Below are 48,931 nucleotides of genomic sequence, written 5' to 3'. Positions count from 1 at the left end.
GGCGATGCTCAAGACCGCAGAAGAATCCACGCCATGCACCATGTCCAGTCTGTCTGAACCGGACAGCCGTGGGCTTGACCCGGGCATCCATGCACTTGGCGAAGAGATGGATGGCCGGGCCTTCGCCGCGCCGAAGCGGCTACGGCCGCGCAGGCGGGTCAAGCCCGGCCATGACGAAGCGAGGTTTGGACACGCACATCATCTTCATGGTCTAGAGTGGGCTGACAGAGAGGGAGAACCCGATGACCGGCACCCCAGAGATCAAGTCCGCCTTCAACGCCATTCGCGCCATCGACTATACGATCATCCTCGTCCGCGATTGGACGGCGATGCGCGGCTTCTATGAGAACGTGCTGGGCTTCCCGATCGCGCGCGAGCTGTCGCAGGGCTGGATCGAATACCGGATCGGCGCCAATACATTGGCGCTGGCGCAACCGAAGCGGCTCGCATCGGACCAGCTGACGCCCCGAGGCGCCGCCTCGCTGCAGCTCGCGTTCAAGGTGGGCCGTAACGATGTCGACCGCTGCGCGGCAGAATTGACCAGCAAGGCGTCGCTCTCATGGAGCCGCCGACGGACCAGCCCTTCGGGCACCGGACCCTGTTCTTCAGGGACCCGGACGGCAATCTGCTCGAAGTGTACGCGGAGATCTAACAGCTGATATCTAAGGCTTGGCGGCCGCGCTAGGCGGCCGCCGGTTGTATCCGGGGATTGAGCACGTACTCCTTCAGCACCTTGTCGGTGGCGGCATCGACTTCGACCAGCGACACGTCGTAGCTCCAGAGATCGGCGAGATGCTGCAGCACGCGCTTGGTGTCGGTCTCGTTGAGCTGGGCGCCCTTGACCACCGTATGCCGCAGCATCAGGCGGCGATCGCCGGCGAGATCGACATCGACCACCTCGATGTTGGGGTCGATGTAGCCGACGTCGTACTGCTTGGACAGCTCGCGGCGGATGCGGCGATAGCCGCGCTCGTCATGGATGGCATCGACAAGAATGCCGGCGCGCTCGGCCGGATCGTCATGCAGGTGGAACAGTCTGAGCTGCCGGATCAGGTTGGGGCTGAGGAACTGGCTGATGAAGCTCTCGTCGCGATAGTTCGCCCAGACGTCACGCAGCACCGCCATTTCGTCGCCGGTGCCGGCGATGTCCGGAAACCATTCGCGGTCCTCGTCGGTCGGATCCTTCACGATGCGCTCGATGTCCTGCATCATCGCAAAGCCAAGGGCATAGGGGTTGAAGCCGGAGTAGCGCGGATCGTCGAACTCCGGCTGGAACACGACATTGGTGTGCGACTGCAGGAACTCCAGGAAATTGCCGTCGGTGAGTCGTCCTTCCTGGTGCAGACGGTTCATGATGCGATAATGCACGTAGGTCGCCGTGCCCTCGTTCATGACCTTGGTCTGGCCCTGCGGATAGAAATACTGCGCGATGTGGCGGACGATGCGCAGCAGCTCGCGCTGCCAGGGCGCCAGCCGCGGCGCGGTCTTCTCCAGGAAATAAAGCAGGTTCTCCTGCGGCAGGCCGAGCAGCGCGCGGCGCCGCTCGACGTTCAGCATCGCATTGGTCTTGACCGGGCCGGTCGGCACCGTGCGCCAGAGATCGTTGAACTGGCCCTCCTCATAGAGCCTGCGCTTGCCGGCGCGCTTCTCCTCCTCGCGGAAGTCGAGCTTCTTCTTGCCGGGATAGCGGTCGACGCCATGCGACATCAGCGCGTGGGCGGCATCGAGCGTATGCTCGACCGCGAGCCGGCCATAGCGTTCCTCGCATTGCGCGATGTAGCCGCGGGCGAAGTCGAGATAGTCGAGGATGCCGTCGGCATCGGTCCACTGCTTGAACAGGTAGTTGTTCTTGAAGAAGTGATTGTGACCGAACGCGGCATGCGCGATCACCAGGGTCTGCATCGTCGCCGTGTTCTCCTCCATCAGATAGGAGATGCAGGGCGAGGAGTTGATCACGATCTCATAGGCGAGGCCCATCAGCCCTTTGCGGTACGAGGCCTCGTGATAGGCGAAGTGCTTGCCGAACGACCAGTGCTTGTAGAACAGGGGCATGCCGACCGAGGAATAGGCGTCGAGCATCTGCTCGGCCGTGATCACCTCGATCTGGTTGGGATAGGTGTCGAGCCCGAGCTCCTTGTGCGCCACCCTCTCGCAGGTATCGTGAATGCGCTGCAAGGTGAGGAAATTCCAGTCGGCGCCCTCGAACAGCAGTCCGCTCATGACGCCGCCCTCTCCTGCGTGGTGCCGCGACGCTGAAACAGGTCGTGGAACACCGGGAAGATCTCGCTCCGGTCGCGCACCTTGCGCATCGACAGCGGCTCGCCATTGGCGCGCAGCCGCTCATACAGCGACCACAGCGCGGAGTCCGGCATCTCGAACGAATAGGTGCCGGACTCGCCGACCTCGAGATAGGCGAAGAACTGCGACACCGGCAGGATGTTGTCGGTCAGGAGCCGCGCGACATTCTCGGAATCCGAGGTCGCGTTGTCGCCGTCGGAGGCCTGCGCCGCGTAGATGTTCCAGTCCGAGGGCCGGAAGCGCGAGCGGACGATGTCGTGCATGCATTGCAGGGCGCTCGACACCAGGGTGCCGCCGGATGCCGGTCCGTAGAAGAAGGTCTGCTCGTCGACCTCCTCGGCACGATCGGTATGGCGGATGAACACGATCTCGACATGGCGGTAGCGCCGGGTCAGGAACACGTAGAGCAGCATGTAGAACCGCTTGGCGAGGTCCTTCATGTGCTCCGACATCGAGCCGGACACGTCCATCAGGCAGAACATCACGGCCTGCGCGATCGGCTTCGGCACCGCTTCGAAGCGGCGGTAGCGGATGTCGATCGGATCGATGAAGGGGATGCGCTTGGCCTTCGCCTTCAGCGCTTCGAGCTCGGCCAGCAGCGCGGCGCGCTTGTCGTCGTCGGTCTCCTGCTCCAGCTGGGCTTCGAGCTCGGCAATCGCCTCCGGCCGCGGCCGGCGGAGCGCGACGCGGCGGGCCAAGGCGCGGGTGACGGTGCGGCTGATCGAGATATTGGCTGGCGAACCCGACGTCGAATAGCCCGCGCGCACCAACCCTTCGCTCTCGGCCTCGGCGAATTTGCGCTTGGCGAGATCGGGCAGCTCGAGATCGTCGAGGAACAGGTTGACGAACTCCTCCTTGCTCAGCACGAAGCGGAAGGCGTCCTCGCTGTCGCCCTGCCCCGGCGCCGACTTGCGGCCGCTGCCATCACCGGAGCGCGGCAGGATATCGCCCTCGACGAACTTCTTGTTGCCGGGCAGCACCATGTCGCGGGTGCCGCCCTCACGGCGGAAGCGCGGCTCGTCCATGCCATCGAGCGGTATGGAGACCTCACCACCCTCGAGCACGTCCTTGATGTCGCGGTCCTGCGACGTCTTCTTCACGGCCCCTTGAACCAACGCCTTGGCTCGGCGCAAAAATCGCTGACGGTTTTCGAGACTTTTGCCGCCCGGATTCAGGCGCCGATCAATGATGTGCATGACCACGTTTCCATACGCCTCCTGCTGCAGCGGTTTCGACTCCTGCTCTCCCCCGCCGCGATGCCGCGGTGCAGTATCAGACCCGATACCGGACCCGCATCATTCGCTGCCCGACGCGTCCCATCAAAGTTCAGCGTCGAACGTTCCGCTCGCCTCGTCGTCCCGGCGCCAATATCCGCCGATGGCCTGCAGCACATGCAGTGAACATCGGCGCCGGACCGCGATCAACCTGCCTGCTTCACCCGCATGTACCACTCGACCAGCCGGCGGACCTGCCGCTCGGTGTAGCCGCGTTCGACCATGCGCGCGACGAAGTCGTCGTGCTTCTTCTCGGTCTCGCCGTCCTTCTTGGTACCGAACGAGATCACCGGAAGCAGATCCTCGACCTGCGAGAATATCCTCTTTTCGATGACCTCGCGGATCTTTTCGTAGGAGGTCCAGGACGGATTTTTTCCGCCGTTCTGGGCCCGGGAGCGCAGCGAGAACTTGACAACCTCGTTGCGGAAGTCCTTCGGGTTGGCGATCCCGGCCGGCTTCTCGATCTTGGTCAGCTCCTGGTTCAACAGCTCGCGATTGAGCAGCTGTCCCGTATCGGGATCCTTGAAGTCCTGATCCTCGATCCAGGCGTCGGCGTAGTCGACGTAGCGGTCGAACAGGTTCTGGCCGTAATCGGAGTAGGATTCCAGATACGCCTTCTGGATCTCGTGGCCGATGAACTCCGCGTAACGCGGCGCGAGGTCCGCCTTGATGAATTCGAGGTAGCGCTTCTCGACCTCCTCCGGCAGCTGCTCGCGCTTGATCGACTGCTCCAGCACATACATCAAGTGCACGGCATCGGCGGACACTTCCGCCGTGTCGTGATTGTAGGTCGCGGCCAGGACCTTGAAGGCAAAGCGGGTGGAAATGCCGTCCATGCCCTCGTCGACGCCGGCGGCGTCGCGATATTCCTGCACGCTGCGCGCCTTCGGATCGGACTCCTTCAGGCTCTCGCCGTCATAGACCCGCATCTTGGCGTACAAGGTCGAGTTCTCGTGCTTGCGCAGGCGCGACATCACCGAGAAGCGGGCCAGGGTGTCCAGGGTCGCCGGCGCGCAGGGCGCGGTGGCGAGCTCGGAGCCCTGGATCAGCTTCTCGTAGATCTTGCGCTCCTCGGTGACGCGCAGGCAGTACGGCACCTTGATGACGCAGATGCGGTCGATGAAGGCCTCGTTGTTCTTGTTGGTCTTGAAGCTCTGCCACTCCGCCTCGTTGGAATGGGCGAGGATCACGCCATTATAGGGGATCGCGCCGATGTTCTCGGTGCCGATATAGTTGCCCTCCTGCGTCGCCGTCAGCAGCGGATGCAGCATCTTGATCGGCGCCTTGAACATCTCGACGAATTCGAGGATGCCCTGGTTGGCGCGGTTGAGGCCGCCCGAATAGGAGTAGGCGTCGGGATCGTTCTGGGCGTAGGTTTCGAGCTTGCGGATGTCGACCTTGCCGACCAGCGAGGAGATGTCCTGGTTGTTCTCGTCGCCCGGTTCGGTCTTGGCGATCGCGATCTGCCGCAGCCGCGACGGCTGGATCTTGGCGACGCGGAACTGCGAGATGTCGCCGCCGAAGGCTTCGAGTCGCTTGTAGCACCACGGGCTCATCAAACCGGATAGACGGCGGCGCGGAATGCCGTATTTCTCCTCGAGCATCGGGCCCAGCGTGTCGGGATCGAACAGGCCGAGCGGCGATTCGAAGACCGGGCTCAGCTCATCACCGGCCTTGAGCACGTAGATCGGATGAGCTTCCATCAACTGCTTCAGCCGTTCGGCGAGCGACGACTTGCCGCCGCCGACCGGTCCGAGCAGATAGAGGATCTGCTTGCGCTCTTCGAGACCTTGCGCGGCGTGGCGGAAGAAGCCGACGATGCGCTCGATCGTGTCTTCCATGCCATAGAAGCCGGCGAACGCGGGATACAGCCGAACCGTCCGGTTCAAAAAAATACGGCCAAGGCGTGGGTCCTTGGCCGTGTCGATCATCTGAGGCTCACCGATCGCAGCTAGTAGTCGTTCAGCGGCGTTCGCGTATCGCATCGGGTCGGTTCGACACGATTCTAGATATTCCTGCATCGACATGTCGGTCTGGCTGCGTGCCTCGAACGACCTTGCGAACGCGTTGAACAACGAATCGTTGTACATGATCCCTCTCCACGTAGGTTCCGCCGCACTGCTGCAACGGGCCGAGATCTAAGTACGTTCCTGCTGATCCCGAACCGACTCAGAGTGAAGCGCGCTAGCCCCCATTGGGCACCGTCTTCGTCCTTTTCCGCAACGCAAAGTGCATGCAGCATATGCCCTATCAACATGCACTTCGCTCAATAGTTCGGCAAAAGCCGGCCGACTCTCCCCATTTGTACCTCATTGTCTCTGCTTCGCAACATCCGCAATACCCCGGCACCGTAGTCTTCCTGCGCCGCACAAGGTGTTGTGAAGCCACGTGAACTGGTGGCGTGACAGCTCCGTAATCAGTCTCCCTTCCGGAAGTGAACCGCGAGTGAACGCCAATCGTCGCGCATCTGCGCCAGGCAGCGAATGTCTCATTCGTGGCGCGACGTGATGCGCGCCAGCCACGGCTGGTCAAACAGACACAGCCAAGCTGCAAGCGCGTCGGCCAGCGCTCATACGATGTCATCATGACCCAGCGAGCGATGAACGCGCGCATCTCACAGCGCCATCCGCACACATGTTCACCGCTAGAACCGAATGTCGTAACGCAACGCACCGCCGAAGCCGGACGGATCACTCGATGCTGATCATTGCCATGATCAGGGTGCGGCTCGCCACCGAATGTCTGCAAGCAGAAAGCATCATGGGTTATCCGCCAATCACGAGGCGCAGCCGAGGCGACAATCGCAACACGCTCGCCCTGATCTGTGACGTGAGGCACCATTACCCAGAACACATGTGGCCCCTTTCCAGCATTGCAAGGCGGAGAAGGTTTGATCGGCGGCATTTGCTCGCCCACGATGGGAGACCTCCGGCGCGGGAGTCGCAGAGACCGACGCGAGCCGAACACCGGCCGCGCTTGGCGGGCCTTTCCCCCGCCTTGGTCGTACGGCCGGCCGCAGGCTTCAGACTGCCTGCTTCAGAGTGCCTGCTTCAGAGTGCCTGCTTCAGAGTGCCTGCTTCAGAGTGCCTGCAAGTCTCCCGCCGAGCGCACGCCGCCGGCACGTCGCACCCGGTACGAAGCTCTTGGGATTCCAGAGGGATCAATCCATTATGAATGGCGTTCTCCTGTGGGCTGGCGCATAGTTGTTCATGTGAGGTCCACGACCTGGCAGGCCGCCAGGCGGGAACCCGAAAAAGCAAGCCGACGCACATAGATAGGCATCATGAATCCGGTCAAAGCTCTCGAAGAACACGGCCAGGCGGTCTGGCTCGATTTCCTCGCACGCGGCTTCGTCGCCAGGGGCGACCTCAAGCGGCTGATCGATGAGGATGGCGTCAAGGGCGTCACCTCGAATCCCGCGATTTTCGAGAAGGCGATCGGCAGCTCCGATGAATATGACGCGCCGATCGCCGCGGCGCTGAAGAACGGCGATCGATCGCCGACGCAGCTGTTCGAGGCCGTCGCCGTCGAGGACATCCAGAATGCCGCCGACGTGTTGCGGCCCGTCTACGACCGCTTCGATGGCAATGACGGCTTCGTCAGCCTCGAAGTCTCGCCCTATCTGGCGATGGACAGCAAAGCGACCATCACCGAGGCAGAGCAGCTCTGGAAGGCGGTCGACCGCAGGAATCTGATGATCAAGGTGCCGGCGACCGACGCCTGCCTGCCGGCCATCCAGCACCTGATCGCCAAGGGCATCAGCGTCAACATCACCTTGCTGTTTTCGCAAGAAGTCTACCGGCAGGTCGCCGAAGCCTACATTGCCGGCCTCGAAGCCTATGTCGCCGCCGGCGGTGATCCGTCGCATGTTGCCAGCGTGGCGTCGTTCTTCGTCAGCCGCATCGACAGCGTGGTCGACAAGCAGCTCGACGCGAAGATCGCCCAGGCCAACGATCCCTCGGAGAAGGAGCGGCTGGCCGCGCTCAAGGGCAGGATAGCCATCGCCAACGCCAAGATGGCGTATCAGGACTACAAGCGGCTGTTCGCCGGCGCGCGCTGGGAGCGGCTGGCCGCGCACGGCGCCAAGCCGCAACGACTGCTCTGGGCCTCCACCGGCACCAAGAACAAGGATTACCGCGACGTCCTCTATGTCGAGGAGCTGATCGGACCGAACACCGTCAACACCGTGCCGCCGGCCACGCTGGATGCCTTCCGCGATCACGGAGAGGTGCGCGACAGTCTGGAGGAAGACGTCGACGCCGCCCGGGCCGCCCTGGAGGATCTGGCGAAGACCGGCATATCCCTCGACGACATCACCGCGGATCTCGTGGTCGACGGCGTCAAGCAGTTCGCGGACGCCGCCGACAAGCTCTACGGCGCGGTTGCGCACAAGCGCGCCGTCGTGCTGGGAGCAGGACTTGGGCAGCAGACGATCGCCATTGCTGCTGATCTGGAGAAGAAGGTCGCCTCCGCTACCGAGGACTGGCGCAAGGACGCCAGGATCCGCCGGCTCTGGCACAAGGATGCGACGGTCTGGACCGGCCATGACGAGCACAAATGGCTGGGCTGGCTGACCAGCGCTGACAAGGCCGATATCGCCGATTATGAGGACTATGCGCAGCGGGTGAAGGGACAGAAGTTTTCCGACGCCGTGGTTCTCGGCATGGGTGGCTCCAGCCTCGGGCCGGAGGTGCTGGCCGAGACCTTTCCGCGCAAGGCCGGCTTCCCCAGGCTGCACGTGCTCGACTCCACCGATCCCGCGCAGGTGCGCGCGATGGAGAAGGCGATCGACATCGCCAGGACCGTGTTCATCGTCTCCTCGAAGTCGGGCGGCACCACCGAGCCGAACGCGATGAAGGACTATTTCTTCGCGCGTGTGTCCGAGGCGATCGGGCCGAACAAGGCCGGCCACCGCTTCATTGCCGTGACCGATCCCGGCTCGTCGCTGGAGAAGGCGGCCAAGGCGCAAGGCTTCGCCCGCATCTTCCATGGCGAGCCGAGCATCGGCGGCCGCTATTCGGTGCTGTCGCCGTTCGGCCTGGTGCCGGCCGCGACCGCGGGCATCGACGTGCGCAAGCTGATCACGCAGGCGCTGTCGATGGTGCGCTCCTGCGGGCCCGACGTGCCGCCGCTCCAGAACCCGGGCGTGCAGCTCGGTCTGGCAATGGGTCTTGCCGGCCTCGAAGGCCGCGACAAGGTGACGATCTTCGCCTCGCCCAAGATCGCCGATTTCGGCGCCTGGGCCGAGCAGTTGATCGCGGAGTCCACGGGCAAGGAGGGCAAGGGCCTGGTCCCGATCGAGGGCGAACCGGTGGCGTCGCCTGAGCTTTATGGCAGCGACCGCTTCTTCATCGATATCAAGGTCGACGGCGACGACGTGACCGGCCATGATGCGAAGCTCGCCGCGCTCGAGGAGGCCGGCCATCCGGTCGTGCGCATCGTCATGACGTCGATCGACCAGCTCGGGCAGGAATTCTTCCGCTTCGAGATGGCGACCGCCGTCGCCGGCGCCGTACTCGGCATCAACCCGTTCGACCAGCCCGACGTCGAAGCGGCCAAGATCAAGACCCGCGAGCTGACCGCGGCGTTCGAGCAAACCGGCGCGCTGCCGGAGGAGCAGCCAGTTGCATCGATCAAGGGCTGCGAGCTCTACACCGATGCTCAGAACGCCGAGAGCCTGCGCGAGCATGGCGCCGACGGCACGCTCGCGTCCTGGCTGAAGGCGCATCTTGGCCGCGCCGGCGCCGGCGACTACATCGCCCTGCTCGGCTATATCGACCGCAACGCCGGCAATATCGACACGCTACAGCGGATCCGGCTGAGGCTGCGCGATGCCAAGCACCTCGCCACCTGCGCCGAGTTCGGTCCGCGCTTCCTGCACTCGACCGGCCAGGCCTACAAGGGCGGTCCGGACAGCGGCGTGTTTCTCCAGATCACGGCTGACGACGCCGAGGATCTGCCGATCCCCGGGCAGAAGGCGAGCTTCGGCGTGATCAAGGCGGCGCAGGCGCGCGGCGATTTCGACGTGCTCACCGAGCGCGGGCGCCGGGCTCTTCGGGTCCATCTCAAGGGCAATCTGAAATCGGGCCTGAAGATGCTCGACAGCGCGATCAGTGAAGCGCTGAGCTAGGAAGGGCGTCGTCGATGCAATTGGGAATGATCGGTCTCGGGCGGATGGGCGGCAACATCGTGCGCCGCCTGATGCGCGCGGGACACGCCTGCGTGGTCTATGATCGCGACGCAAAGGCGGTCGCCGCGCTGGTCTCCGAGGGTGCGGTGGGCGCCGCGAGCCTCGAGGAATTCGTCGGCAAGCTCGCCCCCCCGCGGCACGCCTGGATCATGCTGCCGGCCGGCAAGATCACGGAAGCCACAGTCGAGCAGCTCACCAAGCTGATGAGCCAAGACGACGTCGTCATCGACGGCGGCAACAGTTTTTGGCAGGACGACGTCCGCCGCGGCAAGGCGCTGAGGGAGCGCGGTCTGCACTATGTCGACGTCGGCACCTCCGGCGGAGTCTGGGGCCTTGACCGGGGCTACTGCATGATGATCGGCGGCGACAAGCCGGTCGTCGACCGGCTCGATCCGATCTTCGCGACGCTGGCGCCAGGCATCGGCGACATCCCGCGCACACCGGGCCGGCACGGCCGCGACCCGCGCGTCGAGCAGGGCTACATCCATGCCGGGCCGACTGGCGCCGGCCACTTCGTCAAGATGATCCACAACGGCATCGAATATGGCCTGATGCAGGCCTATGCCGAGGGCTTCGACATCCTCAGGAACGCGAACAGCGAGGCGCTGCCCGAGGCACATCGCTTCGACTTCGATCTCGCTGACGTCGCCGAGGTGTGGCGCCGCGGCAGCGTCATTCCGTCCTGGCTGCTCGACCTCACCGCCAGCGCGCTGGCGCGGCAGCCCGGCCTGGAGAAATATTCCGGCTATGTCGAGGATTCCGGCGAAGGCCGCTGGACCGTGAACGCGGCGATCGACGAGGCCGTGCCGGCCGAGGTGCTGACGGCCGCTTTGTTCGCGCGTTTCCGCTCGCGCCAGGAGCACACCTTCGCTGAGAAGATTCTCTCGGCGATGCGCGAAGGCTTCGGTGGGCACAAGGAGCCCGAACAGCACCCAGATCCGGCGCGCCAGAGCGCGCCTGGGATCGTCAAGCCCAGGGACGACCGCGCGTGACCCCGCTGTATCCGCACCAGCCGCGACATCAGAAGCCCGACGCCTGCGCCTTCGTGATCTTCGGTGTGACCGGCGATCTGACCCATCGGCTCGTTCTGCCATCGCTTTACAATCTCGCGGCCAATCATCTGCTGCCGGACAGGTTCTGCATCGTCGGCATTGCCCGCAAGGGCATGTCGAGCGAGCAACTGCGCGACAACCTGATGGAGGGCCTGCGCAAATATGCGACGCGTCCGATCGAGGACGAGATCGCCCAGCGCCTCCTGCAATGCGTGACCGCGATCGAGGCCGATCCGAAGGAGCCGGAGAGCTTCGATCAGTTGAAGGAGCGACTGGAAAAGCTCGAGGCCGCGCGCGAGACCCACGGCAACCGGCTGTTCTACCTGGCGACGCCGCCGAGCGCCTTTGCGCCGATCGCGCAACAGCTCGGGCGCGTCGGGCTGCTTCGCGAGGACGGCAAGGCCTGGCGCCGCCTCGTGGTGGAGAAGCCGTTCGGCACCGATCTCGCCTCGGCCAAGAAACTGAACGACACGCTGCTGCAGCTCGTAACCGAGCACCAGATCTACCGGATCGATCATTACCTCGGCAAGGAGACGGTGCAGAACATCCTGGTGCTGCGCTTCGCCAACGGCATGTTCGAGCCGATCTGGAACAGGCATCACATCGACCACGTGCAGATCACCGTCGAGGAGAAGCTCGGCGTCGGCACACGCGGCAGCTTCTACGACGCGACCGGCGCGCTGCGCGACATGGTCCCCAACCATCTCTTCCAGTTGCTCTCGCTGGTGGCGATGGAGCCGCCGGCGCGGTTCGATGCGCATACCGTCCGCTCCGAGAAGGCGGAGGTGCTGTCGGCGATCCAGCCATTGAGCGAACGGGAGGCGCTGCTCAACTCGGTGCGCGGCCAGTACACGGCCGGCATGATTGGCGACGCCGAGCTGCCGGATTATGTGAGGAGCAAGGACGTTCGCCCCGACAGCACCACCGAGACCTACGCGGCCTTCAAGCTCACCATCGATAATTGGCGCTGGGCCGGCGTACCGTTTTATCTGCGCACCGGCAAGGCGCTCGGCGCCAAGCGCACCGAGGTCGCGATCAAGTTCCGCCAGGCGCCGTTCGCGATGTTCAGCTGCACCCCGATCGAGACCCTGGCCGAGAACTATCTCGTCATCGGCATCGAGCCGACCCAGAGCATCACCTTGCAGTTCAACACCAAGATCCCGGGGCCGACCATCCGCACCGACGGCGTGCAGATGAAGTTCAACTACAAGGACTATTTCCAGGCCGAGCCCGCCACCGGCTACGAGACGCTGATCTATGACTGCATGATCGGCGACAACATCCTGTTTCAGCGCGCCGACAGCGTCGAGGCCGGCTGGAAGGCCGTCGAGCCATTCATCGAGGCCTGGAAGAAGGCCGGCCGCGATGGCCTGCATTCCTACGCGGCCGGCAGCGAGGGACCTGAGGCGGCGGCCGATCTGCTGGCCCGCGACGGCCGCAGCTGGCGCAAGCTGGTTTAGCCGTGGTCGGACCGCAGGACCGCAACCTCGTGCGTGTCGCCGACCGGGCGACGATGGCGAGGGTCGCGGCCGAACATCTCCTGGCCCGGATCGATGCCAATCCGGCGACGATAGCCGTTTGCCTCACCGGGGGATCGAGCCCGAAGCAGCTCTATCAGCTGCTGGCGACGGACGCGTATCGCGAGCGGATTCCCTGGACGCGCGTGCACTGGTTCATCGGTGACGAACGATATGTTCCGCCCGGCGATCCCCTGCACAACATGACCATGGCGTGCCACGCGTTCCTCGATGCCTGCGCGCCGGCCGCCAACATCCACCCGATCGCGACCGATAGATCGGACCCGGAGGCCAGTGCCTGCGACTATCAGCGCGCGCTGGAAGCGTTCTACGGCGCCGCGCGGCTCGACTCTGCGCGGCCGCTGTTCGACCTCGTGCTGCTCGGAATCGGTTCCGACGGCCATGTCGCGTCGCTATTCCCCGGCTTTCCCGCTGTTGATATCGCCGATCGCTGGGTTGTCGGCGTCGACAAGGCCCACGTCGCACCCTTCGTGCCGCGGATCAGCCTGACCTTGCCTGCGCTCGCCTCCTGCCGAACCATGCTGTTCGAGGTCGCCGGCGCCGACAAGCGCGCGATCATGACGCGCGTGCTGGCCGGCGAAGACCTGCCCGCCAATCGCGCCCGCTCGATTCGGGAGACGATCCTGCTGATCGACAGCGAGGCCTGGCCGGAGAGGCAAAGTGGCGACATCTGACCTGCCCCATGCGCTCATTATCATGGGCGTCTCCGGCTCCGGCAAGAGCACGATCGGGCAAGCATTGGGCCAACGCCTCGGCTGGCGCTTCGAGGATGGCGACAGCTTTCACCCGCCCGCGAACGTCGCCAAGATGAGCGCGGGCCACCCGCTCACCGACGAGGATCGCTGGCCCTGGCTGCATGCCATTGCCACGGAGATCGCGCAATGCCGCAGCGCGGGCCAGCACATCATCATCGCCTGCTCGGCGCTCAAGAAGGCCTATCGCGATATCCTGGTCGGCGGCCGCGACGATGTCCGCATGGTCTATCTCCAAGGCACTCAGGAGCTGATCGGCGAGCGGATGAAGCATCGCGCCGGGCACTTCATGCCGCCGGGCCTGCTCACCAGCCAGTTCGCCACCCTGGAACCGCCTGGCGCCCGCGAGCATCCCATCACGGTCTCGGTCGACGCGCCGGTCGCGGCGATCGTGGACGACATCCTGCAACAGCTTCACAGCGGTCAGGGACGAGCCTGACCGCAAACAGGAAGGGCTCATGACCCGCATCGCTCTCGTCGTATCCGACGTCGACGGCACGCTGCTGACCAAGGACAAGGTTCTGACCGAACGGGCCGCGAAGGCGGCGCGGCGGCTGCACGAATCCGGCGTTGGCTTCACGCTCACCTCGAGCCGCCCCGCGATCGGAATGCGCTTTCTGATCGAGCCGCTGCAGATCAGCCTTCCGGTGGGGCCGTTCAACGGCAGCTCAATCGTCGACGCCACCATGCGCCCGCTCGAGCAGAGCCTGATCCCGCCCGCGGCCGCCGCACGCTGCGTCGACCTGCTGCATCAAGCCGGCGTCGACATCTGGGTCTTCACCAACGACGCCTGGGTGACGCGCAATCCGGACGGTGAGTACGTCCCGAACGAGCGGCGCGCGATACGCGCGGAGCCGACGATCGTCGGCGATTTCTCGCCCTATCTGGCGAACGCCTGCAAGATCGTCGGCGCGAGCAGCGATTTCGCGCTGCTGGCGGGCTGCGAGAGCCAGATGCAGCAGGCATTGGGCGCGGAAGCGACAGCGGTGCGCTCGCAGAGCTACTATCTCGACATCACTCCGCCCGGACATGACAAGGGCACCTTCGTCAGCGCGATGGCTCAGCGGCTCGGTATCCCGCTCGACCAAGTCGCGACCATCGGCGACATGCACAATGATGTCGCGATGTTCGAGGTGAGCGGATTGTCGATCGCCATGGGCAATGCCAGTGACGAGGTGAAGAGCAAAGCCAAGCGCATCACCACGTCCAATCAGGACGAAGGCTTTGCCAATGCCATGGAGATGATCCTGGCGGAAAACGCGCAAGGCTGATCCGCAAGCTGACGTGCGGGAGCTCAGGCCTCCGACCGCTGCCTTGCGGGTTTGTCGCTGGCCTTCCTGGCGCTGCTCAGATTCTGCGCCGTGTTGATCAGCGCGATATGCGTCAGCGCCTGGGGAAAATTGCCGGTCTGCCGCCGGGCCTCGCTGTCGTACTCCTCGGCCAGAAGTCCGACATCGTTGGCGATGTTCACCACGCGGCGGAACAGCGTCTCGGCCTTTTCCGTATCGCCCGCCAGGACATGGGCGTCGGCCAGCCACAGCGTGCAGGCAAGGAACGCGCCTTCGATCGGCTGCTGCTCGTCCGGAGGGACATCGCGCGGATCGTGCCGGAGCACGAAGCCGTCCCGTAGTAAATGCTGTTCGATCGCGTCCACCGTGCCGCGAATGCGCGAATCGGAGCTGGGGAGGAAGCCGACCGCCGGCAACAGCAGCAGGCTGGCATCGAGCAACCGCGAGCCATAGGACTCGACGAAGCTGCCGAGGCTTTCGTCATAACCCTTGGCGCAGACGTCGCGATGAATGGTCTCGCGCAGCCGCCGCCAGCGCTCCAGCGGCGCCTTGAACCCGAATTTCTCCGCGCTCTTGATCGCGCGATCGAACGCCACCCAGGTCATCACCTTGGAAAACACGTAGTGACGGCCGTCGCCGCGGCGTTCCCATATGCCGTGGTCGGGCTGGTCCCAGACGTCGGTGAGATGATCGAGCACCGCGCATTCCAGGTCCCATGTGCCGTCTTCCAGCTTGAGCCTGGTCATGCGGGCCTGGTGGAAGGCGTCCATCAGCTCGCCGTAGACGTCGAGCTGGAGCTGGGCGTGCGCGGCGTTGCCGATCCGCACCGGCCGGGCGCCTTCGTAGCCGGGCAGCCACTCGGCCTCCCACTCCATCAGCCGCCGCTGGCCCATGATGCCGTACATGATCTGCATATAGGCCGGTGCGCCGGCGGCGGCGCGCAGCAGCCAGTTGTGCCAGGCCAGCGCTTCCTCGGTGTAGCCCGAGTTCATCAGCGCGAGCAGCGTGAACGTCGCGTCACGCAGCCAGCAGAAACGATAGTCCCAGTTGCGCCGGCCGCCGAGCTTCTCCGGCAGCGACGTGGTCGGCGCCGCGACGATGCCGCCGGTCGGCGCATAGGTGAGCGCCTTCAGGGTGATCAGCGAGCGCATCACGAGTTCGCGGTGCTCGCCCTGATAGGTGCAGCGGCGCGACCAGTCGGCCCAGAAGGTCTCGGTGTCATCAAGCGCCTGAAGCGGATCGATCGCCTTGGGCACCGGTAGATGCGAGGGACCGTAGGTCAGCACGAACGGCACGGTGTCGCCGGCCGCGACCTCGAACTCCGCAACCGTGGTCATGTCCTCGCCGCGGGTGGCGATCGGCGTATGCAGCACCGCCATGTCCTGGCCGCAGATGGCAAGCAGCGCGGAGCGATCCTCGGAGCGCTTGACCCAGGGAATCTCGATGCCGAAGCCGAAACGGATGATCAGCTCCATCCGCATGGCGACCCGGCCGGCGACGCCGCGGACCAGCCGGACGACGTCGGAGGCGCTGCCCCGCGGCGGCATGAAATCGACCAGCTCGACGGTGCCGGTCGCGGTTTCGTACCGCGTCTCGAGGATGAGGCTGTCGCCACGATAGCGGCGGGACGTCGAGCGGATATCGCCGCGTGGCGCGATCAGCCAGCGGCCATGGCTGCGATCGCCCAGCAGGGAAGCGAAACAGGCGTCGGAATCGAACGCCGGCCAGCACAGCCAGTCGATCGAACCGTTTCGGCTTACGAGGGCAGCCGTCTCACAATCACCGATCAGCGCGTAATCTTCGATCCTGCAGGACATTCGGCATCCGCGTGCAATTGCCCCCTCGATCCCCGCATTCTAAACGCCGGCCGGGCTGATCCGTTCGGCGGTCGCCGCCTTCAACGCCGCGACGCTGGTCGCACCCGTGATGTCCTCGAGCTTGACCGGCATCTTGCGGCGCCAGTTCGGATGCTCGTCGATCGTGCCGGGAATATTGGGCTGATCGACCACCTGCAGCAGATCCTCCAGGGAAATCACCAGCAGCCGCGACCGCGTCCGCGACAGGAAGGCGATCGCCGAGTGGACGTCGTTGGCCTGAATGCCGTTGTGGCGCAGCACCTCGTCCCACAGCCCCAAGGCGTCCCAGCGATCCTGGTCGCTTTCGCCGGGATCGATGCCCAGCCCGCGTTTGGTCTTGAGATCGCCGAACGAGCGCCAGCCGGCATAGGTCGAGAGGTCGTGGGTGTTCAGCGTCACCAGCGCATTCGGCGGATAGAAGTCAACGTCGCGAAAGCGGCCGTTGTCGTCGCGTTCGAAGATCATCACCTTGTAGGACCACAGTCCCCAATCGGCCATCTGCTCGCGAAAGCCCTCCGGCACGGTGCCGAGATCCTCGCCGATGACGATGCAGTCGTTGGCCACGCTCTCGATGACGGTCGCGGCGAGCAGCGCATCGAACGGCATCTGCACATACGCGCCCTGCTTGGCCGGAAATCCGTGCGGCACCAGATAGAGCCGCTTCAAACCGAGCACGTGATCGAGCCGGATCGCGCCGGCATGGCGCATCGACGCCCTGATCATCTCCCGGAACGGCTCGAAATTCCTCAGCGCCAGCCCCGGCGCGTTGAAGCCGGCCAATCCCCAGTTCTGCCCGACCGTGTTCAACGGATCGGGCGGCGCTCCGACCGACAGCGTGCGCGAGATGGCGCCCTGCTCGTTCCAGGCATCGAAGCCGTCGGATTGAACGCCGACTGCGACGTCGAGATACAAGCCGACCTTCATTCCCAGCCGATGCGCGAGATCCCGGCAATGGCGCAATTGTCGCTCGGCGAGCCACTGCACATAGGCGATGAACTCGGCCTCCCTCCGGTCGGGGCCGCTGAGCAGCGCCGCACAGCGCGCGGCATCGGGCCGCCGCCACTCCTCAGGCCAGTCCCACCAGGGCTTCTGGAAGCGATGCCGCAACACCTCGAAGCAGGAGAAGCGCGCCAGCAGCTCGCCGCGCTCGGCCCGATAGGCCTTGAACTCCGCAGCGGCCGCGGCGTCGGGCGCGGCCATGAAGGCGTCGAAGGCGGCGCGCAGGGCCGGCCATTTCAACGCCGCCACACCCTTGTAGTCCACCAGCTCGGCTTGTCGCAGCGGCTCCAGCACCTTGCTGCCGGGCCCCTTCGCAAAGCCCGGCGCCTGCTCCACATCGACATAGAGCGCATTCAGGAACAGCCGGCTGTTCGGTGCATAGGGACTGAAGTCACCCGGCCGGTCGTCGAACAACGCGTGCAGCGGATTGAGCCCGACACCATCGGCGCCGAGCTTGGCGCAAAGCGTGATGAGATTGGCAAGGTCGGTGAAGTCGCCCATGCCCCAGTTGCGGCCGGATCGAATGCCGTAGAGCTGGACCGCCAGCAGCCAGACGCGATCGAAATCGCCGGCGAAGGCCTTCGCCGGTGCGACCAGCAGCGGCAGCTCCTCGCGGTACGACGACGCATCCACCAGCTCGAGGCGGTAGCTGCCGACCGGCAGATCACCCGGCCACTCGACCAGGGCCTCGCCGGCGTCTCCCTTTGCGATCTCGGTGTCGCCACGCCTGATGGTCCACCTGACCGGCAGCTTCGCCGCCTCGTTCAGGCGGCTTCGCGCCGGCTGGCCGGACCGAATCACGATCGCACCGCTCAGCAGCCGGTGCGGCGTGGGCCTGGGAAAGGCCTCCACGATGATCTTGAGTGCCGCTTCGTCGGTGACGCGACGCTGCCCCTGACCATCGTAGAATTCTGTCAGGATTCCGAGACTATGGGCTTCGCTATAGAGATCCATTCGGCACGCGATCTGGACGTAACGGCAAGTCGTACGTCGTAAAATTGTTGTGGGACAGCAAGAGGATAAGCCTCTAACGCCGCGCCAAGGCCGTCGTTCCCCGGGGAACAAAACGAGCCTTGCCGCTTTGTAAGGGGGTCGTCTCGGTTTCTAGCGAACCGGGACGCCGTTTTCTTGTCAATGGCATCACCGTGAACAAATTTGCGCACACGTTCGAGAGCGTCGCCCTCAAAGACGCTTTCTCCCCTATTCTGCCCTCTTTTGAGGAGAGCCGCATCTGTCGAGGCCGAGACATCTTTCGAGACGCCTCCGATCGCAGCCGCATCATCATCCTCTCTCCTAGGTGAGGGCCTCATGAACCTGATGTCATCCCTGGATTCGCCGAGCCTGCAGACCGAGACCGACGGCGACGGTCTCTGGTACAAGGACGCGATCATCTACCAGCTGCACGTCAAGGCGTTCGCCGACAGCAACAATGACGGCGTCGGCGACTTCGCCGGCCTCACGGACAAGCTGGATTATCTGCAGGACCTCGGCGTCACCACACTGTGGCTGCTGCCGTTCTACCCCTCGCCCGGCCGCGACGACGGCTACGACATCGCCGACTACGGCAGCATCAATCCCGATTTCGGGACCATGAAGGAGTTCAAGCGCTTCATCCAGGAGGCCAAGCGGCGCGGCCTGCGGGTGATCACCGAGCTCGTGGTCAACCACACCTCCGACCAGCATCACTGGTTCAAGCGCGCCCGGCGCAGCCCGCCCGGCTCCAGCGCCCGCGACTGGTACGTCTGGAGCGACACCGACCAGAAATATCTCGGCACGCGAATCATCTTCACCGATACCGAGAAGTCCAACTGGACCTGGGATCCCGAGGCCGGCCAGTTCTACTGGCACCGCTTCTTCTCGCACCAGCCGGATCTCAACTTCGACAATCCGCGCGTGGTCAACGCGATCGTCCAGGTGATGAAGCGCTGGCTCGATGCCGGCGTCGACGGCTTCCGGCTCGACGCCATTCCCTATCTCTGCGAGCGCGACGGCACCAACAACGAGAACTTGCCGGAGACGCATGCGATCATCAAGCGCCTGCGTGTCGAGCTCGACAATTACGCCAAGGATAAGCTGCTGCTGGCCGAGGCCAACCAGTGGCCCGAGGATGTGCAGGAGTATTTCGGCCAGGGCGACGAGTGCCACATGGCCTATCACTTCCCGCTGATGCCGCGCTTCTACATGGCGATCGCCCAGGAAGACCGCTTCCCGATCACCGACATCCTGCGCCAGACGCCCGATATCCCCTCGACCTGCCAATGGGCGCTGTTCCTGCGCAACCATGACGAGCTGACGCTCGAAATGGTGACCGATGTCGAGCGCGACTATCTGTGGTCGACCTATGCCAACGATCCGCGCGCGCGCATCAATGTCGGCATTCGCCGCCGCCTCGCGCCGCTGATGGACAATGACCGGCGCAAGATCGAGCTGATGAACTCGCTGCTGATGTCGTTCCCGGGCACGCCGATCATCTATTACGGCGACGAGATCGGCATGGGCGACAACATCTATCTCGGCGATCGCAACGGCGTGCGTACGCCGATGCAATGGACGCCCGACCGCAATGGCGGCTTCTCGCGTGCCGACCCCGCACGGCTCTACGCACCGATGATCATGGACCCGGTCTACGGCTACGAGGCGGTCAACGTCGAAGCGCAGTCGCGCAGCCTGTCGTCGCTGCTGAATGCCACCAAGAAGCTGATCTCGGTGCGCAAGTCGACGCTGGCCTTCGGCAGGGGCACCATGAGCTTCATCCGCCCGGCCAACCGGTCGGTGCTGGCCTATGTGCGGCAATACAAGGACGAGGTGATCCTCTGCGTCGCCAACCTGTCGCGCTCGGCACAGGCGACCGAGCTCGATCTTTCGCCGTTCAAGGATCGCGTGCCGATCGAGATGCTCGGCCGGTCGCGCTTTCCCGCGATCGGCGAGCTGCCCTACATGATCACGCTCGCGCCCTACGGCTTCTACTGGTTCCAGCTCAAGGAGCGCGACAAGTCCGAGCCGGTCGTTCAGCGCGCCGTGCCGGAATTCGAGACGCTGGTCGTCCCGCTCGGCTCGACCTGGGTGTCGCTGGCGCGCACCCGCAGCCTGTTCGAGCGCGACGTGCTTCCCGGCCACCTCGCGCGCACGCGCTGGTATCCCGAACGCTCGCCTGAGGCGATCCATCCGACGTTGACCTCCGCGATCCCGTTCTGTGACATCGGCGACAACAGGCCGTGGCTGATCTTCTTCAAGTCGGCCGAGCGCAAGGACGAGCAGCGCTACCTGCTGCCGATGCAGATCGAGTGGGTCCGCTTCGACCGCGAGCGCTATAATCCGCAGGCATTCGCCGCCGTGCGCCAGGGCGCCCGCGAGGGCACCCTGCTGGATGCCGCCACCAATCCCATCTTTCTGGCGCTGCTGCTGCGCAACCTTGCACAGTCACTTGTGGTCGAAGAGAACGGGATACGACTGGAATTCCGTCCGACGTCGCGATTTCCCGACAAGCCGATCCGCGAGTCGGAACAGGTGCGCATCATCGAGACCGACCGTTGCAGCAGCAAGGCTGTCGTCAACAACGAGTTCTTCATCAAGCTCCATCGCGAGCTCGAGGCCGGATCGCATCCGGAGATCGACGTCGGTCGCTTCCTGACCGAGACCATCGGCTTCGCCAACGTGCCGCCGCTGCTCGGCAGCGTCGAAGTGATCCAGGACGGTGAGCGGCAGACGATCGGCTGCGTCCATGGCTTTGTCGAGAACCAGGGTGACGGCTGGACCGTCACCGCCGCCTATCTCGACCGCTACATCGACGATCAGCGCGTGTTTGCCGCGAGCGGCGACGCGCGCCAGAGCGAGGAGCTGCCGCCCTATCTGCGCTACATGACGCAAGCCGGACGGCGGGCCGGAGAGCTGCATGCGGCCCTGGCCTCACGCAACGACATCGCCGATTTTGCGCCGGAGCCGACCACCGCAGATCATCTCGATCACTGGATCGACCGGCTGCGCGCCCAGGCAAGCCGAGTCCTGACGGGCCTGAGCGAGCGCCGCGATCGCCTCAAGGACCCGGAACGAGGGCTGGCCGATCAGGTGCTCGCGAGGCGTGGTGAGATATCGGAGCGCCTGAGCAGCCTGATTCCGCACCAGATCGGCGGCTGCGACATCCGGCTGCATGGCGACTTCCATCTCGGCCAGATCCTCATCGTCAAGGACGATATCTTCATCATCGATTTCGACGGGGACGAGGAGCAGCCGCTCGCCGAGCGTCGGCGCAAGGCGCCGCCGGCGCGCGACATCGCAGGCTTCCTGCGCTCGATCGATTGCTCGGTCCGCGTCGCCCAGGAGCGCGCTCTGAGGGCGGGCCCGGACGATCACGGCCGTATCGCCGCGGCGCTGTCGGAATGGCGCGACCAGGCCGCGACGGCCTTTTTGGCCGGCTATCGCGAGATCAAGGCCAATCAGCGCCTCTGGCCGGACGATCCGCATACGGCGGAGGCGCTCCTTAACTTTTTCATGCTGGAAAAAGCCCTCGGAGCGCTCGAATATGATCTGGCTCACCGGCCGGACTGGTTGCGCATCGCTTTGAGCAACCTGCTTCGCGTCCTGTCCGAGCCAGCATCAGTCAGCGAGTCCTCATGACCCATCTTTCTCCCGAGGCGTTTGCGATCATCGAGGGCCGGCACGCCGACCCGTTTCGCTATCTCGGTCAGCACAATGTCGACGGGCGCGCTGTCGTGCGCGCCTTCCTGCCCGAGGCGTCCCGCGTCGAAGTGGTCGGCGAGCACGGCGACGTCGCCCCGCTGACGCGCATCCATGATGCCGGCCTGTTCACCGGGACCATGCCATCGCTGCAGCGCTATCGCTTTCGGGCGACATTCGGCGACCACGTCACCGACCTCGAGGACCCCTATCGCTTCCTGCCGATCCTGAGCGACTTCGACCTGCACCTGCTCGGCGAAGGCAACCACGAGCGGCTCTACGACAAGCTCGGCGCGCATCCCATGGTGATCGACGGCGTCGATGGCGTCGGCTTCGTCGTGCTCGCGCCGAACGCGCGCCGCGTCAGCGTGGTCGGCGACTTCAACTTCTGGAATGCGCGGCGCCACCCGATGCGCGTGCGCGGCAACGGCTATTGGGAGCTGTTCATTCCCCGCGCCAGGGCCGGCGACCACTACAAATTCGACATCATCGGTCCGCAGGGCGAGCACCTGCCGCTGAAATCCGACCCGATGGCCTTCGCGGCCGAGATGCGTCCCAAGACCGCGTCGATCGTGGTCGACGAGACCAGCCTGCCGCGCCCTCGGCCGGCGCCGCATGACATCAACAAGCTGAACAGGCCCGTCTCGATCTATGAGGTGCACCTCGGATCCTGGCGGCGCAAGGACAACAATCAATGGCTGACCTATCGCGAGCTCGCCGAGCAGCTGCCGGCCTATGCACGCGACATGGGCTTCACGCACATCGAATTCCTCCCCGTGAGCGAGCATCCGTTCGACGGCTCCTGGGGCTATCAGCCGACCGGCCTGTTCGCGCCGACCAGCCGCTTCGGCAGTCCTGAGGACTTCTGTGCGCTCGTCGATGCCTGCCACCGCGAGGGCCTCGCGGTGTGGCTCGACTGGGTGCCCGGCCATTTCCCGGATGATCCGCACGGCCTCGGCCATTTCGACGGCACCGCGCTCTACGAGCACGCCAACCCGATGCAGGGCCGGCATCTCGACTGGGGCACGCTGATCTACAATTTCGGCCGCACCGAAGTCGCCAATTTCCTGCGCTCGAACGCGTTGTTCTGGCTGGAGCGCTACGGCGTCGACGGCCTGCGCGTCGACGCCGTCGCCTCGATGCTCTATCTCGACTACAGCCGTCCCTCCGGCGGCTGGATTCCGAACAAATATGGCGGGCGCGAGAACCTCGAGGCCATCGAGTTTCTGCGCCGGACCAATATCGAGGTGTTCGGCCATTTCCCGCAGGCGACTACGGCTGCCGAGGAATCCACGGCGTGGCCGCAGGTGTCCCGCCCGGTCGACATGGGCGGGCTCGGTTTCGGCTACAAGTGGAACATGGGCTGGATGCACGACACCTTGCGCTACATCAGCAAGGACCCGATCCACCGCAAATATCACCACGGCGAGATCCTGTTCGGCCTGCACTACGCCTTTTCGGAAAACTTCATCCTGCCGCTGTCGCATGACGAGGTGGTGCACGGCAAGCGCTCCATCCTCGGCCGGATGCCCGGCGACGACTGGCAGCGTTTTGCCAACCTGCGCGCGTATTACAGCTTCATGTTCGGGCATCCCGGCAAGAAGCTCCTGTTCATGGGCTGCGAGCTCGCCCAGGAGCGCGAGTGGAATCACGATACCTCGCTCGACTGGCACCTGCTCGGCGACGCCAAATATGCCGGCATCCAGGCCCTGATCCGCGACCTCAACCACCTCTACCGCAACGTGCCGGCGCTGCATGAGCGGGACTGCGAGCCGGACAGCTTCGAGTGGCTGATCACCGACGACTCCGACCGCAACGTCTTCGCCTGGGTGCGCAAGGGCTTCGATGAGCACGCGCGCTGCGTCGTGGTCGTGAACTTTTCGCCCAACGTGTATTACAATTATCGGGTCCGCGTGCCGTTCGGCGGCAGATGGAGGGAAGCTTTCAATTCCGACTCCCTGCATTATGGCGGCAGCAATGTCGGCAATGTCGGCCAGGTCCATGCCTCTGAAGAACACCAGCTCAACCTCATCCTCCCGCCCATGGCAGCGGTATTTCTCCTCCCGGAAGCCTGACGCAATGCGCCTGGCCGCTGGGAGCCACGCCCGCCTCGGAGCAACCTGGGACGGACGGGGGACCAACTTTGCGTTGTTCTCCGCCAATGCCGAGAAGGTCGAGCTCTGCCTGTTCGACAGCCAGGGCCGGCGCGAGATCGAGCGGATCGAATTGCCGGAGCGGACGGAGGATGTCTGGCACGGCTATCTCAACGACGTCTCGCCAGGGCAGCTCTATGGCTACCGCGTCTACGGCCCGTACGAGCCGGAGCGCGGCCACCGCTTCAATGCCAACAAGCTGCTGCTCGACCCCTATGCCAAGCGACTCGCCGGCCGGCTGGTCTGGAGCGATGCCCATTTCGCCTACCGCGCCGGCTCGCCGCGCGAGGACCTCTCGTTCGACCGGCGCGACAACGCCCGCGGCATGCCCAAGGCGGTCGTCATCGACGAGACCTTCAACTGGGGCCGGCGCGAGATGCGGCCGCAGATCCCGTGGGAGGACACGATCATCTACGAGGCTCACGTCAAGGGCCTGACCAACAAGCGCGACGACGTGCCGCCCAACCTGCGCGGCACCTATGGCGGTCTGTCGTCGCCGGCGATGATCAAGCATCTGAAGCGGCTCGGCGTCACCACAATCGAGCTCTTGCCGATCCACGCCTTCATCGACGACCGCATGCTGGTCGAGAAGAAGCTGGTCAACTACTGGGGCTACAACACCATCTCGTTCTTCGCGCCGGAGCCGCGCTACGCGCAGGACAATCCGCTCGATGCCTTCCGGACGACGGTGGCAAGGCTGCACGATGCCGGCATCGAGGTCATGCTCGACGTCGTCTACAATCACACCGCCGAGGGCAATCATCTCGGCCCGACGCTGTGCTACCGCGGCATCGACAACGCATCCTACTACTGGCTGCAGCCGGACAATCCACGCTTCTACGACGACTTCACCGGCTGCGGCTCGTCGGTGAACCTGACCCATCCGCGCGTGCTGCAGATGGTGATGGACTCGCTGCGCTATTGGGTCGAAGTCTGCCACGTCGACGGCTTCCGCTTCGATCTCGCCACCACGCTCGCGCGCGAAAAGCACGGCTTCGACCGGCGCAACGGCTTCCTGACCGCGATCCGCCAGGACCCGGTGCTGGCGAGCGTCAAGCTGGTCGCAGAGCCATGGGACGTCGGTCTCGGCGGCTATCAAGTCGGCGCATTCCCCTCGCAATGGTCCGAATGGAACGACCGCTATCGTAGCGCCATGCGTCGCTACTGGAGCGGCGAAGGCAGCCTGATCGGCGAGGTGTCGAGCCGCATGACCGGCTCTTCCGACATCTTCAACCATGACGGCCGCACCCAGCGCGCCAGCGTCAATCACGTCACCGTCCATGACGGGTTCACGCTGGCCGATCTCTTCAGCTACAACAGCAAGCACAATGAGGCGAACGGCGAGGACAATCGCGACGGCTCCAACGACAACCTCAGCAACAATTTCGGTCATGAGGGGCCGACCAACGACGTGGCGATCACAGCGCTGCGGCGGCAGTCGCGCAAGAACCAGCTCGCCTGTCTGTTGCTCGCGCAGGGCCTGCCGCTGCTGCTCGCAGGCGACGAGGTCGGCAACTCTCAGCATGGCAACAACAACGCCTATTGCCAGGACAACGAGGTCGGCTGGGTGGACTGGAGCGGCATGGGCCGCGAGGGCGATGATCTCATCGACTTCATCGCGCACATGACCGAGCTGCGCCGCCGCTTCGGCCAGATTCGCGCGCGCCGCTGGCTCGACGGCCGCCGGTCGGACGGAAGCTTCGGCGTGCTGTGGCTGACGCCTTCGGCGGAGGAGATGACGCAAACCGACTGGACCTTTCCTGACGGACGATTTCTCGCCTATGTGCTCGCTCCGGTGGAACAGGAGCAGGCTCCGATCCTTATCGTTCTGAACGCGGCTCCCGAAGAGATCGGATTCAAATTGCCCAAGCTCGCCGAATACAAGACGTGGCAACAGGTCCTGAACACCACCGAAGCCCAGCAGACGCCGATCGACTTCGCGTCGGGCACGGACCTCAAGGCCCCGCCCCGCTCCGTGCTGGCGTATGCGGGCCAGTCATGAACGGCCGTCAATTCGGACCTCGGCTCACGCAGGACGGCACGACGTTCCGGCTGTGGGCGCCCGCCGCCAAGCGCGTCGATCTGATCCTCGACGTCAAGCATGAGATGCAGCGCGGGGATGGTGGTTGGTATTCGCTCGACGTCGCCGGGGTCGGCGCCGGCACGCGGTACAAGTTTCGTATTGATGATGAGCTCGACGTTCCAGATCCCGGCTCGGATTTCCAGCCAGAGGATGTCTCCGGCCCGAGCGAAATCATCGACCACCGCGCCTACACCTGGCGCTCCGAAAAATGGCGCGGCCGTCCATGGCAGGACGCCGTGTTTCTCGAAAGCCATGTCGGCACCTTCACGACGGAAGGCACCTACGGCGCGATGATCGACAAGCTCGATCATCTCGTCGAAACCGGCATCACCGCGCTCGAGCTGATGCCGCTGGCGGACTTCGCCGGCTCCCGCAACTGGGGCTATGACGGCGTCCTGCTCTACGCGCCGGACAGCGTCTATGGGCGTCCCGATGATCTGCGCGCGCTGATCGACGAGGCGCATCTGCGCGGGCTGATGGTCTTCCTCGACGTCGTCTACAACCATTTCGGCCCCGAAGGAAACTACATCGGCCTGTATGCACCGACCTTCTTCACGGACGCTCACACGCCGTGGGGCAGCGCGATCGACTTCCGGCACCCCGAAGTGCGCGCCTTCGCGATTCAGAACGCGCTGCATTGGCTGACGGACTATCGCTTCGACGGGCTGCGTTTCGATGCCGTCAACCACATCCTCGCCAACGAGGGTGAGATCCCGATGCTGCATGATCTCAGCGCCGCCGTCGGCAGGCTCGTCGAGCAGACAGGGCGTCACATCCATCTCGTGCTCGAGAACGGTGATAACCGGGCCAGCATGCTCGACGCGGCAGAAGATCCGCCGCGGGGCAAGTTTCGCGCGCAATGGAACGATGATTATCACCACGTCTGGCATGTGATGCTGACCGGCGAGACCGGCGGCTACTACGGCGACTACCAACAATCGCCGCGGCGCGGGCTTGCCCGCGCGCTCGCCTCGGGCTTTGTCTATCAAGGCGAGCAGGCCGCCTTTTGGGGTGGCATGGCCCGGGGTGAACCAAGCGGTCATCTGGCCCCCGCGGCGTTCGTCAACTTCCTGCAGAACCACGACCAGATCGGCAACCGCGTGTTCGGCGACCGGCTGGAATCGCTGGCGCCGCCGGAAGGGATCGCAGCTGCGCTGGCCGTCACCTTGCTCGCACCGACCGTGCCGATGCTGTACATGGGCGAGGAATGGGGCTCGAAGCAGCCTTTTCCGTTCTTCTGCGATTTCCAGGGCGATCTCGCGCACGCCGTGCGCAAGGGGCGCCGCAAGGAATATGAGTGGGCATACGCCAAATATGGCGACGAGGTCCCGGACCCGCTGGACATCGAGACGTTCAGATCCGCGATCATCGATTGGGACGCCCGCAACGCATCGCCGGGACGCGAGCGATTGACGCTGGTGCGCGGGCTCCTCGCCGTGCGCCACAGGGAGGTGGCACCGCGGCTGCCGGGCGCATCCTTCGGCAAGGCCGACGTGACGGAGGATGGCTGCCTGACTGCGCACTGGACGATGGGGGACAGCGCGACGCTGCGGTTGGTCGCCAACGTTTCGGACAACGAGGTGCCCGCGCCGCGCAGCGGCTCGGCGGGCACGCCGATCTGGGGTGGCACGCCCGGCGATCGCCTGCCACCCTGGTCGGTGTTCTGGAGCATCGGAGGATAATCATGCCTCCTGCCATTCCGCTCGCGACCTACCGCCTGCAGCTCACCGCCGACTTCAATTTCGAAGCAGCGGCGCGCGTCGTGCCGTATCTGAAGGCGCTCGGCATCAGCCATGTCTACGCCTCGCCGTTCATGACGGCGCGCAAGGGCTCGACGCATGGCTACGACATCACGGATCACACCAAGCTCAATCCTGAGCTCGGCGGTCAGGACGGCTTCGCCAAGCTGAGCGCCGCGCTGAAGTCGCACGATCTCGGGCTCATCCTCGATTTCGTTCCGAACCATGTCGGCGTCCATTTCGACGACAATCCATGGTGGCTCGATGTGCTCGAATGGGGCCAGGCGTCGCCGCATGCAGCCTCGTTCGACATCGACTGGGACCAATTGCCGTATCGCGCCCGGGGCGGCGTGCTGCTGCCGATCATCGGGACGTCCTACGGCCATGCGCTCGAACATGGTGAGATCGAGCTGCGCTACGACCCGGACGAAGGCTCGTTCTCCTGCTGGTACTTCGAGCATCGCCTGCCGATCGCGCCGGAGCGCTATGGCGAGGTGCTGCGCATCATCGTCAAAGAGGCCGGTGAGGAGAGCAGCGAGGCCGGCAAGGCGATCCTCGACCTGGCGTCGCGCTATCGCGGCCTGCGCCATCCGAACCGCAAGGAAGCCCCGGCGTTCAAGGCCGCACTCAAGGCCATTCCCGGGGCTGGCGACATTATCGCGCGAGGCCTCTCGGCGTATCAGGCAGGCGAGGGCCGACCGACGCAGACGCTGGCCCTGCACCATCTGCTTGAACGGCAGAACTACAAACTCGGGCATTGGCGGCTTGCGTCCAGCGACATCAACTACCGCCGCTTCTTCGACGTCAACACGCTGGCCGGCCTGCGCGTCGAGGATGCTGGCACGTTCGAAGCGATCCACCGGCTGGTCAAGAAGCTGATCGCGGATGGCCAGCTGCAGGGTCTGCGGCTCGACCATATCGACGGCCTGCGCGATCCCGCACAATATTTCCAGCGGCTGCGGCGGCTGATCCGCGACGCTCGGGGGCCCGCGGCCGGGCCATTCTACGTCGTCATCGAGAAGATTCTCTGCGAGCACGAGAAGCTGCCGAGCTTTGCCGGCGTGAACGGCACCACCGGCTACGAGTGGATGAACGTCATCACCCAGCTGCTCATCGACGGCAACGGCCTGGAGCCCTTGGACGAGATCTGGCGCCAGATCAGCAACAAGCCGCCGAAGCTCGCGCCCGTCATCAAGGAGGCCAAGCGGCGCGTGCTGGAAACGCTGCTGACCAGCGAGTTCACCGTGCTGACGCGCCTCCTGGCGCGCATCGCCAACGGCCACTACTCGACGCGCGACTATTCCGAAGACAGCCTGCGCCAGGCGCTCGAACTGTATGTTCTTCACTTCCCGGTCTATCGCACCTATCTCACCGCGGCCGGGGCGACCGAGGCCGATCGCAAGCTGATCGATCACGCCATAGCCGGCGCCCGCGCCGAATGGTTCGCCTCCGACGGCTCGATCTTCGACTTCCTGCGCGATACGCTCACCATGGATCTGATCAAGCGCGACCGCAGCACCAGCCACAGCGTCCCACGTGTGCGCCGCTTCGCGCTGAAGGTGCAGCAGTTCACCGGCCCGATGATGGCGAAGTCGCTGGAGGATACCGGCTTCTATCGCTTCCACCGGCTGCTCGCGCTCAACGAGGTCGGCGGCGATCCGGCGGCGCATGCTCTGACGATCGCCGACTTCCACAAGCTGATGCACGATCGCGCCAGGCATTGGCCGCACGGCATGACCGCCACCGCTACCCACGACACCAAGCGCGGCGAGGATGCCCGCACGCGGCTGGCGGCCATCACCGAGCTGCCCAACGACTGGACGTCCGCGATGGCGCGCTGGAAGACCCTGAACGCGCCGCACGTCATCACCGATGGCAAAATGCGCGCGCCCTCGGCGGCGTTCGAATACATGCTGTACCAAACGCTCGTCGGCATCTGGCCCGCAACTGGCGCCGACCCGAGCCTTGCGGAGCGGTTGCGGGCCTATGCGCTGAAGGCGGCGCGGGAGGGCAAGGAGGAGACCAGCTGGCTCAATCCAAACGAGGCCTATGAGAACGGCCTGCGCAGCTTCATCGACCGCATCCTGGATCGCGACCGCTCGCCCGAGTTCCTGCAGTCGTTGGAGACGCTTTCCAGGCGGATCGCTTTGCTCGGCGCGCTGAACTCGCTGACACAGCTCACGCTGAAGGCGACGATGCCCGGCGTGCCGGATATCTATCAGGGCACCGAGTTCTGGGACCTCTCGATGGTCGATCCCGACAATCGCCGCCCGGTGGACTTCGCCGCGCGCGAACGGGCGCTGCGCGAGTGCGAGCGTCCCGACTGGGCCCGCCTGGCGGACCACTGGCCGGATGGCCGCATCAAGCTCGCTTGGACACGGCGGCTGCTCCGGCTGCGCAACGAGATGCCCGCGGTCTTCACCGACGGTTCCCATGAGCCGCTCGAGGTGAGCGGACGTCATGCCGATCACATCATTGCCTTCGCACGGCGGCATGGGCGGGACGCCGTCGTCGTCGTCACTGTGCGCAACTTTGCGCCCTTCACCGACGGTGGTCGGGTGTGGCCCCACCCAGATGGTTTCGAAGCCGAGGTTCATGCCCGCGGCTACACATCTGCGGACATACAGGACGGCATCCTTGCGGTGTCCTCCGTCTTCACACATTTGCCTGCAGCAGTGATCCCAGCGCGGACCGATGCGGCAACCCACCCGGCTGGTCGACGTCAGACAGCATCGACGCCGGGCTGATCAGCTCTTTTTCGTCAACAGCAGCTGGCCGCGGCTGCGGATCGCGGACTGCGCCGCCTCGGCAAAGCGCTGCAACAGCCAGGGCAGCACGACCTCGACACGCACGTGATCGTCGGCGACGTCGACATGGCCCGACGCCGCTTGACCCAGAGCGCGAACGCGAAAGATCATCTTGTCGCCCTCCCAGCGCTCTTCGTCGACCTTCAGGACCGGAACGCTGGTCGCGGCGCGGCTGAGACCGGCCTGGAGCCGGCGCACGGCCTCGTCCTTGCCGAGGCGATGCGGAATGGAAACGACAAGCGGTCTTGACATCGCGATCTCCTGACTAACAACTGCCCTTAGGTAGTCATTGCTGGTTACGACCGCAAAGACACGCTCCGAATTTTACCTGTTTCCCGCACGGAACTTTCGAAGTTCCGACCAGTTTCCTCGGCGAAGGCAGAGCACGTTGTCGCCCCGCTGCCGGGCACTGGAGGAAGCACATGTCCATCGGAACTATCATCCTGATCATTCTCATCATCGCCCTGCTCGGCGGCTTTTCCGGCATCGGCGGCGGTCCGTTCTACGGCACCGGCTACTATGGCGGCGGCGGTCTCGGCCTGATCATCGTCATCGTGCTGATCCTCGTCCTGCTCGGACGTATCTGATCCTTCTGAGGCGATCGGCTCGGGCAGACACCACGTCTGCCCGAGCGACTACGACGTCTCTGCGAGCTTCTTGATGGCCGCCTTGATCGAGCCCGCGGCATCTTCATAACCATCCCACGCCCTGGTCTTGGCCAGCAGCGCCGGTACGGTGCGGATGGTGTAGCGCTTGGGTTCGAGCCCGTTCTTCACCTGCGCCCAGGTCAGCGGCATGGACACGGTGGCGCCTTCGCGGGCGCGCGGCGACAGCACGGCGACGGCCGTCGACATCCGGTCGTTGCGCAGATAGTCGAGGAAGATCTTTCCCCCGCGCAGCTTCTTCGACATGTTGAGCAGGTATTGCTCCGGGCTGTCGTTCGCCATCCATTGGCACACACCCTGCGCAAACGCCTTCGCTTCGGGCCAGCTCACTCCGTCGCGCGCGCCGTGCAGCAACGGCGTCACCACATGCAGACCCTTGCCGCCCGTGGTCTTGCAGAAGCTCTCGAGACCGAGGCTCTTCAGGCGCTGGCGCATCTCTTTGGCGGCCGCGATCACCTCCCCGAAGGCGACGTTCGGCGCCGGGTCGAGATCGAACACCAGCCGGCCCGGAACGTCATAGGCGTCGGGTGCGCAATTCCATGGATGCAGCTCGACGGCGGCGACCTGGGCGACCGCGATCAATCCCTCGACACGGTCGATCTGCAGATACGGTTTGCGGTCGCCCGACACCTTGACCAGCTCGAGCAGGTCCGACATGCCCTGCATGCCGTGCCGCTGGAAGAATTTTTCGCCACCGATGCCATCAGGCGCACGTACGATCGAGCACGGCCGTCCCCTCAGATGATCGATCATCCAGTCGCCGACGGCTTCCAGATAGTTGGCGAGATCGAGCTTGGTGACGGGCTCGCCGTCGCCGGCGTCCGGCCACAGCGCCTTGTCGGGCTTGGAGATCGCAACGCCCATCACGGTCGCCGCGCCCTTCGTGCGTGACGGCGTCTTGTGCAGCGTGGTGCCGACGGTCGCGACGCTCGCCGCGGCCCGCGCCACCGGCCGGGCAACCTTCGTCGTCACCACCGGCGGCTCGGCAACGACCTCGCGGGCCGGCTTGTCCTGGCGCAGTCCCTTGAACGAGGCCTGCCTGACGTTGTTGTCCGCGGTCCAGCCGGCAAACTCGATCTCGGCGACCAGCTCCGGCTTCAGCCAATGCACCTCACGCGTCTTGCGCGGCGCGTTCTTGCCGCCGAACGGGCTCTCGTCGGAGGCCGCCGCCTTCAGCGCCGGCATGATCTCCTTCACCGTGTCCTGGCCGAAGCCGGTGCCGACGATCCCGACATAAGCAAGATGATCGTCCTTGTTGACGCCGACCATCAACGAGCGGAATTTGCCGTTGGTGGTCTTCCAGCCACCGATGACGACCTCGTGGCCGGGCCTGGTCTTGGCTTTGGTCCAGCTCTCCGTCCGTCCCGAATGATAGGCCGAGTCCAGCTTCTTGGAGACGATGCCCTCCAATGACAGCTTGCGCGCCGACTCCAGCACGGCCTCGCCGTCGCTCTCGAAGTGCTCGACATAGCGGATGCGCGGCGCCTTGCCCTTGATGTGCGCCTTCAGCAGCTTCGCCAGCCGCGCCTTGCGCTCGCGCAAAGGCTGGCGGCGCAGGTCGAACTCCTCCGCGAACATCAGGTCGAAGGCAAAGAAGATCAGCTCGTCGGTTTCGCCCGCCGAAATCGCCGCCTGCAGCGCAGAGAAATTCGGGTTGCCATCCTTGTCGAGCGCGACGATCTCGCCGTCGATGATCGCATCCGGCAATTTGGTCGCCTCCTCGGCGATGGCGCCGAACTTGGCCGTCCAGTCCAGCCCCTTGCGGGTCTTCAAGGTCGCCTTCCCGTCCTCCACCCTGATCTGCACGCGGTAGCCGTCGAACTTGATCTCATGCGCCCAGCCCTCGCCGCTCGGCGGCTGCGCGACCGACGTACAGAGCTCGGGCGGCACGAAGTCCGGCAGCGACGACACGGTTCGCGGGGGCGCAGCGGCCGTTTTCGCCGCCTTGGACTTCGCCGTCTTCTTCGGAGGCGCCTTGTTTGGCGACGCCTTCTTTGACGAGGCATTGCCGTTACTGCGGTTGGAGTGCCACACCGCATCCGCGTTCATGCGCTGCTTGGCGAGCATGAACGGCTTCGGCACCTTGCCTTTGCCGGCCGCGATCTGCTCCATCGTGCGGCCCGAGGCGACCGACCTGTCCGCATCCAAAATATCGTTGGCCTCGCCTTCCCTGGCGAACTCGTCGCGGTGCTTGATCAGCAGCCAATTGGTCCGCTTGCCGCCGCTGCGGTCGTGGCGCATCCGCACCAGCACCCAGCTGCCGTGCAGCTTCTCGCCGTCGAGCGTGAACTTCAGGTCGCCCTTCTTGAAGCCGCGCTCGGGATCCTCGCTGTCCCAATAGCCGCGGTCCCACAGCATGACCGTGCCGCCGCCATATTCGCCTTCCGGAATCGTGCCTTCGAAATCGCCGTAATCGAGCGGATGATCCTCGACCTCGACCGCGAGCCGCTTGTCATGCGGATCGAGCGAGGGGCCCTTGGTCACCGCCCACGACTTGAACACGCCGCCGAACTCCAGCCGCAGGTCGTAGTGCAGCCGCGTCGCGTCGTGCTTCTGGATGACGAAGCGCGGCCGTTCGGCACGCGCGACCTTGGTGTCGCCCGACGGCTCCGCAGTCTTGTCGAAATCGCGCTTCTTGCGGTAGGTGGAAAGCTTCTTGAGCGCCACGATGATCCCTCGCGTTGATCGGAGCGTAGCAAAGCACGGCGCGTCCTGGAACCGGCCTCGCCGTTGGCGCTGCGCCAGCCCGCTTCCGGCTCGCATCGACCTGATAACACCGGGCAAAGTTCCCCGTTCCCGCGGCTGAGGAAAGCCCGGGTCTTGCGATGGTCCACCCTCTGCCGATGAGAGGGCGCAGGGAAGGCCGGGAGCTCGCCGCCCCCATGGCCCGCCTGCGAAAAAAATGCAGGCGGCAGGTACCACAGGTGCAGCCGAGTCATCCCGGCCCTCCCTGCGCGACGGTTTTAACAGCTGCTTCGCGTTCTCCCCGGTGCGCCGGGCTTGTTGGCCACCGTCATCCGCGCGATGCACAAAGCATCCTCGCAAACTTGACCTCAGCGTCGGGAGGCCAGGACCGCGCGACTTGACCGTGCGTGCCGGATCGTTCGTCGGCGCGACTGAATCACGCTGCAACCCGACACGCCCATCGCATTCCGCTGCCGACGTCCGTGACGACCGCGATACGTCCCCTCCGACGCAACGGAATGGGCGGGACCATAATGCTGATTTGGCGAAGTCGTCAAGTGATTTTATCATTTCCCGAATTCGGCTGTATCCGACTTCGGTGGAACCCGCACCGAGCCGTGCTCGTTGCAGCTCGTCTGGATTATCCAAGGAGACCATGATGGCCCCCCGCGCCTACTGGAAAGGCTCGTTGAAACTCTCGCTCGTGAGCTGCCCCGTCGTCCTCTATCCGGCGTCGACCTCGGTCGAGAAGACGCGCTTCCATATGATCAACCGAGAGACCGGCAACCGGCTCAAGCAGCAGATGGTCGACTCTGAGACCGGCGACATCGTCGAAGGCGAGCAGAAGGGCCGCGGCTACGAGCTCTCCAAGGGGCAGTATGTCGAGATCGAGCCGGAGGAGCTGGAGGCGGTCCAGATCGAGAGCAACCATACGATCGACATCGACAGCTTCGTGCCGCGCGAGGAGATCGACCAGCGCTATCTCAACCATCCCTATTATATCGCTCCCGACGGCAAGGCGGCGGTCGACGCCTTCGCGGTCATTCGCGACGCGATGAAGGACCAGGATCGCGTCGCGCTGGCGCGCATCGTGCTGACCAACCGCGAGCACGTCATCGCCATCGAGCCGATGGGCAAGGGCATGCTCGGCACCACGCTGCGTTTTCCCTACGAGCTGCGCGACGAGGCCGAGTTCTTCGACGACATCAAGTCGCCCCGGATCACCAAGGACATGGTCGAGCTCGCCGGCCACATCCTGCAGACCAAGGCGGCGCATTTCGATCCCTCGGAGTTCAAGGACCAGTACGAGACCGCGCTGAAGGCGCTGGTGAAGCGCAAGGCCTCGGGCAAGCCGATCAAGCTGCCGGAGCCGGCGGAGCGGCCCGACAACGTCGTCAGCCTGATGGACGCGCTAAAACAGAGCCTGGGCAAGGGCGGAAAAAAGACAGCGCGTGCGACGTCACGGCGGACGAGCGCGCATCGACGCCCCGCGAAGAAGGCGCATCGGTCGGCGGCGCGGCAGAGGAAGGCGGGGTGAAGGCCAGCAGCTGCCTGCGTGGCGCAAGCGGCCTCCACACCACCGCCCCGTCGTCCCGGCGAACGCCGGGACCCATACTCTGCGGCGGGTATTGTAAGACAAGACTCGTCCAACATCCCGCGCAATAACATCTCCCTGGGGTTATGGGTCCCGGCGTTCGCCGGGACGACAGCGGAGAATTTTGCGACGGCTGCGGGTCATGGCGTGCGCGATGATCGTAGCCCGAATGATCGCCTCGTCAGCTCTTCTTCTTCGACTTCTTCTTCGTCGTTTTCTTGGTAGTCTTCTTCGTGCTTTTCTTGCTCGCCTTCTTGGCGGACTTCTTCGCCGATGACTTGGCGCTCTTCTTCGGCGGCACCTTCTTGCCTTCGCGGCGCGCCTCCGACAGACCGATCGCGATCGCCTGCTTGCGGCTCTTGACCTTGCGGCCCGAGCCGCCGCTCTTCAACGTTCCTGCCTTGCGCTTCTTCATCGCGCGCTCGACGTCCTTGGACGCGCCCTTGGAATATTTGCGTGTTTTGCGTGCCATCAACATGGTCTCCCTGTGATATCACAGAAATCACGAGGGTGAGCGATGGTTCCGCTTTGAGGGACTGGCTCACATGAAGAAGCGCTAATCCGGCCCACGCAAGCGATAACCGATGCCGGTCTCGGTCAACACGAATTGCGGGCGCTCGGGATCGGTCTCGATCTTCTGCCGGAGCTGGCGGACATAGACGCGCAGATATTGCGCGTCGGTCAATTCGTCCCACAGCTCCTTGAGCAGGAAGCGATGCGTCAGCACCTTGCCGGCGTGCTGCACGAGCACGCGCAGCAGATCGTACTCCTTCGGCGACAGCTTGACCTCGCGCTCGCCGACCTTGACGATGCGGCGGACGAGATCGACCGAGAGGTCGCCGGTGCGAAACACCGGCCGCTCTCCCTGCACCTGCAGCTGGTGCCGCAGCGCCGCGCGCAGGCGCGCCAGCAATTCATCCATGCCGAACGGCTTGGTGATGTAGTCGTCGGCGCCGAGATCGAGCGCCTGGACCTTGCCCGCCTCGTCGCCGCGGCTGGACAGCACCACGACCGGCACGGCCTCGTTGCGGCCACGGATGGTTCGCAGCAGCTCGAGTCCGTCGATGTCGGGGAGGCCAAGGTCGAGAATGATCAGCGCCGGCTCCTGGCTCAGCAGCTCCAGCGCGTTCCTGCCGTTGGAGGCCTCGAGAATCTCGTAGCCCTGCGTGGTCAGGCCCATCCGCAGCAGCTTGCGGATCGGCGGCTCGTCGTCGATCACGAGCACCTTGATCGGAGCGCCGGTCATGCGGCCGTATCCAGCGGTCTGGCCTGCGCCGGCACCGGCAGGCGGATGGTGAGGACCGCACCGCGCCGATCGGTACGGTTGCCGGCGAAGATGCGGCCATGCATCGCCTCGATGAAGCCACGCGAGATCGCAAGCCCAAGTCCGGTGCCGGGCCGCACCTGGTCGCCCTTCTGCACGCGATAGAACTTGTCGAACACGTGCTCGACCTCCGCGGCGGGAATGCCGTCGCCTTCGTCACGGATCTCGAGCACGATCCAGTTGCTGTCGCGGGCCGCACGGATCGCAATCGAGGTCTCGGGAGGCGCATATTTGGCGGCGTTGTCGAGCAGATTGAACAGCACCTGCTCGAACAGCACCGCGTCGACCTCGACCATCGGCAGATCGGGCGCCAGTACCAGCGAGACATGATGACCGGCGAGGATCTTGCCGGCACGCCGCAGCGCGCTGCCGACGATCTCGCCGACGTCGTGGAGGGCGGCGTTCGGCACGATCGCGCCGGATTCCAGCTTGGTCATGTCCAGGAGGTTGGCGATGAATCGATTCAGCCGCTCGGACTCGTCGATCACGGTGGCGAGCAGGTCGAGCTTCTCCTTGTCGGACAGCCTGGCCGCGAGATCGCGCATCGTCGAGGCCGCGCCGAGCACCGAGGCGAGCGGCGTCTTCAGATCATGCGAGATCGAGGTGAGCAGCGCCGAACGCAGCCGGTCCTGCTCCATGGTGCGCTTGACCTTGTCCATGTCCTCGACCAGCAGAACGCGCTCGATCGCCAGGGCGCCCTGGTCGACCAGGGCGTCGAGCAGCCGGCGCTGGTCGGGGGTCAGCAGCGGCCCGGTGCGGTCGTCGTCGATGCCGATGACGCCGATCAGGCCGCGGCCGGTGCGCATCGGCAGGAACAGCCGCTTGGCTCCCGGCAGCGTGTCGGAGCCGCGGCCGGCGGCGCGGTCGTTGCTCCAGGCCCAGCTCGCGGCGGCGAGGTCGGCGTCGTCGAGCTGATCCTCCGGCGGGTAGCCGGTCATGACCGTGAGCTTGCCGTCCTGCGGCAACAGCAGCACGACCCGCACCTTCAGCATCAACGCCGCCTGATAGGCCGTGGCCCACAGCACGTCATCGAGGGTCGCGGTGCCCGCAAGCTTGCGGCTGAAGGCATAGAGCTGCTCGGTGGTCCGGACGCGGTGGGTGGCGGCGTCAGCCTGAACGCGAACGCGCGCGGCGACGTTGGACACCAGGATCGCGATCAGCATGAAGAAGAAGAACGCGCCGATGTTGGTCGGATCGGTGATCGTGAACGTATACAGCGGCGGGAGGAAGAAGAAGTTGTAGCAGAGCGAGGCGGCGAGGCTCGCCAGCAGCGACGGTCCCAGGCCGTAGCGTGCGGCGACGCCGACCACCGCCGTGAGGAACACGAGATCGACGTTCTCGATGCCGAAGACGGGCTGGATCAGCTCGGCGAGGCCAAGGCCGACAGCCGTGATCAGCAGCGCCATCACATAGGGCTTCGGCTGCAGCGGCTCGCTGCGCGGCCGCGTCTGCACCGAGCTGCCCGCGGTGTCGGGCGCCTCCTCGCCGGCGATGACGTGGATGCTGATGTTGCCGGCGCGCCTGACCAGGTCATGCACCACCGAGCCCCTGATGATCTCGAACAGGCGCGAGCGGCTCGACTTGCCGATGATGATCTGGGTGACGTTGTTGGCCTGCGCGAAGCCGATGAGGTCATCGGCGATACGCCGGCCGACGCCCGGAATCGTCAGCGCCTCGCCGCCGAGGGTCTCGGCCAACCGCAGCGTATCGGCGAGCCGGTCGCGCTGCCTGTCACTGAGCTGCAGATTGCGCCGGGTCTCGATGGTCACGGCGGTCCACGGCGCATGGACACGGTCGGCGAGCCGCTTGGTGTAGCGCACCAGCCCTGTCGCCCGCGGATCCTCCGACACGCAGACGAGGATCCGCTCGCCGGCCGCCCAGGGCCCCGCAATGGCGTTGGCCTGCATGTGAGTGAGCAGTTGCTCGTCGACGCGCTCGGCCGTCCGACGCAGCGCAAGTTCGCGCAGCGCGGTCAGGTTGCCGGGCGAGAAATAATGCTCCAGCGCGCGCTCCGCCTGCTTGGGCACATAGACCTTGCCCTCCTTCAGTCGCTGGATCAGGTCGTCGGGCGTGAGGTCAATCAGCTCGATGGCGTCGGCGCGGTCGAGGATCGAATCCGGCACGGTCTCGCGCACGCGCACATGGGTGATCTGGGCGACGACGTCGTTGAGGCTCTCGATGTGCTGGACGTTGACCGCCGTGTAGACATCGATGCCGTGCGACAGCAGCTCCTCGACGTCGAGATAGCGCTTGGGGTGGCGGCTGCCGACAGCATTGGTGTGCGCGAGCTCGTCGACGATGGCGAGCTTGGGACGGCGCGCAATCACGGCATCCAGATCCATCTCTTCGACGATCTGGTCCTTGTAGGAAATACGTTTGCGAGGGACGACCTCCAGGCCGCGGACCAGCGCCTCGGTCTCGGCGCGGCCATGCGTCTCGACGAAGCCGATCACGACATCGACGCCGGCCTTCAGCTTGGCATGCGCGCTCGACAGCATTTCATAGGTCTTGCCGACGCCGGGGGCGGCGCCGACGAAGATCTTGAGCTTGCCGGCAGGACTGTCCTCCCGCCGGGCCGCTTCGAGCAGGGCTTCCGGCGAGGGACGTTGGTCAGGATCGCGGCGTTGACTGGCCATGCGGCATTATAGACGGAGGAGCTTCGGCGCCAAGGCCGGGACCTCTAAGGCCTCACTACGGCTTGGCAGCGTCGAGCGCCAGATTGAGCGCCAGCACGTTAACGCGGGGTTCGCCGAGCAGTCCGAGCAGACGGCCCTTAGTCTGCTGGGCGATCAGGCCCTGAACGCTGGCCTCCGGCAAGCCGCGCGCCTTGGCCACCCGCGGCACCTGGAACAGCGCCGCCTCCGGCGAGATGTCCGGATCGAGCCCGCTCGCCGAGGTCGTCACCAGATCGACCGGCACGGCCTGCCCAGGATTCTCCGCCTTCAGCCTGTCAACATCCTCCTTGACCCGGTCGGCCAGCGCCTTGCTGGTCGGGCCGAGATTAGAGCCGGAGGAGTTGGCGGCGTTATAGGGCGCCGGCACCGTCTTGGTCGCATCGTTCGGATCGGCGGCCGAGGTCGCCGACGGACGGCCGTGGAAATATTTGTCGTCCTTGAATTCCTGCCCGATCAGCGCCGAGCCGATCACCTGGCCGTTGCGCGTGATCAGACTGCCTTCGGCCTGCGCCGGGAAGATGGTGCCGGCGACGACGGTCATGGCGAGCGGATACAGCAGCCCGGTGATCAAGGTCAGCGCGAGCAGGACCAGGATGGCGGGACGGATTTCTTTGAGCATGGGAGATCTCCTGTGTCGCGGCGTCATTGCGAGGAGCGAAGCGACGAAGCAATCCAGGGCTGTGTACGGGACTCTGGATTGCGTCGCTTCGCTCGCAATGACGCCGGTGGTGGTTCAAGCCAGGTGCAAGGCGGTCACGATCAGGTCGATTGCCTTGATGCCGATGAAGGGGATGATGATGCCGCCCAGGCCATAGATCATCAGGTTGCGGCCGAGCAGCGCGCCGGCGCCGATGGCGCGGTAGGCGACGCCCTTCAGCGCCAGCGGGATCAGCGCGATGATGACGAGCGCGTTGAAGATGATCGCCGACAGGATCGCACTCTGCGGGCTCGCGAGGTTCATGACGTTCAGCACGTTCAGCTGCGGGTAGAACGCCAGGAACATCGCCGGGATGATCGCGAAATATTTGGCGACGTCGTTGGCGATCGAGAACGTCGTCAGCGCGCCGCGCGTCATCAAGAGCTGCTTGCCGATCTCCACCACCTCGATCAGCTTGGTCGGGTTGGAATCGAGATCGACCATGTTGCCGGCCTCGCGCGCGGCCTGCGTGCCGGTGTTCATGGCGACGCCGACATCGGCTTGCGCCAGCGCCGGCGCGTCGTTGGTGCCGTCGCCGCACATGGCGACCAGCTTGCCCTTGGCCTGCTCGTCTCGGATCAGCTTGAGCTTGTCCTCGGGGGTCGCCTGCGCCAGGAAATCGTCGACGCCGGCTTCGGCGGCGATCGCCGCCGCGGTCATCGGGTTGTCGCCGGTGATCATGATGGTGCGGATGCCCATCCGGCGCAGCTCGGCGAAACGTTCGCGGATGCCGCCCTTGACGATATCCTTGAGCTGGATGACGCCGAGCAGGCGCCCGTCCCTGGCGACCGCGAGCGGCGTGCCGCCGGATTTGGCGATGTCGTCGGAGATTGCACGGATCTCGCGGACAAGCTCGCTCTCGACCGGCTGGACCGCGCGCGCCGTGTTGCCGGAGACGGGCTGGGTCGGGCCGCCGCCGCCGATGGAGTTGAGGATGGCGTCGACCGCGCCCTTGCGCACCGAGGAACCGCCGGCATCGACGCCGCTCATGCGGGTCTGCGCCGTGAACGGCACGAAGGTGGCGCCGAGCTCGGCCATGTCGCGGCCGCGGATACCGTATTTGTCCTTCGCGAGCACCACGATGGAGCGGCCCTCCGGGGTCTCGTCGGCGAGCGAGGCGAGCTGCGCCGCGTCGGCCAGCTCCTGCTCGCTGACGCCCCGGACGGGACGGAACGCAGTCGCCTGCCGATTGCCGAGCGTGATGGTGCCGGTCTTGTCGAGCAGCAGCGTATCGACGTCGCCGGCGGCCTCGACCGCGCGGCCGGACATCGCCAGCACGTTGAAGCGCACCAGGCGGTCCATGCCGGCGATGCCGATCGCCGACAGCAGCGCGCCGATCGTGGTCGGGATCAAGGTCACGAACAGCGCCACCAGCACCACCACCGAGATCGAGCCGCCGGCATAGGCCGCGTAGCTCGGGATCGTCACCGTCGCGAACACGAAGATGATGGTGAGGCCGGCGAGCAGGATGTTGAGCGCGATCTCGTTCGGCGTCTTCTGCCGCTCGGCTCCCTCGACCAGCTTGATCATGCGGTCGATGAAGGTCGAGCCCTGGGCCGCGGTGATCCTGACGCGGATCCAGTCCGACAGCACCTGCGTGCCGCCGGTCACCGCCGAGCGGTCGCCGCCGGACTCCCGGATGACCGGAGCGGACTCGCCGGTGATCGCAGCCTCGTTGACCGAGGCGACGCCCTCGATCACCTCGCCATCGGAAGGGATCGTGTCGCCGGCCTCGACCAGCACGAGGTCGCCGACCTTCAGGCTGGTTCCGGGCACGAGCTTGTAGGTGTGGTCGGCCGGGTTCGTGCCCGTCAGCAGCTTGGCCTGGCTCTCGGTGCGCGTCTTGCGCAGCGAATCCGCCTGCGCCTTGCCGCGGCCTTCGGCGACGGCTTCGGCGAAATTGGCGAACAGCACGGTGAACCACAGCCAGAGAATGATCTGGAAGGTGAAGCCGAGATTCGCGCCGCCGGTCGCGACGTCGCGCAGGAAGATCACCGTGGTGAGCGCCGCGACGACCTCGACCACGAACATCACGGGGTTCCTGATCATCAGCCGCGGGTCGAGCTTGACCACCGCGGCCTTGATGGCCGGCAGCACGATCTTCGGGTCGAGCATCGTCGACATCGACGAGCGCTTCTGCAGTTTGATGGTGTCCATGGAGGTCGCTCCGAAATCAGAACACGGTGCCGGCGGCCATCGCGAGATGCTCGACGATCGGACCGAGGGCGAGAGCCGGGAAGAAGGTGAGGCCGCCGATGATCAGGATGACGCCGACGACGAGGCCGACGAACAGGCCGCCGGTGGTCGGGAACGTGCCGGCCGAGGGCGGGATCGACTTCTTCTGCGCGAGCGAGCCCGCGATCGCCATCGCCGGGATGATCATGAAGAAGCGGCCGACGAACATCGAGGAGGCGAGCGTCAGATTGTAGAAGAAGGTGTTGCCGGTGAGGCCCGCGAACGCCGAGCCGTTGTTGGCCGTCGCCGAGGTGTAGGCGTAGAGCACCTCGGTGAAGCCGTGCGGTCCGGCATTGGCCATCGAGGCGACGGCCGGTGGCAGCACCACCGCGACCGCGGTCCAGCCGAGATACATCAAGGGCAGCACCAGGATTGCCAGCATCGCCATCTTGACCTCGCGGGCCTCGATCTTCTTGCCGACATATTCCGGCGTACGCCCGACCATCAGGCCGGCAACGAAGATCGCGAGCACGACGAACAGCAGCATGCCGTAGAGGCCGGCGCCGACGCCGCCGACGATGATCTCGCCGAGCTGCATGTTGATCAGCGGAATCATGCCGCCGAGCGCGGTGAAGCTGTCGTGCATGGCGTTGACCGCGCCGCAGGAGGCGGCCGTGGTGATGACGGCGAACAGCGACGACGCGACGACGCCGAAGCGGACCTCCTTGCCCTCCATGTTACCGCCGGTCAGTCCCAGCGCGTTCAGCGTGGTCGTACCGTTGGCCTCGGCCCAGTAGGTGATGGCGACGCCGGCGATGAACAGCACGCCCATCACGGCGAGGAGCGCCCAGCCCTGGCGCTGATTGCCGACCATGCGGCCGAACACGTTGGTCAGCGCAGCACCGAGCGCGAAGATCGAGAGCATCTGGATGAAGTTCGACAGCGCGGTCGGGTTCTCGAACGGATGCGCGGCGTTGGCATTGAAGAAGCCGCCGCCATTGGTGCCGAGCATCTTGATCGCGACCTGCGAGGCCACCGGGCCGACCGCGATGGTCTGCTTCGCCCCTTCCAGCGTGGTCGCCTCGACATAGGGCCCGAGCGTCTGCGGCATGCCCTGGGACACCAGGAACAGCGTGTAGATGATACAGAGCGGCAGCAGCACATAGAGCGTGCAGCGTGTGATATCCACCCAGAAATTGCCGACGGTCCGCGCCGAGGCGCGCGAGAAGCCGCGGATCAGCGCGATCGCGAGCACGATGCCCGTCGCGGCCGAAAGGAAGTTCTGGTGGGTGAGCCCGAGCATCTGGACGAGATAAGAGAGCGTGCTCTCGCCACCGTAGTTCTGCCAGTTGGTGTTGGTCAGGAAGCTGATCGCGGTGTTGAAGGAGAGATCCTCGGCGACCGCGGACTGTCCGGCGGGATTGAACGGCAGCACGGCCTGCAGCCGCATCACGCCGTAGATGATCAGGAAGCCGCCGACATGGAACAGCAGCATTGCGACCGTGTAGGTCAGCCAATGCTGCTCGCGGCGCTCGTCGACGCCGCCGATCCAGTAGATCGCGACCTCCACCGGCCGCAGCACCGGCGACAGCAAGGTGCGCTCGCCATTGAAGACGCGCGTCATGTACCAGCCGAGCGGCTTGGCGAGCGCGACGATGACGGCGCAGTAGAGCAGGATCTGGATCCAGCCGATCACGGTCATGGGGATGTTGTCCTTGAAGGTGCGACGGTGGCGGTCAGAACCGCTCGGGCCGCAACAGCGCGTAGGTGAGGTAGATCAGAAGGCCGAGCGACACCGCGCCGGCGAGCGAATAGTCGAAGATCATGGCTCGTCTCCTAGAGCCGCTCGCAGGCGTAGGTGTAGCCGATCGCCAGGGCGAATAAGCCGGCGGCCAGCGCCAGCATCAGGATGTCCAGCATGGTGTGCTCCTCATGCGCGCGAGGCGCGCAAAGCGTGGAGCGGCCGGGAGCGCCGGTGCGCCACGGTCCGTTCCAGGACGGACAGATGGCATCCGACGTCATAGGTTTTCGAGACAGCACCGCCGACAGAGTTATAGGAATCTCATAAGGACCGCGGGATTCCCTCCTCGGCAGAATCGCGCGGCCGCAGCCGCATATGAGCCGGCCATACCGCCGAGGCGTCTTTATGCGCCGGCTATTTCTCTCCGCCTTCGCCCCTCTCGCATTCCTACGGGGCCGTCGACCACATTGCCGATCGAGGCCCACCGGGCCATCGCTCACTGACGACAGGAGGCCGGCATGGCTGCCTTGACGACACGACCGGATGTGCCGGAGCGGGCACAACTCGCGCAGACCACGACGGCGATGCTGACGGCCCTGCTTGGCGACGACGAGGGCGTTTCACCGCTGTCGGCGCGAGGGAGACGCCGGCTGCGGATCGCACGATTGCTGGAGACCGAGGCACGGATCGACGCCGCGCTGGAGCTGGTCGCGCTGCAATTGCCACGATGGTCGCTCCGCCGCATCGCCTATGATGACGGCGAATGGCACTGCGCCTTGTCGCAACAGCGCGAATTGCCGGACTGGCTCGATCATTGCGTCGAAGCCCGCCACGCCGATCTCGCCCTCGCCATTCTCCACGCAGCGGCCGAGGCCCGCCGTCTCGAGCCCGGCATCTCGCCGACTGACGCAAGACGCGGCGTCCAGGCTGAACCGGGGCTTGCCGACCTGCTCTGCTGCGACAACTTCTGAGCCGGTGTTACCTGCGCGATGCACATCTCCACCGACAAGCCGGCTGAGCTTCCGGCGGCCAGAGTACTGCTGCGGTTTGTGCTGCGACTAGCAATCCTCATCCTGTTCGCCACGTTCGGCCGCTTCGGCTTCGGTCGCAGCCTCGCCGCCCTGCTCTGGATGACCATCATCCTGTGTACCGTGCTGGCGGTGCTGCGCCGCGAGCGCGTATTCGCCGCGGGCCTGAACCATTGGGACGAGATGATCGGCTACACCGCGCTCTATTGCGCGGCGATGGCGCTGATTCAGTCGTCCGGAAACTGAGCCCCTGCGTCGCAAAAAAATGGGGCGGCCGATCCGGCCGCCCCGCTTGTCTCATCGTCGATCGGTCAGAAGATCTTGACCGCGCTTTCCAGCGTCTTCCAGACACCCCATGCCAGCGGCACGCCGACGAAGGCCCAGAACAAGCCGGCCTTGACGTCGAGGCCACCCTTGCCGATGCCGAACGACCCGTGCTGGATCGCCGACTCGTTCTTGGCGAGCTCCGCCTGGTACTTCGCGACGTCGTCCGCGCTCATGTTCCACTTGTCATCGACGGGCTTGATCAGGAAGTTGCAGATCAGGCCGGCCAGGAGCATGGCGCAGAGAATATACATCGTCGTGTTGTACAGCTGGTCGCGCGGCACGCCGGCGGCGAGCTGGAACTCGCGGATGTAGTTGACGACCACCGGACCGATGATGCCGGCCGTGGCCCAGGCCGTCAGCAGACGGCCGTGGATGGCGCCCACGAACTGGGTGCCGAACAGGTCGGCCAGATAGGCCGGGACCGTCGCGAAGCCGCCACCATACATCGAGAGGATGATGGCGAAGGCCGCCACGAACAGCAGCTTCGAACCCATCGCTGCGAAGGTCGGCGCCAGCGCATAGAGCACGATGCCGATCAGGAAGAAGCAGTAATAGGTGTTCTTGCGGCCGATGTGGTCCGACAGCGACGCCCAGAAGAACCTGCCGCCAATGTTGAACAGCGACAGCAGGCCGGCAAAGCCTGCCGCGATGCCCGCAATCGCCGCCTTCTGGGTGGCGTCGAGCTGGTTGAAGCTGACGTCGGGCAAACCGATCAGCTTGCCGGCGAAGATCTCCTGCAGCATCGGCGAGGCCATGCCGATCACGCCGATGCCTGCCGACACGTTCAAGCAGAGCACCCACCAGACCAGCCAGAACTGCGGAGTCTTGTGCGCGTTGTCGAGATGCACATGGTGCTCCGAGATCATCGCCTTCTTCACTGCCGGCGGCGTCCAGCCCTCGGGCTGCCAGCCGACCGGAGCGACGCGATAGGCGAAGGCGCCGATCATCATGAACACGAAATAGATCACGCCCATCGTGACGAAGGTCTCCCAGACACCGACCGAGGTCGGGGTCTTGAAGTAGTTCATCAGCAGGTTGGCGAGCGGGGCGCCGATCATCGCGCCGCCGCCGAAGCCCATGATCGCCATGCCGGTCGCCATGCCGCGCCGGTCCGGGAACCATTTCACCAGGGTTGACACCGGCGAGATGTAGCCGAGGCCGAGGCCGATGCCGCCGATGACGCCGGCACCGAGCCACATCATCCAGAGCTGATGCACGTAGATGCCGAGCGCTGCGAACAGCAGGCCGCCGCCCCAGCAGCAGGCCGCGACGGCGCCCGCCTTGCGCGGTCCGGCCCGTTCGAGCCAGCCGCCCCAGATCGCCGCGGAGGCGCCGAGCAGCACGAAGAACAGGGTGTACATCCAGCCGAGGCTCGCGACCTTCCAGTCGCAGCTCGTCGTGAACAGCTCCTGCACCAGGGACATGTCCGGACAGGCCTGGGTCTTGGTCACGCCGATCGCGCGTGACAGCGGCAGCCAGAACACCGAGAAGCCATAGGCCATGCCGATGCACAGATGGATGCACAGCGCAGCCGGAGGAACCAGCCAGCGGTTGAACCCGGCCTTGGCGACCGTGTGCTCACGATCGAAGATTCCCGCCTGCGCGCCCGGGAGCGTGCCCGCGCTTTCAATGGTAGCCATGCATTCCTCCCCTACGGACTCTCGCCCAACGCAACAACGTCATGTTCTGTCCCCTTGATCAGAATCAATACGCCCACTCACCCCGCCCGCTATCGCGTACCAGAGCAGTCTTGCAACGCACAAACGTTCATCACTGCCTCGATGCGCATAACACCCCGCCCGAGACGTTATGCCGTCACCATTCTTGCTTGTGCCGCTGTTCTGCCTGGCCCGCTCCCCAGCGGGCATGACTCGCCCCCCGCAACCTCCGCGGAAGCGCCCCAATTGGTGCAGAACCGAGGCAAATTGTCGATAGTAAAATGGTAATAATCGGTCAATCTTGGTGGATTGATCGCACTGCAGCGCGAATGTGTTGCTAACAAACACACAAATTCACGTGCAACCAACGCGACCGCCACTCACGGCTGTAGTAATGTTGCTCTCGATTACTTTCCCGACGCGTCACGGCCATCCCTGATGGAATCAACTAATGAGATGTGCGGACCATCAGCGACGGACACGGCTCGACGCCGCATGCGCGCGCTCGCGGAAACGTGAAGAAGGAACAACTTGTCCTTGCCTGGCAACAGCATCGCAAGCCTGGACTGAGAACGCGGCATTGTTGTGAGCTCGGGTTGGCGCCCCTGCGACGATAGGAAGCAGCACGATCCCTTGACACATCGATGCGCCGAGACATCGCGCGAACTATGTAGTTCGAGCAGCCAGCAGCAGAGGATGTCGTCGCCGCGCGGATCATCCGGCCGGTTCCGCGGCCTTCTCGATCCGAAACAGAATGCCGCGCTCGGTGCGATCGACGCTCTCGACCCGATCCCCGGTCTGCCGCACCAGATTCGGGATGTCGATCACCGCAAGCGGATCGGTACAGCACACTTCGAGCCGCTCTCCCGCCTTGAGCGTCTGCAGCGCCTTCCGGGTCTTCAGCACCGGCAATGGGCACTTCAGGCCCGTCAGATCCAGCCTCGTCATCATCATGCGCGCGACCATGGAGAAGCGGTTCCGGCACGTCAACCCGGGTCGCATCATCCCATGGAACCCGGAACTGGGTTCCATGAATGCCAGAAGATGCGGGTGCGAACTCGCGAGTTCCATCATGGAACACCAGGTTTGTCGCCCAGCGCGAGAACGTCCGCCCGCGGCATCGCCAGATGTTGGACGAGTGCCGCGACCGCCGGGATATCGTCGAGATGAGCGCGCGGCAACGCCGTCTCGGCATCGCCGTCGCTGACGAGCCCGACAATGCCCGGATCGTCGGGAAACAGCAGCGGCTTGCCGTTGGCTGTGCGATGCACCTCGATGCGGCGATGCGGGCCGGCCTTGTAGCCTTCGATGACGACCAGATCGACGGGAGACAATCTCGCCAGCAGCTCCGCGAGGGCCGGCTCCCTTGCGCCTCGCAGTTCGTGCATCAGCGCCCAGCGCGTGCCCGACGCGACGAGAACCTCCTCGGCCCCGGCCTCGCGATGCCGCCACGAATCCTTGCCCGGGACGTCGACGTCGAACTTGTGATGGGCGTGCTTGATCACCGAGACGCGCAGTCCCTGCCCCCTGAGATGAGGAATCAGCCGCGTCAGCAGCGTGGTCTTGCCGGCGCCGCTCCAGCCGGCGAGGCCGATGACTTTCATCGCAGTCTCCAGAAAGGCCCCGGCGCTTTTGCACAGCCAGGAGCGCGGGATCGA

33 protein-coding genes and 1 pseudogene are annotated in these 48,931 nt (G+C 65.0%); 16 read left to right on the top strand and 18 right to left on the bottom strand.

Annotation, left to right across the window (positions count from 1 at the left end):
- Window positions 1–242: 242 nt before the first annotated feature.
- A pseudogene (locus QW845_RS31680) lies at window positions 243–652 on the top strand (VOC family protein).
- Window positions 653–681: 29 nt separating this feature from the next.
- Here QW845_RS31680 and QW845_RS31675 read toward each other — a convergent pair.
- The 3 genes from QW845_RS31675 to QW845_RS31665 form a co-directional block, all read right to left on the bottom strand.
- Complete coding sequence (locus tag QW845_RS31675) at window positions 682–2,220, bottom strand: SpoVR family protein (RefSeq protein WP_315805439.1); 1,539 nt, start codon at window positions 2,218–2,220, stop codon at window positions 682–684.
- Entirely contained in the window at window positions 2,217–3,494 is a 1,278-nt protein-coding gene (locus tag QW845_RS31670) for a YeaH/YhbH family protein (RefSeq protein WP_315805438.1), read from the bottom strand. The genes QW845_RS31675 and QW845_RS31670 overlap by 4 nt, the downstream gene beginning before the upstream one ends.
- Window positions 3,495–3,718: 224 nt before the next feature.
- Window positions 3,719–5,662: a PrkA family serine protein kinase gene (locus QW845_RS31665; RefSeq protein ID WP_315805437.1), complete on the bottom strand. Its 1,944-nt coding sequence runs from the start codon at window positions 5,660–5,662 to the stop codon at window positions 3,719–3,721.
- Window positions 5,663–6,855: 1,193 nt separating this feature from the next.
- On the opposite strand from QW845_RS31665, the gene QW845_RS31660 reads away from it, so the two are divergent.
- From QW845_RS31660 to QW845_RS31635, 6 genes are read left to right on the top strand one after another with little or no spacing between them, the layout of a single operon-like run.
- Window positions 6,856–9,702 (top strand): bifunctional transaldolase/phosoglucose isomerase, encoded by a 2,847-nt coding sequence (locus QW845_RS31660; RefSeq protein WP_315805436.1) that lies wholly within the window; start codon window positions 6,856–6,858, stop codon window positions 9,700–9,702.
- A gap of 14 nt (window positions 9,703–9,716) precedes the next feature.
- Window positions 9,717–10,754 carry a phosphogluconate dehydrogenase (NAD(+)-dependent, decarboxylating) gene (gnd, locus tag QW845_RS31655; protein ID WP_315805435.1) on the top strand — a complete coding sequence of 346 codons (1,038 nt, stop codon included), beginning with the start codon at window positions 9,717–9,719 and terminating at the stop codon, window positions 10,752–10,754.
- Complete coding sequence (gene zwf / locus QW845_RS31650; protein ID WP_315805434.1) at window positions 10,751–12,274, top strand: glucose-6-phosphate dehydrogenase; 1,524 nt, start codon at window positions 10,751–10,753, stop codon at window positions 12,272–12,274. The genes gnd and zwf overlap by 4 nt, the downstream gene beginning before the upstream one ends.
- A gap of 2 nt (window positions 12,275–12,276) precedes the next feature.
- Window positions 12,277–13,026, top strand: coding sequence for a 6-phosphogluconolactonase (gene pgl / locus QW845_RS31645; RefSeq protein ID WP_315805433.1), 750 nt, complete (start codon window positions 12,277–12,279; stop codon window positions 13,024–13,026).
- The gene (locus tag QW845_RS31640) at window positions 13,013–13,543 is read left to right on the top strand and encodes a gluconokinase (protein ID WP_315805432.1); all 531 of its coding nucleotides are present in this window, start codon (window positions 13,013–13,015) and stop codon (window positions 13,541–13,543) included. Before pgl ends, QW845_RS31640 begins: the two co-directional genes overlap by 14 nt.
- A gap of 19 nt (window positions 13,544–13,562) precedes the next feature.
- Window positions 13,563–14,375: an HAD family hydrolase gene (locus tag QW845_RS31635; RefSeq protein ID WP_315805431.1), complete on the top strand. Its 813-nt coding sequence runs from the start codon at window positions 13,563–13,565 to the stop codon at window positions 14,373–14,375.
- 23 nt (window positions 14,376–14,398) lie between these two features.
- Here the strand turns inward: QW845_RS31635 and QW845_RS31630 are convergent, their stop codons facing one another.
- On the bottom strand, window positions 14,399–16,210 hold the full coding sequence (locus tag QW845_RS31630) for a glycoside hydrolase family 15 protein (RefSeq protein ID WP_315805430.1): 1,812 nt from the start codon (window positions 16,208–16,210) through the stop codon (window positions 14,399–14,401).
- Window positions 16,211–16,249: 39 nt separating this feature from the next.
- Window positions 16,250–18,202: a 4-alpha-glucanotransferase gene (malQ, locus tag QW845_RS31625; RefSeq protein ID WP_315805429.1), complete on the bottom strand. Its 1,953-nt coding sequence runs from the start codon at window positions 18,200–18,202 to the stop codon at window positions 16,250–16,252.
- 354 nt (window positions 18,203–18,556) lie between these two features.
- Between malQ and treS the strand changes: the two genes are divergently transcribed.
- From treS to treY, 5 genes are read left to right on the top strand one after another with little or no spacing between them, the layout of a single operon-like run.
- Window positions 18,557–21,862 carry a maltose alpha-D-glucosyltransferase gene (gene treS, locus QW845_RS31620; RefSeq protein ID WP_315805428.1) on the top strand — a complete coding sequence of 1,102 codons (3,306 nt, stop codon included), beginning with the start codon at window positions 18,557–18,559 and terminating at the stop codon, window positions 21,860–21,862.
- Window positions 21,859–23,997, top strand: coding sequence for a 1,4-alpha-glucan branching protein GlgB (glgB, locus tag QW845_RS31615; protein WP_315805427.1), 2,139 nt, complete (start codon window positions 21,859–21,861; stop codon window positions 23,995–23,997). The genes treS and glgB overlap by 4 nt, the downstream gene beginning before the upstream one ends.
- A 4-nt stretch (window positions 23,998–24,001) precedes the next feature.
- The gene (gene glgX, locus QW845_RS31610; protein ID WP_315805426.1) at window positions 24,002–26,077 is read left to right on the top strand and encodes a glycogen debranching protein GlgX; all 2,076 of its coding nucleotides are present in this window, start codon (window positions 24,002–24,004) and stop codon (window positions 26,075–26,077) included.
- Window positions 26,074–27,840, top strand: coding sequence for a malto-oligosyltrehalose trehalohydrolase (gene treZ, locus QW845_RS31605; protein ID WP_315805425.1), 1,767 nt, complete (start codon window positions 26,074–26,076; stop codon window positions 27,838–27,840). Before glgX ends, treZ begins: the two co-directional genes overlap by 4 nt.
- 2 nt (window positions 27,841–27,842) lie before the next feature.
- A complete protein-coding gene (gene treY / locus QW845_RS31600) occupies window positions 27,843–30,644 on the top strand; it encodes a malto-oligosyltrehalose synthase (protein WP_315805424.1) in 2,802 nt (933 codons plus the stop codon).
- Here the strand turns inward: treY and QW845_RS31595 are convergent, their stop codons facing one another.
- Window positions 30,645–30,956, bottom strand: coding sequence for a polyhydroxyalkanoic acid system family protein (locus tag QW845_RS31595; protein WP_315717996.1), 312 nt, complete (start codon window positions 30,954–30,956; stop codon window positions 30,645–30,647). It lies immediately after the preceding gene.
- Between the two features lie 170 nt (window positions 30,957–31,126).
- Between QW845_RS31595 and QW845_RS31590 the strand changes: the two genes are divergently transcribed.
- Complete coding sequence (locus QW845_RS31590; RefSeq protein WP_006614022.1) at window positions 31,127–31,291, top strand: DUF3309 family protein; 165 nt, start codon at window positions 31,127–31,129, stop codon at window positions 31,289–31,291.
- Window positions 31,292–31,339: 48 nt separating this feature from the next.
- Here the strand turns inward: QW845_RS31590 and ligD are convergent, their stop codons facing one another.
- Window positions 31,340–34,036 carry a DNA ligase D gene (gene ligD, locus QW845_RS31585; RefSeq protein ID WP_315805423.1) on the bottom strand — a complete coding sequence of 899 codons (2,697 nt, stop codon included), beginning with the start codon at window positions 34,034–34,036 and terminating at the stop codon, window positions 31,340–31,342.
- 676 nt (window positions 34,037–34,712) lie between these two features.
- Between ligD and QW845_RS31580 the strand changes: the two genes are divergently transcribed.
- On the top strand, window positions 34,713–35,591 hold the full coding sequence (locus tag QW845_RS31580) for a Ku protein (RefSeq protein WP_315805443.1): 879 nt from the start codon (window positions 34,713–34,715) through the stop codon (window positions 35,589–35,591).
- Between the two features lie 238 nt (window positions 35,592–35,829).
- Here QW845_RS31580 and QW845_RS31575 read toward each other — a convergent pair whose 3' ends face one another.
- The 8 genes from QW845_RS31575 to QW845_RS31540 all read right to left on the bottom strand — a co-directional run bounded on the left by QW845_RS31575 (window position 35,830) and on the right by QW845_RS31540 (window position 44,541).
- Window positions 35,830–36,120, bottom strand: coding sequence for a DUF6496 domain-containing protein (locus tag QW845_RS31575; RefSeq protein ID WP_315805422.1), 291 nt, complete (start codon window positions 36,118–36,120; stop codon window positions 35,830–35,832).
- 84 nt (window positions 36,121–36,204) lie between these two features.
- Complete coding sequence (locus tag QW845_RS31570) at window positions 36,205–36,894, bottom strand: response regulator transcription factor (protein ID WP_315805421.1); 690 nt, start codon at window positions 36,892–36,894, stop codon at window positions 36,205–36,207.
- Window positions 36,891–39,608 carry a sensor histidine kinase KdpD gene (locus QW845_RS31565; RefSeq protein ID WP_315805420.1) on the bottom strand — a complete coding sequence of 906 codons (2,718 nt, stop codon included), beginning with the start codon at window positions 39,606–39,608 and terminating at the stop codon, window positions 36,891–36,893. The genes QW845_RS31570 and QW845_RS31565 overlap by 4 nt, the downstream gene beginning before the upstream one ends.
- A 55-nt stretch (window positions 39,609–39,663) precedes the next feature.
- Window positions 39,664–40,266 carry a K(+)-transporting ATPase subunit C gene (locus QW845_RS31560; protein WP_315805419.1) on the bottom strand — a complete coding sequence of 201 codons (603 nt, stop codon included), beginning with the start codon at window positions 40,264–40,266 and terminating at the stop codon, window positions 39,664–39,666.
- Between the two features lie 114 nt (window positions 40,267–40,380).
- A complete protein-coding gene (kdpB, locus tag QW845_RS31555; RefSeq protein WP_315805418.1) occupies window positions 40,381–42,501 on the bottom strand; it encodes a potassium-transporting ATPase subunit KdpB in 2,121 nt (706 codons plus the stop codon).
- Between the two features lie 16 nt (window positions 42,502–42,517).
- Window positions 42,518–44,221 carry a potassium-transporting ATPase subunit KdpA gene (kdpA, locus tag QW845_RS31550; RefSeq protein ID WP_315805417.1) on the bottom strand — a complete coding sequence of 568 codons (1,704 nt, stop codon included), beginning with the start codon at window positions 44,219–44,221 and terminating at the stop codon, window positions 42,518–42,520.
- A gap of 34 nt (window positions 44,222–44,255) precedes the next feature.
- Entirely contained in the window at window positions 44,256–44,345 is a 90-nt protein-coding gene (locus QW845_RS31545) for a K(+)-transporting ATPase subunit F (protein WP_042340291.1), read from the bottom strand.
- Between the two features lie 10 nt (window positions 44,346–44,355).
- Complete coding sequence (locus tag QW845_RS31540) at window positions 44,356–44,541, bottom strand: hypothetical protein (protein WP_315805416.1); 186 nt, start codon at window positions 44,539–44,541, stop codon at window positions 44,356–44,358.
- 237 nt (window positions 44,542–44,778) lie between these two features.
- Between QW845_RS31540 and QW845_RS31535 the strand changes: the two genes are divergently transcribed.
- Together QW845_RS31535 and QW845_RS31530 are read left to right on the top strand one after the other, a co-directional pair.
- Window positions 44,779–45,231, top strand: a complete 453-nt coding sequence (locus tag QW845_RS31535; protein ID WP_315805415.1) for a hypothetical protein — start codon at window positions 44,779–44,781, stop codon at window positions 45,229–45,231.
- An 18-nt stretch (window positions 45,232–45,249) separates the two neighbouring features.
- Window positions 45,250–45,534 (top strand): hypothetical protein, encoded by a 285-nt coding sequence (locus tag QW845_RS31530; RefSeq protein ID WP_315805414.1) that lies wholly within the window; start codon window positions 45,250–45,252, stop codon window positions 45,532–45,534.
- 65 nt (window positions 45,535–45,599) lie between these two features.
- On the opposite strand, the gene QW845_RS31525 is transcribed toward QW845_RS31530, so the two are convergent.
- From QW845_RS31525 to mobB, 3 genes are all read right to left on the bottom strand, one after another.
- Complete coding sequence (locus QW845_RS31525; RefSeq protein ID WP_315805413.1) at window positions 45,600–47,255, bottom strand: OFA family MFS transporter; 1,656 nt, start codon at window positions 47,253–47,255, stop codon at window positions 45,600–45,602.
- Between the two features lie 732 nt (window positions 47,256–47,987).
- Complete coding sequence (locus QW845_RS31520; RefSeq protein WP_315805442.1) at window positions 47,988–48,227, bottom strand: sulfurtransferase TusA family protein; 240 nt, start codon at window positions 48,225–48,227, stop codon at window positions 47,988–47,990.
- 116 nt (window positions 48,228–48,343) lie between these two features.
- Window positions 48,344–48,877, bottom strand: a complete 534-nt coding sequence (gene mobB / locus QW845_RS31515) for a molybdopterin-guanine dinucleotide biosynthesis protein B (RefSeq protein WP_315805412.1) — start codon at window positions 48,875–48,877, stop codon at window positions 48,344–48,346.
- Window positions 48,878–48,931: the final 54 nt, after the last annotated feature.

It is taken from the genome of Bradyrhizobium sp. SZCCHNS3002 (assembly GCF_032377435.1).
Taxonomy (GTDB): domain Bacteria; phylum Pseudomonadota; class Alphaproteobacteria; order Rhizobiales; family Xanthobacteraceae; genus Bradyrhizobium.
This window is presented reverse-complemented; position numbering and strand designations above follow the sequence as displayed.

What these genes read in the sequence shown, in the direction of transcription:
- kdpB (WP_315805418.1), bottom strand. Translation starts at nt 42,501, where the DNA reads ATGGACACCATCAAACTGCAGAAGCGCTCGTCGATGTCGACGATGCTC.
- mobB (WP_315805412.1), bottom strand. Translation starts at nt 48,877, where the DNA reads ATGAAAGTCATCGGCCTCGCCGGCTGGAGCGGCGCCGGCAAGACCACG.
- treY (WP_315805424.1), top strand. Translation starts at nt 27,843, where the DNA reads ATGCCTCCTGCCATTCCGCTCGCGACCTACCGCCTGCAGCTCACCGCC.
- QW845_RS31530 (WP_315805414.1), top strand. Translation starts at nt 45,250, where the DNA reads ATGCACATCTCCACCGACAAGCCGGCTGAGCTTCCGGCGGCCAGAGTA.
- treZ (WP_315805425.1), top strand. Translation starts at nt 26,074, where the DNA reads ATGAACGGCCGTCAATTCGGACCTCGGCTCACGCAGGACGGCACGACG.
- QW845_RS31580 (WP_315805443.1), top strand. Translation starts at nt 34,713, where the DNA reads ATGGCCCCCCGCGCCTACTGGAAAGGCTCGTTGAAACTCTCGCTCGTG.
- QW845_RS31560 (WP_315805419.1), bottom strand. Translation starts at nt 40,266, where the DNA reads ATGCTCAAAGAAATCCGTCCCGCCATCCTGGTCCTGCTCGCGCTGACC.
- kdpA (WP_315805417.1), bottom strand. Translation starts at nt 44,221, where the DNA reads ATGACCGTGATCGGCTGGATCCAGATCCTGCTCTACTGCGCCGTCATC.
- QW845_RS31535 (WP_315805415.1), top strand. Translation starts at nt 44,779, where the DNA reads ATGGCTGCCTTGACGACACGACCGGATGTGCCGGAGCGGGCACAACTC.
- QW845_RS31675 (WP_315805439.1), bottom strand. Translation starts at nt 2,220, where the DNA reads ATGAGCGGACTGCTGTTCGAGGGCGCCGACTGGAATTTCCTCACCTTG.
- QW845_RS31525 (WP_315805413.1), bottom strand. Translation starts at nt 47,255, where the DNA reads ATGGCTACCATTGAAAGCGCGGGCACGCTCCCGGGCGCGCAGGCGGGA.
- glgB (WP_315805427.1), top strand. Translation starts at nt 21,859, where the DNA reads ATGACCCATCTTTCTCCCGAGGCGTTTGCGATCATCGAGGGCCGGCAC.
- QW845_RS31545 (WP_042340291.1), bottom strand. Translation starts at nt 44,345, where the DNA reads ATGATCTTCGACTATTCGCTCGCCGGCGCGGTGTCGCTCGGCCTTCTG.
- QW845_RS31565 (WP_315805420.1), bottom strand. Translation starts at nt 39,608, where the DNA reads ATGGCCAGTCAACGCCGCGATCCTGACCAACGTCCCTCGCCGGAAGCC.
- QW845_RS31665 (WP_315805437.1), bottom strand. Translation starts at nt 5,662, where the DNA reads ATGTACAACGATTCGTTGTTCAACGCGTTCGCAAGGTCGTTCGAGGCA.
- gnd (WP_315805435.1), top strand. Translation starts at nt 9,717, where the DNA reads ATGCAATTGGGAATGATCGGTCTCGGGCGGATGGGCGGCAACATCGTG.
- QW845_RS31570 (WP_315805421.1), bottom strand. Translation starts at nt 36,894, where the DNA reads ATGACCGGCGCTCCGATCAAGGTGCTCGTGATCGACGACGAGCCGCCG.
- QW845_RS31540 (WP_315805416.1), bottom strand. Translation starts at nt 44,541, where the DNA reads ATGACGTCGGATGCCATCTGTCCGTCCTGGAACGGACCGTGGCGCACC.
- QW845_RS31575 (WP_315805422.1), bottom strand. Translation starts at nt 36,120, where the DNA reads ATGGCACGCAAAACACGCAAATATTCCAAGGGCGCGTCCAAGGACGTC.
- malQ (WP_315805429.1), bottom strand. Translation starts at nt 18,202, where the DNA reads ATGGATCTCTATAGCGAAGCCCATAGTCTCGGAATCCTGACAGAATTC.
- treS (WP_315805428.1), top strand. Translation starts at nt 18,557, where the DNA reads ATGAACCTGATGTCATCCCTGGATTCGCCGAGCCTGCAGACCGAGACC.
- QW845_RS31590 (WP_006614022.1), top strand. Translation starts at nt 31,127, where the DNA reads ATGTCCATCGGAACTATCATCCTGATCATTCTCATCATCGCCCTGCTC.
- QW845_RS31595 (WP_315717996.1), bottom strand. Translation starts at nt 30,956, where the DNA reads ATGTCAAGACCGCTTGTCGTTTCCATTCCGCATCGCCTCGGCAAGGAC.
- QW845_RS31630 (WP_315805430.1), bottom strand. Translation starts at nt 16,210, where the DNA reads ATGTCCTGCAGGATCGAAGATTACGCGCTGATCGGTGATTGTGAGACG.
- QW845_RS31635 (WP_315805431.1), top strand. Translation starts at nt 13,563, where the DNA reads ATGACCCGCATCGCTCTCGTCGTATCCGACGTCGACGGCACGCTGCTG.
- glgX (WP_315805426.1), top strand. Translation starts at nt 24,002, where the DNA reads ATGCGCCTGGCCGCTGGGAGCCACGCCCGCCTCGGAGCAACCTGGGAC.
- QW845_RS31660 (WP_315805436.1), top strand. Translation starts at nt 6,856, where the DNA reads ATGAATCCGGTCAAAGCTCTCGAAGAACACGGCCAGGCGGTCTGGCTC.
- QW845_RS31520 (WP_315805442.1), bottom strand. Translation starts at nt 48,227, where the DNA reads ATGATGATGACGAGGCTGGATCTGACGGGCCTGAAGTGCCCATTGCCG.
- QW845_RS31670 (WP_315805438.1), bottom strand. Translation starts at nt 3,494, where the DNA reads ATGCACATCATTGATCGGCGCCTGAATCCGGGCGGCAAAAGTCTCGAA.